This is a genomic window from Brevibacterium metallidurans, assembly GCF_037101285.1.
Classification (GTDB): domain Bacteria; phylum Actinomycetota; class Actinomycetes; order Actinomycetales; family Brevibacteriaceae; genus Brevibacterium; species Brevibacterium metallidurans.
In genome coordinates, this window is the sequence record NZ_BAAAAF010000013.1 from 26,361 (window position 1) to 83,201 (window position 56,841).

Here is a 56,841-nt window from a genome sequence, read left to right on the forward strand (position 1 = left end):
CCCCCCCCCCCCCCCCCCCCCCCCCTCGGCGGGGGCCGGCAGTGGACGTCGGCAGACGTCGACGGTGGGGCGCGGCGGGGACGACGGGCCGCCTCGGCGGGGGCGGGAAGGAGTCGGATAATCGTTCGCGTTCCCCGGAATAGCCCGGCGCTGGACTGTGTTGTTCGAGATGAGACCCTGATATAGGGTCGAAAATGAAGCCGCCGGTCAAGGCGGGCATCAATTCTCTTCAGGAGGAATCTCATGGCTGAGCAGTACACACTTCCGGAACTGCCCTACGACTACTCCGCTCTCGAGCCGCACATCTCGGCGCGCATCATGGAGCTGCATCACGACAAGCACCACGCGACCTACGTCAAGGGCGCGAACACCGCGGTCGAGCAGATCGCCGAAGCCCGCGAAAGCGGCAACCTCGCGAACCTGCCCAAGCTCATCCGTGACCTCTCGTTCAACCTCGGCGGTCACGTCAACCACTCGATCTTCTGGCAGAACATGTCCCCGGACGGCGGCGACAAGCCCGTCGGCGAGCTCGCAGCGGCGATCGACGACCAGTTCGGCTCCTTCGACAAGTTCCGCGAGGTCTTCACGACCGCCGCGACGACGATCCAGGGTTCGGGTTGGGCCGTCCTCGTCTACGATCAGCTCGGCGGCAACCTCTTCGTCGAACAGCTCCACGACCAGCAGTCGGACATCCAGCAGGGCGGCACCCCCATCCTCCAGCTCGACATGTGGGAGCACGCGTTCTACCTCGACTACCAGAACGTCAAGCCCGACTACGTCAAGGCCTGGTGGAACATCGTCAACTGGGAGGACGCCGGCGCTCGCTTCGACCGCGCGGTCAACCAGACCAAGGGTCTCCTCCTCGGCTGAGACGCCTTCCTGATCTGAGCGTGCATGCTCGACGCGGGTCTCAACGTTGACGCTCGCTCACCCGGCGGCCCGGACTCCATCGCGGAGTCCGGGCCGCCGTCGTTGTCGGGGGCGTGGGTTGCATGCCGCGTGCCGCCGCCGTCGGGAGCGGCGCGCCGCATCTCAGAAACCCTCCGGGCGCTCAGCAACCCGGCGCCAGGTTGCTCAACGCCCGGAAGGTGGCTCGAACGCTGGCAATTCGCTCAGGCCCGAGTCGCTAGACTGTTCTGCGGGCGAAACCGTCCGACACCGGACGTCTCCGGACACAGCCTGACTGTCTCGGGACACAGACCGATTGTCTCTGCACACAGGCGGGTTGTCTCCGGACACAGCTGGCGGTCTCTGCACACGGACGGACCGTCCACACACTGAAGTTCGCAAAAGGGAGTGAGCACATGAAGGTCGCCGTCATCGGAGCGCATGGGCGCATGGGTGCGCAGGCCGTCGAGGCCATCGAAGGAGCCGAAGGGCTCGAGCTCGTCGCCGCACTCGGCAGCTCCGACTCACTCGAGTCGCTGCTGAACCTCGATGTCGACGTCGCCGTCGAACTCACGGTGCCCAAGGCCACTGAGGACAATGTCCGCTTCCTCGTCGAACACGACATCGACACCGTCGTCGGCACCACCGGCTGGGATGCCGAGCGCCTCGACCGCCTCAAGACCCTCCTCGGCGAACACCCCGAGACCGCGGTGCTCATCGCCCCGAACTTCTCGATCGGCGCGGTGCTCGCGATGCGCTTCGCCGAGGTGGCCGCCCCCTACTTCGACTCCGCCGAAGTCGTCGAGATCCACCACCCCCGCAAACTCGACGCCCCATCCGGCACCGCAGTGCACACGGCCCAGCGCATCGCCGCCGCCCGCAAGGCAGCCGACCTGCCGGCCGTGCCCGACGCCACCGACTCCGATCCCGACGGCGCCCGCGGTGCGGTCATCGACGGCATCCACGTCCACGCGATCCGCCAGCTCGGGATGACCGCCTCGGAGGAGATCCACTTCGGTGCCGCCGGGGAAGCGCTGACGATCCGGACGGACTCGTTCTCCACCTCGGCGTTCATGCCGGGAATCATCACCGCGGTCCGCGCGATCGGGGATCGCACCGGCCTCGTGCACGGCCTCGAGAACATCCTCGACCTCTGATGTCGAAAGCCAAGATCGGGGCGATCGTCGTCTCCGTCCTGCTCGCCTTCTACTTCGTCATCATGGGGCAGCGGGCGTGGATCCTCATCCGCGAACCCGACCTCGTGCCCAAGCTCATGGGAGTTGCGCTCTTCGTCCTGCCCGTCGTCGGTGCATGGGCGCTCATCATGGAGCTCCTCTTCGGTTCCCGGATGGAGAAGCTCGCCCGGATCCTCGAGACCGAGGGCGGACTGCCCGTCGATGACCTGCCCCGCACCCCCGGCGGCCGGATCGTCCAGGAGGCCGCCGACGAGGCGTTCGCCCAGTATCAGGCGGAAGCCGAGGCCGCTCCCGACGACTGGCGTTCGTGGTTCCGGCTCTCGTGCGCCTACGATGCCAGCGGCGACCGGCGTCGGGCGCGGTCGACGATGCGCAAGGCGATCACGATGGAGCGCACCGGCCGGGTCTGAAGCCTCAGCGGCAGCGAGACCGAGTCACCCGTCGCGCGGTTCTGCCGGCAGTGGCCGCTTCGGGCTGACGGCCTTGACGAGTTTGGCGATCACCCCTTCGAGCGGTCCCCGCGGACTGACGAACAGCTTCCACACGATCGCGAAGACGATGAAGCTCACGGCGTGGATGGCGTACTCGGTGGTCAGCTTCACCGGGTCGCCGGCCTCGACCATCGGCGCCGGTTGGAAGATCGGGTGCGTGATCTCGACGAGGGCGACATGGGCGGCATAGACGGTCAGCGGCATCGATCCCGGAGCGCTGAGGGGAGCGAGCAGCCATGCGCGTCTGCCCAACAGGACCGCGGCGGCCTGACACACGGCGATCGCTGCGAGTGAGGTGCCGGCGGTGGAGATGAGATCGAAGGGTGTGGCCGAATGCGGTCCCGCGATCGTCAGCCACCACCACGAATCCGGTGGAGTGACGCCGTAGCTGTTGATGTAGAGCGCGGCGTTGAGATCTGCCCCGCTGGCGTTGGCCACCGCTTCGAGTTCCTGACGACCGCCGGCGACATTGAGCAGCAGCCACGAGGTTCCGCGGCCGAGTGCGACGAGTGCGACCCCGGCGAGGAAGAGCGTCGTGAGGTGCTTGTTGATGTCGGTCTTCGCCACTGCCATGCCGAGGAGGATGTAGGCCATCCACTGGATGATCGGGTAGTACCCGGTGAGGACGAGCTCGAGCACCGCGTTCTCAAGCGATGCGAGATCGGTCCACGACAACGCCAGATATGACGGCTCCAGGCCGAAGCTGCTGCGCACCCACATCGACACGATCGGGCTGAGCACCATCCACACGCCCGCTAGCGTGAACAGCGCCCAGGGCCGCAGCCGCAGGAAGAGCAGAGCGATGCCGAACATGACGCCGTAGTTGACGAGGATGACGGCGAGGTTCGTGGTGATCGCGCCGAGGATGAGGCCGATGACGATGATCGAGGCCGCCCGGACGAGCACGCCGGGTGCGACGTCGCGCAGGCGTCCCGTGGCCGCCAGCGTTGAGCGCGTCGAGAGCACAAGCGAACATCCGGCGAGGACGGCGAAGAGCGCTGAGGCCCGTCCGGAGAAGATCGCGGCGAACGTCGGCATGCCGGCATCGTCGGTGAGCGGGTAGATGTGCGTGACCATCATCGTCAGCAGCGCCAGTCCGCGTGCGGCATCGAGGCCGACGAGGCGACCCTGCGGGCTCAGTCTGGCGAGGATGCCCGCCGAGGCGGTCGCCGGGTGAGTGCTCATGGAACGATTCTCACACGCTTGGTCACAATTCGGTAAGGCTTCGGTATCTTATTGCCATGACCTTCAACCCGAACGCCGACATCAGCACCAATCGGACAAGCCGCCGTGGCCGAAACACGGCGATCGCCGGTGGCGGCGTCGGCGTCGTCGGACTCCTCGTCTTCCTCATCGGCCCACTCCTCGGCGTCGATCTCACCGGTCTCATCGGTGACACGGCGATCGAGAGCGGGGAACGACCGGGATCGTCGAACGAGGCCGCGATGCTCCAATGCGATACGGGCGCGGACGCGAACCGCTCGACCGACTGCCGGATGGCCGGTGCCCAGGTCGTCCTCGACGACTACTGGGCCCAGCAGGTCAACGGCTACACCCCGCCGAGGCTGACGATCGTCGACGGGCAGACTCCCACCCAGTGCGGCACCGCATCGAACGCGGTCGGACCGTTCTACTGCCCGCCCGAACGCGGCGTCTACATCGACCCGACGTTCTTCGACGTCATGCGGCAGCAGTTCGGGGCCTCCGCCGACGACCTCGCCCAGCTCTACATCGTCGGCCACGAGTGGGGCCATCACATCCAGAACATCACCGGCACGATGGACCGCTACCCGAACAACGGCACCGGTCCGGAGAGCAACGGAGTGCGCACCGAACTCCAAGCCGACTGCTACGCGGGGGCGTGGCTCGGGGACGTCACGACGCTCACCGACGACAACGGCACCCCGTACCTCGAACCGCCCACGCAGAAGCAGCTCGACGATGCGCTCAACGCAGCCTTCGTCGTCGGCGACGACTACATCCAGCAGCAGTCCGGCTTCGTCAACCCGGAGAGCTTCACCCACGGCACGAGCGAGCAACGCCAGCGCTGGTTCACCAACGGCTACGACAGGGGGCTGGGCAGCTGCGACGCCTTCGCCGTGCCGGGCAGCCAGCTCTGAGCCACGACCCGGCTCACTTCGACTCTTCCCCGGTTTTCAATACCGTGATATGAATTATGGGTCAGCTCCCGCATGCATCAAGGACGATCCATGTCTCACCTCTTTCCCCATCTCTTCGAACCGATCACCCTGGGCCCTCGGACCATCCGAAACCGCATCGTCTCATCCGGTCATGACACGGTCCTCGACGAGCACGGGCAGATCGGCCCCGACCTCGTCGCCTATCACGAGGCCCGAGCCGCCGGCGGCTGCGGGCTCATCGTCCTCCAGGTCTCCGGGGTCCACGAGACTGCGCGCTACACCAAGCACGTCCTCATGGCCACTGACGACTCCGCGGTCCCCGGCTACCGCGCGGTCGCCGAGGCCGTCCACCGCCACGGTGCGACGATCTTCGCCCAGCTCTTCCACCCCGGCCGTGAGGTCATGGACGGCGAGCGGGGGATGGCACCGCGCGCCGTCGCCCCGAGCGACGCCCCGCAGGAGCGCTTCAAGGTCGTCCCCGAAGCGCTGAGCACCGCCGAGGTCGAGGACATCATCGCCGGCTATGCCACCTCGGCGGCCCGCATCGCCTCAAGCGGCATCGACGGCGTCGAGATCGTTTCCAGCCACGGCTACCTGCCCATCCAGTTCTTCAACCCCCGCATCAACACGCGCACCGACCAGTACGGCGGATCCCCGGAGAACCGTCGCCGCTTCCTCGCCGAGGTGATCACTGCTGTCCGTGCCGCCGTCGGCCCCGACATCGTCGTGGGGCTGCGGATCTCGGGGGAGGAGAAGACCGAGGACGGCCTCGTCGCCACCGAGATCCTCGACCTCATCGGCCACCTCGACGAGCTCGAAGCCCTCGACTACTACTCGGTGACCGCCGGGGACTCCTCGACCCTCCAGGGCGCTGTCCACATCGTGCCCTCGATGCAGATCGACCCCGGCTACGCGACGAACCTCTCCGCCCAGGTCAAGAAGGTCACCGACCGGCCCGTCATGGTCGCCGGTCGGATCAACCAGCCCCACGAAGCCGAATCCGCGATCGCCGAGGGCCGCACGGACATGGCCGTCATGACCCGCGCGATGATCTGCGACCCGGAGATCGCCGCGAAGGCCGAACGCGACGCCGTCGACGAGATCCGCGCCTGCATCGGCTGCAACCAGGCATGCATCGGCCACTTCCAGCAGGGCGTGCCCATCTCGTGCATCCAGCACCCCGAGACCGGCCGCGAACTCACCTTCCTGCCGCGCCCACGCGTGCGTCGGGCCCACCGCGTCCTCGTCATCGGCGGGGGACCGGGCGGTCTCAAGGCCGCCGCCGTCGCCGCCGAACAGGGCAATGACGTCGTCCTCTGCGAACGGGGACCCCACCTCGGCGGGGCCGTGCTGCTCGCCCAGACCCTGCCCTACCGGTCCGAATTCGGGGGTGCGGCGACGAACCTGTCCGCCGAGGCGGCCCGTGCCGGGGCCGAGATCCGCACCTCGACGCCGGTGACCCAGGACGTCGTCGACGCCATCGCCCCCGACCATGTCATCGTCGCCACCGGGGCCGCCGAGCGGATGCCCGAGCTCGAGATCGCCGACGATGCGCTCGTCCTCGGGGCCCGCACCTACCTCACCGACGAACCGAGGCTGCCCGCGGGTCGGATCCTCGTCACGGATTGGAAGGGCGACTGGATCGGCCTCGGCATCGCGATCCGCCTCGCCGAGGCGGGCCACCCGGTCACCCTGGCCACCGCCGCGAACTTCGCCGGAGCCGCGATCCAGCAGTACACCCGGACCCTCCTCGTCTCCCAGGCGATGCGGGCCGGCGTCGAATTCCTCGGCGATGCCCGGCTCGTCGGCGTCGACGAGGACACCGGCTACCTCCAGTCGACGCTGTGCGAGATCGTCCACGAAGTCGAGAACGTGGCCGCGACGATCGTCTCCGGCGCCCCACGAGCGGTGCGTCCCGACCTCGACTTCGGTGCCGCCGGCGTCACCGTCATCGGTGACGCTCTCGCCCCGCGGACCGTCGAGGAGGCCGTCTACGAGGGGCTCCTCGCCGCAACCGAGCTGGCGGACCGTGACCGCGCCGAGGCGGTGCGCGCATGAGTCCGCGACCGCAGCTGCCCGCCGAGGAGGTGGAGGCCAGGCGCGCGGCGATCCTCGCATCGGCGCTCACCGAGATCGTCCGGCGGGGCCCCGAGGCGGTGCGGATGAAGGACGTCGCCGCCGGCGCCGGAGTCTCCGTGGGCACCGTGCAGTATTACTTCACCAGCCGTGACGACCTCCTCGTCGAAGCGTTCTCGGCCCACAGCCGCGCTGTCATCGCAGAGATCGCCGCGCTGTCCGCACGGTCGGGAACCGCGTGGGAGCGACTGCAGGCGACCTTCGCCGCCGTCCCCACCGTCGGATCCTACGAGCAGCGGTCGATCGTATGGGTCGAGCTCGTCGCTGCGGCCCGGCGCAGTCCTGTCCTCAACGACTGTGTCGCCGAGGTGTTCGCCGGGTGGCGCGGACACCTGCGGACCGTCATCGAGGCAGGCATCGCCGACGGCAGTCTCACGCCCCGCCTCGATCCCGATCTCGTCGTCGACACCCTCATCGCCCAGATCGACGGCTTCGACCTCGCCGTCGCCGCAGGCCGCGAGGGCCTGAGTCCCGGGCAGATCGCAACGAGCCTCGAATCGACGGCCGCCGCACTGCTCGGAGTGCCCTGCGCGGTGCCGGCGGACTCGGTGTGAGACTCGACCCCGGCGCCTCCGCGCCCGGACGCCGGATGACCGCGCACCGACACGGGCTGAGTCCGCGTCGCCCGCCGGACCGGAGACGTCCTGGTCCTCACAGCCTCGCGATCGTCTGCACGTCGTCGCGGAACTCCCGCACCGTCTCCTCGGAGACCGTCGCGCGGGTCGCCCGCAGGGCGTCGAGGTAGTTCTCCGTGCTCAGCACGTCCGAGCGGGCGTCGATGGGCACCTGATCCTTGCCCAGCGAGGCCGCGAGCGCTTCCTGCGAGGCCCGCCTGGCCGCATATTCGATGTCGGCCGGGGTGAGGCCGCTGCTGGCATCGACGAGCGCATCGACGTCGATGTCGGCGATGACGTGATCGGGGATGTAGCGGGTCCAGATCGCGTGCCGGGCCGTCTCGTCGGGCAGGCCGATGGGGATGACATAGTCGAAACGGCCGTGCCTGAGGAACGCGGCGTCGAGCGCCCGAACGAAGTTCGTCGCACAGATGAGCAGCCGCCCCTCCCGGTCCCGGAACTCCGCGACCTGCTTGAGCAGCTCGTTCGTCACCCCCTGCGTCGGCGAGGGCGGCTCACCGCCGCGCTTCGAGGCGATCTCCTCGACCTCGTCGATGAAGACCACGGCGTGCTCGAGTTCGCCGATCTGCTCGAACGACGTCCGCAGCCCCGCCGCCACCCCGCCGGGCTCCCCGGAGAGCCGGGAGGGGAAGAGTTCGACGAACGGCCAGTCGAGCCGTGAGGCCACCGCCTTCGCGAACGTCGTCTTGCCCGTGCCGGGCGGACCGAAGAGCATGACCGCCCGGGGCGGGACGACCCCGAAATGATCGGCGAGGTCCGGTTCGGCCAAGGGCACGACGAGGCGGTCCTCGAGCATGTCCTTCTCCTCCTGCATCCCGCTCACCGCATCCCACAGGTGGCGGGGGAGGATGCGACCGCCGACGCTGCGGAGCAGATCGAGCTCCCGCCGCTGCACCGGCATCTGCCGCTCCAGATAGCGCAGTTGGGAGCGCACCTGAAAGCCGTTCGACTCGAGTCCCGCGAACGCCGGAGACTCCTCGGGCACGAGGATCGAGAGCTTCCCTAGACCCAGCGGCATGAAATGGCGCTCGAGCGCATCGAGGAGCCCCGCCTCGGCGCCGTCGGCACCCGATGCCGAGGTCAGCACCTCGCCCAGGACATGGAAGAAGACGATCCACCCCTGCGCATGGGCGGCCCGCCCGACGGCGGCGCCGACGATCTCCTCACCCTGGACGGCGACGACGGCATGGTCGTTCTGGCACGAGGCGATGACCTCGGGCAGGGAGTACACGGGAGCGGCGACCGAGGACTGGGCGGCCTCCCAGAGGCGGACGATCCCGTCGAGGTCGTCGTCGTGGAAATCGCGGATGCGTGTGCGGCTCATCGAACTCTCCTGTCGGTGCAGTCGGCACGGGGCGGTGCGGTCGTCACGGGGCGTGAGCACAGCCTATGTGATCTGCGTCTCGGGCGACCACCTCGGCGCGCCTGGACCGGTTCCCTCCAGGTGAGGCGCACGGCGGTATCCTTGTCCCATGGCGATTCTCGGGGACAGCGCGGCGACCGCCGCCATCGATGCGTTCGGCACCGTCGGCACGGCAATGGTGACACCGTTCAACGACGACGGCACCATCGACTGGGCGGGTGTGGAGAAGGTCGCCGACCACCTCGTCAACCTCGGCAACGACATGCTCGTCGTCTCCGGCACCACCGGTGAGTCCCCGACGACGACCGATGAGGAGAAGATCGAACTCCTCCGCGTCGTCCGCTCTGCCGTGGGCACCAGGGCGAAGCTCATCGCCGGGACCGGGAACAATGTCACCGCGCACACTGTTGACCTCAGTGAGCGCTCGGCAGCCGCCGGCGCCGACGGCCTCCTCGTCGTCACCCCCTACTACTCGAAGCCGACGCAGGCGGCGATCGCCGCGCACATGCGGGCCGCCGCCGACTCGACCGACCTGCCGGTCATGCTCTACGACATCCCCGGACGCTCCGGAGTGCCGATCGAGACAGACACGCTCATCGGGCTCGCCGACCACCCGAACATCCTCGCGGTCAAGGACGCGAAGGGGGACCTGTTCGCCTCGCAGACCGTGATGGCGCAGTCCTCGCTCGCCTACTACTCGGGTGAGGATGCGCTCAACCTGCCGCTGCTGGCCATCGGCGCCCTCGGCGTCGTCTCGGTGGCCGGGCACGTGTGCTCCGACCGCTTCGCGCGCATGGTCACGGCCGTGTACGAGAACGATCTCAACACAGCGCGCCGTCTCAGCTATGAGACCGCCGGCGTCGTCGACGCCCTCATGAACCACATGCCGGGAGTCATCTCGGCGAAGGCCGCACTGGAGGCCCAAGGAATACTGACCAACCGCGGAACCCGGATGCCGCTGCTCCCAGCAGATGAGGAGCAGTACGCGTTCATCACCGCCCAACTGACCAGGAGTGGTTACCCAACGTGAATAACGCATTGACCCAAGAACTCGGCCCACCGCCGAAGATGGACCCCGAAGCGGTCCGCATCGTCGCCCTCGGCGGCCTCGGCGAGGTCGGGCGCAACATGACCGTGTTCGAATACCACGGCAAGATCCTCATCGTCGACGCCGGCGTCCTCTTCCCCGAAGAGGAGCAGCCCGGTGTCGACCTCATCCTCCCCGACTTCTCCTACCTCGACGACCGCCTCGACGACATCGTCGGCCTCGTGCTCACCCACGGCCACGAAGACCACATCGGCGCCGTCCCCTACCTGCTCAAGCGCAAGCCCGACATCCCGATCCTCGGCTCGAAGCTGACGATCGCGCTCATCGAGGCCAAGCTCAAGGAGCACCGGATCAAGCCGATCACCCGCGTCGTCGCGGCTGGTGACCTCGACCAGCTCGGTCCCTTCGACCTCGAGTTCGTCGCCGTCAACCATTCGATCCCCGACGCGCTTGCCGTCTTCATCCGCACCGGTGCCGGCAACATCCTCCACACCGGCGACTTCAAGATGGACCAGCTCCCGCTCGACGGTCGGATCACGGACCTCCGTGCCTTCGCCCGCCTCGGCGAGGAGGGTGTGGACCTGTTCATGACGGACTCGACGAACGCCGAGGTCCCCGGCTTCACGGCACTGGAGAAGGACATCGGGCCCGTGCTCGAGAACCTCTTCGGCCACGCTGAGCGGCGCATCATCGTCGCCTCCTTCTCCTCGCACGTCCACCGCGTGCAGCAGGTGCTCAACGCCGCGAGCGCGCACGGCCGCAAGGTCGCCCTCGTCGGCCGGTCGATGGTGCGCAACATGAAGATCGCCGCCGACCTCGGCTACCTCGACGTGCCCCAGGGCGTGCTCATCGACATCAAGGACGTCGACGACCTGCCCGATGATCAGGTCGTCCTCATGTGCACCGGCTCCCAGGGCGAGCCGATGGCCGCCCTGTCCCGGATGGCCAACCGCAACCACCGCATCGAGGTCGGCGACGGCGACACCGTCATCCTCGCCTCCTCGCTCATCCCCGGCAACGAGAACTCCGTGTTCAAGGTCATCAACGGCCTGATGAAGCTCGGTGCGAAGGTGATCTCGAAGGCCGACGCGAAGGTCCACGTCTCCGGTCACGCCTCCGGCGGCGAGCTCCTCTACTGCTACAACATCGTCAAGCCCCGCGGCGTCATGCCCGTGCACGGCGAATGGCGGCACCTGCTCGCCAATGCCCGTCACGCCGAGGCGACCGGGGTCGATCCTGACAACATCGTCCTCGCCGACGACGGCTGGGTCGTCGACCTCAAGGACGGTCACGCCGAGGTGGTCGGCGCCGTCGACTGCAACTACGTCTTCGTCGACGGCTCCTCGGTCGGTGAGATCACCGAGGCGGACCTCAAGGACCGTCTCGTCCTCGCCGGCGAGGGCTTCGTGACGATCTTCCTCGCGGTGAACTCGCAGACGAAGACGCTCATCGCCGGGCCCGAGATCCACGCCCGCGGCGTCGCCGAGAACGACTCCGTCTTCGACTCGATCATCCCTAAGGTCACCAAGGCCGTCGAGGAGGCGCTCGAGTCCGGGACGACGGACCAGTACCAGCTCCAGCAGGTCGTCCGCCGCACCGTCGGTCGGTGGGTGTCCTCGAAGCTGCGTCGCAAGCCGATGATCGTGCCGATGGTCGTCATCGTCTGATCCGGCGTCATCGGCACACCCGATGAGCAAGCGAGCGGGCGCCTGCCCGGACGGTCGACGTCCGCGCGGGCGCCCGTTCGCGTTCGTGGAGGCGGGTGGGGATCCCATGGAGACAGTGGTGAGTACGGAGACGGAGGAGCATATGAGCACAGGTTTCGGGAAGAACTTCGGGTCGGCCCGCGGGGAGTACGACCGCGGTCGCCCCAGCTATCCCGCCGAGGCGGTGGCCGCCCTCATCGGGACCGCCGTCGACATCGCCGACATCGGTGCCGGCACGGGCAAGCTCACGGCGGGCCTCCTCGGCGAGGGAAGGGACGTCGTCGCGGTCGATCCGGATGTGCGGATGCTCGAGACCCTGGCCGCCCACCTGCCCGAGGTCGAGACGAGGGTCGGCACCGCCGAGGACCTGCCGCTGGAGAACGACAGTCGGGACCTGCTCACCTTCGGTCAGTCCTGGCATTGGGTCGACGCCGACATCGCCTCCGCCGAGGCGGCCCGCGTGCTCCGTCCGGGAGGGGTGCTCGGCCTCATCTGGAACATCCGCGATGAGAGCGTCGACTGGGTGGCGGCGCTCACCGAGATCATCACCCCGAGTGCGGCCGAGCAGTACGTGGCCCGCATCGCGGGTGGGTCAGACGGTACAGTCGTCTCGCCCTTCGCGCCGCCCTTCACGGACGTCGAGCACGCCCGCGTCGACTGGGTGCGCGAGATCAGCGTCGACGACCTCGTCGCGCTCGTCGCCTCACGCTCGGTCGCGATCCACGCGGAGCCCAAGGTGCGTGAGCGGATGCTCGAGCAGACGCGCAGCCTCGGCGACCAGGTCCGGGGTGAGGACGGATTCGTCCGCCTGCCGTACGCGACGCACGTCTTCCGGTCGCGCGCCGACGGGCAGTAGCCGGGGCTGCGAGGGCTCCTTGGGACTGCGGGGGAGCCAGCTCGGGGTTGAGGGGGCCGGCGCAGAGGATTCTGGACTCTGAGTGTCGATTCCCGGCGCTGAAATCGACACTCAGCGTCCGGGATCCGCGTGCTGACCGCGGCCGCCCCGCACTGAGCGTCCAGTATCCGGGTGCTGACCGGGACCGCCGCGCACTGAGCGTCCTGCATTCGGCTGCTGACCGCGGCCACCGCGCACCGAGCGACCCGACATCCGGCGCCGCACCCCGGCGGCCGCGCCTCGGCCGGCGCAGAGGATTTTGGACTCCCAGTGTCGATTCCCGGCGCTGAAATCGACACTGAGCGTCCTGCATTCGGGTGCTGACCGGGACCGCCGCGCACTGAGCGTCCTGCATTCGGCGCCACGCCTCGACGGCCGCGCTTCGGTTGGCGCGGGGGAATTCTGGACTCCCAGTGCTGATTCTCGCGATGGAAATCGACACTCAGCGTCCGGGATCCGCGTGCTGACCGCGGCTATCCCGCACTCAGCGTCCGGTATTCGGCGCCTCGGCCCGGCACGTGCCGTACGCCGACCCCCTACGCGCTCGCCGGGACGAGCGGCTTGCCTGACGACCGGCGGGCTAGGACGACGAGGACGATGAGCCCGACTATCACGGCGCTGAGCACGACCGTGCCGGCGTTCGCGCCCAGACCGTTGATGCCGATGAACGCGAGCGCACCGGCGGTGAGCGCGTAGACGAGCATCGGGATCGAGGTGCGGCGGATGAGCTCGCCCTCACGCCCGATGAGCCCGACCGTCGCCGAGGCGGCCACGACGTTGTGCACGGCGACCATGTTGCCCGCCGCCCCGCCGACGGCTTGGGCTGCCACCACCGTCTCGGGCGAGGCCGCGCCGATCGCGACTCCGGTGGAGAACTGGAATTGAGAGAACATGATGTTCGAGACCGTATTCGACCCGGCCACGAACGCGCCCAGCGCCCCGATGAAGGGGGCGAGCAGGGGCCAGGCGTCGCCCACGGTGGAGGCGGCCGCCTCGGCGAGGGTGACCGGCATCGAATCGAGGCCGGCGTTGTTGTAGTCGGACCCGGAGTTGATGAACACGCGCACGAGCGGCAGGGAGCACAGCAGCGCCACGGCGGCCCCGGCGATCTGTCCTCCCGCGATCTTCCACGACGAGCCGATCTGCTCCTTCGTCATCCGGTGGATGAGGTACGTCAGGCCGCACGCGAGGACGAATATCGCGCCCGGGGACCACAGCAGGTCCATGTTCTGGTTGATCGGGGTGCCGAAGATCCCCTCGATCTTGATCACCGCCGGCCCGTTGAGGAACTCCTTGATCGGGGGTACGTTGCGGGTGATGAGGAGGAGGGCGACGACGATGAGGTAGGGCGCCCAGGCTCGGGCCAGGGACATCTTCTTGTGGAGGTGGGCGGCCTCGTCGGCGGGGTCGACGGTGCCCATCCAGAACGCCGGCCACATCGACCTCGGCGCGAAGTCCCACGTCTTCTTCGGCATGAGGAAGCCCATGCGGGAGGTCGTGACGACGATGGCCAGCCCGATGAGCCCGCCGAGGAGGGACGGGAACTCGGGACCGAGGAACTTCGCGACGATGAGGTAGGGCACGATCATCGCCAGCGCCGAGTAGATTGCGAACGGGGCGACGGCGAGCCCATCGGCGAAGCGTTTGCGCTCCCCGAAGAACCCGGTCATCAGGCACGCGAGCAGCAGCGGGATGAGGATGCCGCACACGGCGTGGATGAGGGCGACCTGGACGGCGGTGTGGGCGACGAACTGGGACTGATCGAGGCCGAGCTGGGCGGCGCGGGCGGCGACGTCGGGTGACATGCTCCCGTCCTCCTGGGACAGGCCCGTGCCGATGCCGACGATCATCGGGGTGCCGACCGCACCGAAGCTCACCGGCGTCGACTGGATGATCAGTCCCGCGAGGACCGCGGCGATCGCGGGGAAGCCGAGGGCGAGCATGAGCGGGGCGACGACCGCGGCCGGGGTGCCGAAGCCGGCCGCACCTTCGATGAAGGACCCGAAGAGCCACGCGACGATGATGACCTGGACCCGCCGGTCGGGGGAGATCGAGACGAAGCCCGCACGGATCGTCTCGATCGCCCCGGAGCGGGTGATCGTCGCGAGCAGGAGGAGGGCGCCGAAGACGATCCACAGCAGTCCGATCGCCACGAGCAGGCCCTGGACGACGGAGGCGGCGATCGTCACCCATTCGATCTGCCATGCGAGGTTCGCGATGAGGGCGGCGGCGACGAGCCCGATGGGCATTGCGTACTTCGCCGGCCAGCGGAAGCCGATGAGGAGGATCCCGGCGAGCAGGATCGGGGTGAGCGCGAGGAGCGCGGCTACGGCAAGATTGTCCATCGTCGTGTCCGATCCGTGGCGGCGGTGCCACTGGCTGTGTGGCGTCGTTGCCACCGGTCGGCTGCCGCGACGATCGCGGCGCTTGATGTCATCTTCCCTGGCCACAGGCTCAGCGGTCAAGGGTCGGCGGCAATCGGCGGGGTCGTCGCCTGCTGCCGACCGGCCGCCGACGACGCCCGGCCGGTGAGGGCAACGGTGGCGGCAGCGGTGAGGCAACGGCGGCGGCAGCGGCGGTGGCAACGGCTCTTGAGTCGGTGCGCGTGTGCCGATATCGTCGAAGGTGTCGAGGGCGACGCGCGCACCGCGCGTCCCGGTCTCGGCCCGTGACGAAGGAGTCGGAGCTCATGACGTACATCAACAGGGAGTCCAGCGAATCCGTGCCGGGCCTGCCGGAGGTCGTCGATGCCGACTCGTGGCGCGACGCCCGTGCCCGACTGCTCGACCGGGAGAAGGCCCACACCGCCGAGGCGGACGCCATCGCCGCAGCCCGCCGCACCCTGCCCATGGTCGAGATCGACGCCGACGCCGAGGTCCACGGCGAGGACGGTCCCGTCGCCTTCCGTGAGCTCTTCGACGGCCGTGACGAACTCATCGTCTACAAGCACATGTGGTACGACGGGGCACCCCACCAGGGGCAGTGCGAAGGGTGCACGGCCATCGCGTGGAGTCTTCGCGACTCCGTCTACCTCAACGCCCGCGGCGTCTCCTTCGCCGTCCTCACCTCAGGCGCATGGTCCGAGGTGAGGCCCTATGTCCACTTCATGGGCTACGAGCAGCCGTGGTATTCGGTGCGGGGACTCGATGAGCCGCTCGGCGGAGAGATGGGATCCCTGCTCAGCTTCGTCCGCCGAGGCGACCGGGTGTTCCTCACGTATGCGACGACCGGACGGGGCGTCGAACCGGTCACCGGGTTCCTCGGTCTCCTCGACATGACCGCTCTCGGTCGGCGCGAAGGGTGGGAGGACGTTCCCGAGGGCTGGCCCGAGGTCCCCGACGCGGGTTCGCCCGTCGGCGGACGCGGATCACCCGTGGGCTGGTACTGGCGCACCGACGACCAGGGACGGGCGACGTGGGGGCCGACGAGCCGCCCCGTGCCCCAGTGGACGCGTCACGGCGCGGCGCCTGTGACCTCGCTCGGACGCGACGGACACAGCCACTGAGCAGTACGCGCTTGCAGCGGCCGACCGCGACGGGCGCGGCAGCTGAACGCGAAGGACACAGCCACTGAACAGCGCGGTGCGGGCGACGGCACCGGCGGCGAACCGGGCATTCGCATCCGCCTGGGAACCGCCTCGGCGAAGGGTTTGACGAGATGTGGATCACGTCATAGTCTTTCGGTGTGTGAACAATAAATTTCACGATGTGAAAGTTTCGCCGGCCAAACCCCGTTGCCCGCGATACTCGACGCACCGATAGGGTGCTGGAGAAGGAGAACCACCGATGACCGCTCATATCGAGAACCTCGACATTCCCGCAGGGATGGAGATCACGGGCGAACTGCCCGACGGGGCAGAGAAAGTCCTCACTCCGCAGGCCCTCGAGCTCATCGTCGAGCTGCACCGGAAGTTCAACGGGGACCGCCTCGAGCGGCTCGAGGCGCGCCGCGTGCGCCAGCAGGAGATCGCGAACGGTGCCGACCTCGACTTCCTTCCCGAGACCAAGGAGATCCGCGAGGACGAGACCTGGCAGGTCGCCCCGCCCGCACCCGGACTCGAGGACCGGCGCGTCGAGGTGACCGGACCGACGTACAAGAAGATGACGATCAACGCGCTCAACTCGGGGGCGAAGGTGTGGCTGGCCGACCAGGAGGACGCGAACACGCCGCAGTGGGATTCGGTCATCGGCGGCCAGATCAACCTCCTCGACGCCCTCACCAGGGAGATCGACTTCACCTCACCCGAAGGCAAGGAGTACCGGCTCGCCCCTGACGAGGAGCTGCCGACGATCGTCGTGCGCCCCCGCGGCTGGCACATGCCGGAGAAGCACATCCTCGTCGACGGTGAGGAGACCTCGGGTTCGCTCGTCGACTTCGCCCTCTACTTCGCCACCGCCGGTCAGCTCCAGATCGAGAAGGGCAAGGGCCCGTACTTCTACCTCGCGAAGATGGAGTCCCACCTCGAGGCGCGCCTGTGGAACCAGGTCTTCGAGCACGCCGAGGACGCCTTCGGCCTGGCCCGCGGCACCATCCGGGCGACCGTGCTCATCGAGACCTACCCGGCGGCGTTCGAGATGGAGGAGATCCTCTACGAACTCCGCGAGCACTCGGCCGGGCTCAACGCCGGACGCTGGGACTACATCTTCTCCGTGATCAAGAACTTCCGCTCCCGCGGCGCCGACTACCTCCTGCCCGACCGTTCGGATGTGACGATGACGGTGCCGTTCATGCGCGCCTACACCGAGCTGCTCGTGCGCACCTGCCACAAGCGCGGGGCGCATGCGATCGGCGGTATGAGCGCCTTCGTCCCGGCGAAGGACCCCGAGGCCAACGAGTCGGCGTTCGCGAAGGTCCGGGAGGACAAGTCCCGTGAGGCCGGCAACGGCTTCGACGGTTCCTGGGTCGCCCACCCGGGCATGGTCGCCCTGTGCAAGGAGGTCTTCACCGAGACCCTGGGAGAGGCGCCCAACCAGATCGACAACAAGCGCGAGGACGTCTCCGTCACCGCCGCCGAGCTCCTCGATGTGAAGTCGACTCCGGGCGCGATCACCGAGGCGGGCCTGCGGACGAACATCAACGTCGGCATCCAGTACCTGCGGGCATGGCTCGAGGGCAACGGCGCGGTGGCCATCCACGGGCTCATGGAGGATGCGGCGACCGCCGAGATCTCCCGCTCCCAGGTGTGGCAGTGGCTCGACGCAGGCGTCGAACTCGACACGGGGAAGACCGTGACGAGGGAGCTCGTCGAGCAGATCGTCGCCGAGGAGGTCGCCGGCCTCCCGGGTGAGGCGAGCGATTGGGAGGACGCCACCGACCTCTTCCTCTCCGTGGCCGTCGCCCCCGACTACGTCGACTTCCTCACCCTGCCGGCCTACGCGAAGATGGCCTGAGGCGCCCGCGGGGGCGCGCGCGGCTCGCGCGCCCGGCGCGGGGCCGCAGGGCCGGCTCGCCGCTCCGTTCGCCGGACCGCAGCCATCAGCACGGTCTTCCGACTCAAGCAGTGTCCACGCACCCTGCTCACGTCGGAAGACCGTGCTTCTATGTGGTCGCTTCTATGTGGTCACGGTGTCGTAGAGTCCGCGAGGGCGTCGAGTTCGCAGGGGAGGGTGCGCATCCCGGTCAGGGGTGAGAGCAGCACAGGCAGGGCCGCGAGGATCGAGACGGCGGCGAAGATCCACAGTGCCGGCACGATCCCGATGGTGTGGGCGAGTGTGCCGCCGAGGAATGCGCCGATCGGCATCGGCCCCCACACGAGGAACCGGATCGAGGCGTTCATCCGTCCGAGCAGCGGCTTCGGGCACAGTCGCTGACGGAAGCTCACCTGGGCGACGTTGTAGACGACGACGCACCATGAGAGGACGAGCCACCCGATGAGCAGCGTCGGCAGCGCGGGCAGCACCGAGGCGAGGGGAACGGCGAGCGTGGCGATGCCGGACAGTGTCGCAGACACCGTGATCGAGCGACCTTCGCCGACGACCTTCTGCACCCACGAGGAGCTCAGCGCCCCGACGATGCCGCCGACGGCGCCGAGGGACATGACCAGCCCGAGCTGGAACTGGTTGAGGTTGAGCGTGCGCAGGGCGTAGAGGACGAGGAGTGCGAAGACCGCGGACGAGGCGAAGTTCGACAGACCCGTGCACGCGACGATCCGGCGCAGCAGCGGGTGGCCGAGGACGAAGGCGAGGCCTTCGCGGATGTCGCCGACGAGGCTGGGTCGGCTGTCGGGCTGCGGCGGGTCCTCGCGGTGGCGGATACGACTGACGAAGAGGCTCGAGAGCGCCATGCAGATGCTCGTGATCCCGATCGTCAGCGGCCCGCCGATGAGTCCGACGAGTCCGGACGCGGCCGACGGCCCCACCACCGACGCGGTCTGCTGACTGGCCTGGAGCTTGCCGTTGCCGTCGCCGATCTGATCGCCGGCGACGATCTCGGGCAGATAGGACTGGTTGGCGACGTCGAAGAAGACGGTGACGACGCCGACGCCTGCGGCGATGACGAAGAGCTGGATCATCGTGAGCAGGTCGAGCGCCCAGGCCAGAGGGATCGTCAGGAGCAGGGCTGCGCGGACCAGGTCGCCTGCGACGATGACCCGCTTCTTGCGCATCCGATCGACCCAGGCCCCGGCAGGCAGGCTGATGAGGAGGAACGCGGCGTTCTCGAGTGCCGCGAGGAGGCCCATCTCGAAGGCGTCGGCGGCGAGGAGCTGGACGGCGATGAGGGGGAGGGCGAAGAGGACGAACTGGTTGCCGAAGACCGAGACGGTGTCGCCCATCCACAGCTGCCGGAAGTCGTGATGCCGCCACAGGGAGCGCTGCGCGGGCGGCGGGGGATCAACAGGATCATCTGTGCTCATGGGCTCTTCTTCGAGTCGGCGAGGTCGGCAGTGATTGAGTTCTCTCAATCACTAGTGTCGCATCGAGGCGTCGGCCCGGCAATGGTTCGACCCGAAGTGATTGACTTCTCCCAATCGTTGACTAGCGTGGACGGCATGAACGCGGAGCAGTCCGAACCGGGAGCGACAGCGGACCCACCGCAGCACCCCGCCCGCAACCCAGATGACCCGACGGCGCGGGTCGCCCACGCGATCGAGCGCCGTGACGCCACCGACGCCGAGGCGAAGGCGCTCGCCTCGAGCGTGCGCATCCGCATCCTCCGGCTCTGCCTCGACGAGGAGCTGAGCAACCGGGAGATCGCCGCGGCTCTCGACCTCAATCCCGCGACCGCGCTTCATCATGTGCGGATGCTCGTCGACACCGGATTCCTCGAAGCGCAGGAACCCCGTCGAGGTCGACGCGGCGCTCGGGAGATCCCCTACCGGGCGACCGGCAGGAGCTGGTTCATCGACGCCGGTGACATCACCGACCCGATGATCGAGGCCTTCGCCGCCGAGTTCTCCGCGGCCCCCTACCCGGAACGGTCGATGAGCCGGATGGCGGCGATGCTCACCCCCGCCGAGGTCGTCGAGTTCCAACAGCGACTCGAGGACCTGCTCGAGGACTTCCGGTCCCGGCGATCACAGGACGGTGCCCGGCAGTGGGCGCTCTTCGTCGCCATGCATCCCAGCGCCGGCACCGATGAAGGAGCCTCATGACCGCCAAGCAGCTCGACCTGGATTCCCTGCCCGCCGAGGTGGTCGACCTCCTCGAGGCGGTCATGCGCGGTGAGACAGTCGCCGTCGTCCGCGGCGGAGAGGAGCTCGGAACGCTGGGCTTCACCTCGGCGGTGATCGAGGGCGATATCGTCGCGAGCTCCCGCTTCGGTCAGCCGACGGTCGACGTGCCCGAGGGGGTCACGGTCGTCGTCACGGCGATGGCGCTGTCCACGGCAGCCCGGCGCCGCCTCGGCGAGGCATTCGGGGAGGACTACATGGTCCTCGACTTGGGCGACGCCCCCGAGGACGCCGACATCCTCCTCACCCATCCGATCAGCCTGCAGCTCCTCGGTGCGCTGCGGGAGCGGTTTCCCCGCGCCGAGGTGGTCGTCACGGAGATCGACGACGAGGAGGCCGGCGTCTCCTACCTCGGGCCGGTCAGCCGCCTTCTCGACGCCGGCGCGAGTGCCTACCTGCCGCCGCGTCCTCTGCCCGCCATCGCCTCGGCGGTCGACGCCCATGTCCGCACAGTCCGCGGTCGAGACCTCGACGGTAGGGCACACACACGGTTGACTTCGCGCTCGAAGCGATGACCGACCAGGCGGAGAACCGGGCTCGAGCACGGTGAACCGACGCCAGCACGGTCCGCGCACCCTGCTCAAGTCGGACAACCGTGCCGAACAGCTGAGCGTGCCTCGGGCACCTTGCTGAGGTCGGAAGACCGTGCGGATGCGAGACCCGGCTCAAGCCACGCCGAGACCTCCGGATTTGCGGGGATCGGGCCGGGAATCACCTTAGGATGAGGAGCATGGCGACCAGAACGACTTCCCCCGCTTCTGGTACCGGAAAGCGCTCTGCCTCCAAGGCGAAGGGCGGTTCCGGACAAGCGGGGACCGAAGACCCCGGGACAAACGTTGTCACCGGTGCGTGGAGGGGAGTGGCCCACATGGCCGGAAACCGTGCGCGAAAGATCCTCAGTGACGAACCCACCGACTCTCCGACGAAGCGCGACGGCACCGCCTTCTTCCTCGTCGGACTCTCGATCGTCGTCGCCGCCTTCGAATGGTGGAACATCCCCGGCGCGATCAGCGACATGGTCCGCAACGTCGTCGAAGGCACCTTCGGCCGCGTCGCGCTCGCCCTGCCGGTGATCTTCCTCGGCTACGCGATCCGCCTCTTCCTCCGCGGCGATGACAACCGCGGCAACAACCGCATCCTCATCGGCATCGTCCTCCTCCTGCTCTCCTCCGCCGGACTCGCCCACATCGCGGCCGGCAACCCGAGCTTCGTCAACTCGCGTGAGGCGATGGCCAACGGCGGCGGTGCCCTCGGCTTCGTCATCTCCTCCCCGCTCGTGACCGCGACGACCGTCTACGTCGCCGTCCCGCTGCTCGTCCTCCTCGGTCTCTTCTCCGTCCTCGTCATCACCGCGACCCCGGTGCGGTCGATCCCGACCCGCCTGACCGCGCTCTACCAGCGGCTGACCGGCGGTGCCCGCCCGACCCCGAACGACGCCGAGGCGGACGAGAATCCGACCGACCTCGTCGCCGAGAACTCCCACACCTCGAGCCTCAAACCCGTCATGGGCGCCAAGCGCCGCAGCCGGAAGAAGAAGACCGAGATCCCCGAGCTCGACCCGCCGGCCGACGACGACCTCGCCGACAAGGCCTACGACAAGGCCTACATCCACGAGAACGAGGTCTCCGACGAGGAGGCCCCCACCACCGTCTTCGAACCCGAACCGCAGTTCAAGCCCGGTGAGCGCCGCCCGACGAAGGCCGAACGCGAAGCCTCAGCGCTGAAGAAGGCCATCGGCATGTCCGATGACGCCCCGACCACCGCGCACTCAGCGGCCGCCTCGGCGCCGGTGCCGACGACGAATACCCCGGCACCCCCGCCGACCGAGCAGCTGCCCGAACGCGTCGAACAGCTCACCCTCGCAGGCGATGTCACCTACACCCTGCCGAACTCCGACTACCTCGTCCCCGGACCGCCCGCGAAGGAGCGCTCGGAGGCCAACGACCGCGTCGTCGAGGCCCTGCGCGACGTCCTCGAGCAGTTCAAGATCGACGCCCAGGTCACCGGGTTCTCCCGCGGCCCCACGGTCACCCGCTACGAGGTCGAACTCGGGGCCGGCACGAAGGTCGAGAAGGTCACCGCGCTGTCGAAGAACATCGCCTACGCCGTGGCCAGCGCCGACGTCCGCATCCTCTCGCCGATCCCCGGCAAGAAGGCCATCGGCATCGAGATCCCCAACTCCGACCGTGAGAACGTCGCCCTCGGCGACGTGCTGCGTTCGAAGGCCGCCCGCAAGACCGACCATCCGATGGTCATGGGCGTGGGCAAGGACGTCGAAGGCGGATTCGTCGTCGCCGACCTCTCGAAGATGCCCCACCTGCTCGTCGCCGGTGCCACCGGTGCCGGTAAGTCGAGCTTCGTCAACTCGATGATCACCTCGATCATGATGCGCGCCACCCCCGACGAGGTCCGCATGATCCTCGTCGACCCCAAGCGCGTGGAGCTGACGATCTACGAGGGCATCCCGCACCTCATCACCCCGATCATCACGAACCCGAAGAAGGCCGCCGAGGCGCTCGAATGGGTCGTGCGCGAGATGGACGCCCGCTACGATGACCTCGCGAACTTCGGGTTCAAGCACATCAAGGAGTTCAACAAGGCCGTCCGCGAGGGCCGGGTCCAGGTGCCCGCCGGGTCCGAGCGCGTCCTCCAGCCGTACCCGTACCTCCTCGTCGTCGTCGACGAGCTCGCCGACCTCATGATGGTCGCCCCCCGCGACGTCGAGGCCTCGATTCAGCGCATCACGCAGCTCGCGCGCGCCGCCGGCATCCACCTCGTGCTCGCCACCCAGCGTCCCAGCGTCGACGTCGTCACCGGCCTCATCAAGGCCAACGTGCCCTCGCGGCTGGCGTTCGCGACGTCGTCGCTCGCCGACTCCCGCGTCGTCCTCGACCAGCCGGGTGCCGAAAAGCTCATCGGCCAGGGTGACGCCCTGTTCCTGCCGATGGGTGCCGCGAAGCCGATGCGCGTCCAGGGTGCGTGGGTGAATGAGTCCGAGATCGAGAAGGTCGTCGAACACGTCAAGGGCCAGCTCACCCCGAACTACCGCGAAGACGTCGCCGTCGAGGCGCCGAAGAAGCAGATCGACGAGGAGATCGGCGACGATCTCGAGCTCCTCCTCCAGGCCGCGGAACAGGTCGTCACCACGCAGTTCGGGTCGACGTCGATGCTCCAGCGCAAGCTGCGCGTGGGCTTCGCGAAGGCCGGCCGCCTCATGGATCTCATGGAGTCCCGCGGCATCGTCGGACCCTCCGAGGGTTCGAAGGCCCGCGACGTCCTCGTCCGCCCCGAGGATCTTCCGGCGACCCTGGCCGTCATCAAGGGGGAAACCCCGCCCGCCGAGGCGGCCAACCCGTCCGCGGGTGCCTCGGCTGCCGATGACTTCGCCGAGGACTTCGACGACGACTACGGCACGTCCGGTGCCGATTACGGCACCTCCGATGGATCCGGGGCGACCGCCTCGGCGAGGGAGGACCGCTACGGAAACGGCGTCGGCCATGCCGAGGACCTGCAGGTCGGCGACATCGACCCGGAGACGGGACTCGAGGTCGTCGAAGCCTCCGGCGAGGACGCCTGGCAGCTCACCGGCCGCTGAGGACCCGGGCCGCCTCAGGCGGTCGGCATAACGATTGCGGAGTCGATCGCCCACGACGGGCGGTCGGCTCCGTCTCGTTGTCAGTCGTCTCCGATAGGGTTGAGGTGTGAACGAACGAGCTGAGACCCCACCCCAGGCCGCACCGAGCAACTGGAACGTCCCCAACGCCCTGACGGTCGTGCGGATCCTGCTCGTTCCCGTCTTCCTCGTCCTGCTGCTGGGCGACGGGGGGCAGAACATGACGACACGGTGGTGGGCGCTCGCGGTATTCCTGCTCGCGATGCTCACCGACAAGATCGACGGCGACCTCGCCCGCAAGTACAACCTGGTGACGAACTTCGGCAAGATCGCCGACCCCATCGCCGACAAGTCGCTCATGGCCGCAGCGCTCATCGGGCTTGCGATCGTCGGGGAGCTGCCGTGGTGGGTGCCCGTCATCATCCTCGTGCGCGAACTCGGCATCACGGTGCTGCGGTTCTTCATGATCCGCATCGCCGTCATGCCCGCCTCCCGCGGCGGCAAGATCAAGACGGTGCTCCAGACCGTGGCGATCGGCCTGTTGCTTTTGTGGAAGCCGCTCGCGTACCTCGTCCCGGGTCCGGTCGCCGTCGTCCTCCTCGTCATCGCGTGGCTCGTGCTCGTCGCGGCGATCATCGTCACGATCGTCACCGGCATCGACTACTGCATTCAGGCCGCGAAGCTCGCGGGTGCGGCGCATGCCGGGGAAGGGACTGCCGGGGTACCTGGCGAGGGCGCCTTGGGGAACACACCCGACTCGCCGACCGATGACTCCGGGGAGGCTCGGCCCGACCATGACAGGTGACCTGCTCGGCACCTGCCGGGCGATCATCGCCACGTGCGCTGAGCTGGGACTCTCGGTCGCCTCGGCGGAATCACTGACCGCCGGACGTTTCATCGCAACCCTCGTCGACGTCCCCGGCGCCTCCGCCGTCGTCCGCGGCGGACTCGTCACCTACGCCACCGACCTCAAAGCGACACTGGCCGGCGTCGACGCCGACCGCCTCGAGGAGACCGGGCCCGTCGACCCCGTCGTCGCGGCCGAGATGGCCGTCGGTGCGGCCCGGGCCTGCGTGGCCGACATCGGGGTCTCGTGCACCGGCGTCGCCGGACCCGACCCGCAGGACGGCAAGGAGGTCGGTCTCGTCTACACCGCCGTCGCCTTCGGCTCGCGCGCCCAGGTCCTCGAACACCGCTTCACAGGGGATCGGGAGGCGATCCGGGCCCGCACGGTCGAGACCATGGTTGAGCGCCTCGGCGAGTTCACGACGAAACTCGCCTTCGGGCCGCCCGCGGAATAAGATCACCGTCTCAGGGGTTGTCTCATCAAGATGACATATGCACTGAAATGCCACCGTGCCGGTTTCTCCGAAAGGACTGGCAAAACTCCGATCTCACCCGCCCAGGTTGGCGCGTCCGCGCGGCCGGGCTGTAAAGTTGAATCCACGTTCGCGCGAACAAAGGGAGGGACGCACAATGCTACTGAGAGTTGAAATCGGCGATGCCCTGCGTTCCGCTCGCCGCCGTCAGGGGCGGACGCTGCGCGATGTCTCCACCGGTGCCAGCGTCTCGCTCGGCTACCTCAGCGAGATCGAACGCGGACAGAAGGAAGCCTCCTCGGAGCTGCTGTCCTCGATCTGCGAAGCCCTCGACCTGCCGGTCTCGGCCCTGCTCTCCGAAGTGTCCGACCGATTCGCCCTCGCCGAGGGCGTGGAGATTCCGGACACCATCCCGCAGGAGCTCTCGGACAAGATCCTCGGGCACCCCGGCGCGTACCCGTCGCCACGGCTGGCCGCCAAGCCGTAATGCGCCACACCCTCTACTGGACCCTCATGAACGAGGAGTTCGGTGAGGCGCGTGCGGCCTCACTCCACACCGACCTCACCCTGAGCACACTCGGCTCCATCACCGCCGACGAGGCGTTCCGCCGCGGCATCGAACCCCGCGACATCTGGACCGCCGTGTGCGATTCGATGGGCGTGCCCGAGTCGCGCCGACTCGGCAAGGAGAAGGCCCGGTCGACGCCGTTCTGACGGGCGGGGACGCTCCGGCGGGCTTGTTCCCGCGGAGCGGTTCCAGCGGCGTCGCCGGACGATTCGCACAGATCTTCGTCCGACACGCCGCCGCATATCGAACACATGTTCCCATATGGGCTATGCTGGTGAGCGAATCACGGGACCTGTGACCACGAGTGGCGCACTGTCCACAGGCGAGAAGCGTTCTCTGTCCTCATGTCAGTGCCGTCTTCTAGCCTTGGTCTCACAGGAAACGACACCTTAGGAGAGGTCATGGCGCGAACACCCAAGAACCTGCAGATCCCCACCGGCGGCGACAAGTCGAAGGCCCTCGACGCGGCCCTCGGACAGATCGACCGCAACTACGGCAAGGGCGCGATCATGCGCCTCGGCGAAGGCGTGCGGGAGCCGATCGAATCGATCCCGACCGGCTCGGTCGCCCTCGACATCGCGCTCGGCATCGGCGGTCTTCCCCGCGGCCGCGTCGTCGAGATCTACGGCCCGGAGTCCTCGGGTAAGACGACCGTGGCCCTCCACGCCGTCGCGAACGCCCAGAAGGCCGGCGGCATCGCCGCGTTCATCGACGCGGAGCACGCCCTCGACCCCGAATACGCGAAGAAGCTCGGCGTCGACACCGACCAGCTCCTCGTCTCCCAGCCGGACACCGGTGAGCAGGCGCTCGAGATCGCCGATATGCTCATCCGCTCCGGTGCGCTCGACATCATCGTCATCGACTCCGTCGCAGCCCTCGTGCCCAAGGCCGAGATCGAAGGCGAGATGGGCGACAGCCACGTCGGCCTCCAGGCCCGCCTCATGTCGCAGGCGCTGCGCAAGATCACCGGCGCGCTGGCCCAGTCGAAGACCACCGCGATCTTCATCAACCAGCTGCGTGAGAAGGTCGGCGTCTTCTTCGGCTCCCCGGAGACCACCTCGGGCGGCAAGGCCCTGAAGTTCTACGCCTCCGTGCGCATCGACGTCCGCCGCATCGAGACCCTCAAGGAGGGCCAGGACGCGATCGGCAACCGGACGCGGGCGAAGATCGTCAAGAACAAGGTCGCCCCGCCGTTCAAACAGGCCGAGTTCGACATCCTCTACGGCCACGGCATCTCCCGCGAAGGCAGCCTCATCGACATGGGCGTCGACAACGGGATCATCCGCAAGTCCGGTTCGTGGTTCACCTACGACGGCGACCAGCTGGGCCAGGGCAAGGAGAACGTCCGCAACTTCCTCCGCGACAACCCCGGCCTCGCCGAGGAGATCGAGCTGAAGATCAAGCACAAGATGGGTCTCATCAAGGTCGACGCGGACACGACCGAGGCCCCCGCGGAGGAGACCGACGACGTCGAGGTCTCGTGAGACCATGAGCGAGACCCCGAAGACGGCTGAGCAGCTCTCCGCGCTGCGCCAGGCCATGTCGGACCTCGAGGCCCGACAGGCCGCAGGCGGGACGGGGTACTTCGCGCGCCTCGACGAGGGTGGATCGGCTGCCGTCGCCGAGGCGGTGCCGGGGGATCCGGCGCGCGGCCTTCAACCGCCCGGCTCGGGCGCAGGAGAACCGACAGGCACGGTGCCGGACGAACCATTCTCGGACTCTCCGGAGCTCGCCGATGCGTACGCGAAGGCGAAGAAGACAGCGCTGAACATGCTCGCGATGCGCGATCACTCCTCGACCGAGCTGCGGGAGAAGCTGCTGCGCCGTGACTTCGAGCCCGCGGCCGTCGACCGGCTCATCGCCAAACTCCAACGGTCGAACCTTCTCGACGACGGCCAGTTCGCGCAGCGGTTCGCGAAGGCCCAACGGGAGAGCAGGAAGCTCTCCCGGTCGGCCCTGCGCCGCCAGCTCGTGAAGAAGGGCATCGACGAGGAGACCATCGCCGGAGTCGTCGCCGAGGTCGACGGGGAAGAGGACCTCGCCCGTGAGGTCGCCGAGAAGAAGGCCCGCTCGACCCGCGGTCTCGACCATGAGGTCCGCGAACGGCGGATCCTCGGCATGCTCGCCCGGCGCGGGTTCTCCTCGACGATCTGCCTCAAGGTCACCCGCGAGGTCCTCGCCGAGGGGTGATGGTCCGCCGACAGGTGGGCCCCGCCCGCGAAACATCACCCGGCGGGTGGAGCCGCGGCTCCGGCAGCGCGGGCATCGGGATCGGGGGAGCCGCTAGAATGGTGGGGCCATGACTGAACTCATCGACTCTCCGCACTCCGCGGATCAGCACCCCCGCAGCTACGAGGTCAAGACCTACGGCTGCCAGATGAACGTGCACGACTCCGAACGCCTCTCCGGTCTCCTCGACGACGCCGGCTACGTTCCCGCGGACACGCAGTCCCAAGCCGACGTCGTCGTCTTCAACACCTGCGCGGTGCGGGAGAACGCCGACAACCGGCTCTACGGCAACCTCGGACGACTCGCCAAGGTCAAGGAGCAGCACCCCGGACTCCAGATCGCCGTGGGCGGATGCATGGCGCAGAAGGACCGCGACACGATCGTCAGAAAAGCCCCCTGGGTCGACGTCGTCTTCGGCACCCACAACATGGGATCCCTGCCCGCGCTCCTCGAACGCGCCCGGCACAACGACGAAGCCCAGGTCGAGATCCTCGAGAGCCTCGACGTCTTCCCCTCCACCCTGCCCAGCCGCCGCGAATCCCAGCACTCCGGGTGGGTGTCGATCTCCGTGGGATGCAACAACACGTGCACGTTCTGCATCGTGCCGAGTCTGCGCGGCAAGGAGAAGGACCGCCGACCCGGTGACATCCTCGCCGAGGTCGAAGCCCTCGTCGCCGACGGCGTCGTCGAAGTCACCCTACTCGGCCAGAACGTCAACTCCTACGGCGCCGAATTCCGCGACAAAGGTGCCTTCGCCAAGCTCCTGCGTGCCGTCGGCAACGTCGAGGGCATCGAACGCGTCCGCTTCACCAGCCCCCACCCTGCCGCGTTCTCCGACGACGTCATCGATGCGATGGCCGAGACGCCCACCGTCATGCCGCAGCTGCACATGCCGCTGCAGTCCGGCTCCGACCGGATCCTCAAGGCGATGCGCCGGTCGTACCGGACGAGCCGCTTCATGCGCATCCTCGACACCGTGCGCGAGCGCATCCCCCACGCCGCGATCACCACGGACATCATCGTCGGTTTCCCCGGTGAGACCGAAGAGGACTTCCAAGGCACCATGGATATCGTCCGCCGCGCCCGCTTCTCCCAGGCCTTCACCTTCCAGTACTCCATCCGCCCCGGCACCCCGGCTGCGACGATGCCCGACCAGCTGCCCAAGGACGTCGTCCAGGAGCGCTTCGAACGCCTCATCGCCCTCCAGGACGAGATCGCGTGGGAGGAGAACCAGGCTCTCATCGGCAGCGAAGTCGAAGTTCTCGTCACCGGCCTGCCCAACGCCGACTCTCCGCGGCTGAGCGGCCGGGGCGCCGACAATCGCCTCGTCCACGTCGGACTGCCCGAAGGCGCGAGTCTGCCTCGGCCAGGCGACTTCGTCACCGCCACCGTCACCGACGCCAAACCGTACTTCCTCCTCGCCGACACCGGGTTCGGTCTCCGACCTTCCCGCGCCGGCGACGCCTACGACCGCGCGCAGGCCGAATCCTGCGGCACCCCGAGCCCCAGCGGTGGCAGCGGCGGTACCACGGTCCTCGGCATGCCGACTATCCGCCCCCGCAGCTGAGATGGGTCGACTCGCACTCATTCCTGCCGCCCCTGTTCTCCTTCCCGACGTCGACGCCTCGGAAGCGGCGTCCGCCGTGCGGGTGAGGACCGCGGTCACCGATCTGCTCTCCACCGCAGACCGGTGGGCTCTGCCCGTCTCTGCGCTGCCTGCCGTCCTCGGACTCGGAGGTTTCGGCATCGACCGCGGGCTAGACACCCGCACAGGGAAACGCCTCGACGGTGACGACTGGGTCGAGACCGTCAGCGGACTCACCAAGGATGACCGCGACATCTGCACCACCGCGCATCCCGGCCTCGGAGTCGCAGCTCTCCACACCCAGGCGGCCGAAGCAGCCATCGGACCGCTTGGGTCGAGCGATTCGGTTCTCGTCCCCATCGACCTCTCCGCAGCCGCCTCGGCGAATGCGCCCCTCGCACCGGTGCCAGGGGCAGGCGACTTCGATTCGGCGTTCATGGCCGCTGTGCGGACCGGCGACCTCAACGGCCTCCGTGACGCGGTCAGCCGGGCAGGTGCGGTCCACGCGGACCTCGAGCTGCTCGGCGCCGCCCTCGACCACCTCGGCGAGGAGCCCCACACCGGAGGAACCACGGTCCTCATCGATGAGACCATCCACGAGGTGCGCACGGTGTGCGCCGTGATCGGGACCTGAGATGAGCACTCCCGCATCGGCGCGCGGCACAACAGGCTCGGTGAGCGACACCGAGGCGTCGCAGCCCACCACCCAGGCTGCGGACACGATCCCACCGATCATCACCGTCGTCGGCGCGACCGCCACGGGCAAGTCCGATCTCGCGCTCGACCTGGCCGACCACCTCGGCGGGGAGATCGTCAACACGGATGCGATGCAGTTCTACCGGGGCATGGACATCGGCACGGCGAAGCTGCCTCCTGCTCAGCGCCGCGGGATCGACCACCACCTCATCGACATCCTCGACGTCACCGACGAAGCGAACGTCCAGACCTTCCAAGAGCAGGCGCGCACTGCGATCGCCGAGATCCGCGCCCGCGGGCACCGTCCCATCCTCGTCGGCGGCTCCGGCCTCTACGCGCGCGCCGCGACCGACCGCCTCGACTTCCCCGGCACCGACGCGACGGTGCGCTCACGCCTCGAAGGCGAGGTCGACGCCGACCGGTGGGCAGCCCACGCGAGACTGGCAGACCTCGACCCGGTCGCTGCGGAGAAGATCACCGTCAACGACGTCCGCCGGATCGTCCGCGCCCTCGAGGTCATCGAGCTCACCGGCCGACCCTTCACCGCGTCCCTGCCCGAATACACGGAGATCGAACCGACGATCCACATCGGCCTCGCCCTCGACCGGCACGCCCTGCACGACCGCATCGCCCGCCGGGTCGACCTCATGTGGGAGGCCGGGTGGGTCGACGAGGTCCGCACCCTCCTCGACCGCGGACTCGCGAGCGGGAAGACCGCCTCCCGGGCCATCGGCTACGCCCAGATCCAGGACTACCTCGCAGGCACCATCGACGCCGATGCCGCCCGCGAATCGACGACCGTGCGCACCCGCCAGTTCGCCCGCCGCCAGGACACGTGGTTCCGCCGCGACCCGCGCATCACCTGGATCGACTCCGGCGTCACCGATGCCGGGGCCCGGCTCAAGGCAGCACAGTCGATCGTTAGACTGGAATCATGAATACCCCGTTCGCCGCCCTCGCAGGCACCCGCTTCCACAAGGGCCACGGCACCGAGAACGACTTCGTGCTCCTCGAGGACGACGGCGGCGACCTCACCCTCCACCCCGAGACGGTGGCTCTCCTCGCCGACCGGCGCACCGGCCTCGGCGGCGACGGCGTCATCCGCATCGTCCGCTCCGCCGACTCCGGGATCCCCGGCGCCGACGCGCAGGCCGCCGACGGCGCGGAATGGTTCATGGACTACTACAACCACGACGGCAGCCTCTCGGAGATGTGCGGCAACGGGGTGCGCGTCTTCGCCCACACCCTCGTCGCCACCGGCCGCGTCCCTGCCGATGCCGCTGAGATCAAGGTCGGCACCCGCGACGGGATCAAGACCGTCCGCACGACCCTCAACCCCGCCCTCGGCGAAGTCGATACCGCCACCGAGGCGGCCGCGACGACCCCGGGCGGACCCGAGGACGCGTGGTACACCGTCGACATGGGCTCCTGGTCGCTCGACGAGCGCGCCGAGGTCCTCGTCACCACCGCCGGCATCGACGTCGCCCGCCCGGGCCTGTCGGTGGAGACGGGCAATCCGCACACCGTCGTCGCCCTCGCCGAGGCGGCCGAACTCGCCGCCGCCGACCTCCGTGACGCTCCCGTCCTCGAGCCCGTGCCCCCGCACGGATCCAACGTCGAGTTCATCGTCATGGAACCCGCCCGCAGCGACATCGCCGGGGGAGAGGGCGCGCTGCGGATGCGCGTGTCCGAACGCGGGGTGGGGGAGACCCGATCGTGCGGTACGGGTGCGTGCGCGGCGGCGATCGCCGCCCACCACTGGGCGGGACCGACCTCACCGTTGCAGTGGCGCGTCGACGTCCCCGGCGGACGCCTGCGCATCGGCATCACCCCGGATCAGACCGGTGATCGGGGAACGGTCACCCTCGCCGGCCCCGCCGTGCTCGTCGCCGAGGGCACGCTCGACTGAACGACCGCCTCGGCGGGAGACCACGAGGGTCGTGAGCTCAGGCGTCCCTGTGGATGGTGAGGATGCGGAAGCCCTTCGATGAGGCGGTGCGCTCGGCGGTGAAGCCGTCTCCGAGCATTCCCCGCATCCAGGTCAGCAGCGAATCCGCACCGAGGTTCTTCGACACGACGAGATCGGCGCGACCGCCCGGCGCCAGGCGCGGCAGCCACGTCTCCAGCAGTTCGTGGAGGGCGTCCTTGCCGATGCGGATCGGCGGGTTCGAGCGGATCGTCGTGAAGCTGAGATCCTCGGGCACCTCTTCGGCGGTAACGGGACGGATCGAGGTGAGGCCGAGTCGGGCGGCATTGGCCGCGGTCGACTCCAAGGACCGGGAGTTGACGTCGAGGGCCCAGATGCGGACGTCCACCTCGGCGTCGGCGGCCTGGAATGCCGACTCGAGCGCGATGGGACCCCACCCGCACCCGAGGTCGAGGAGGTCGCCGGGGGCGGGATCGGGCAGATGCCTGAGCAGGACCGCGGTGCCGGGGTCGAGGCGGGTGGGGGAGAAGGTCCCGCTCATCGTCTCCACCGTCACGGTGCGACCGGCCAGGTCGAGCGTGAGCTCACGCCGCTTCGCCTCGCTCGATGGGCTCTCAGTGAAATAGTGCTCGGACACGTCTCCAGTCTAGGCGGCTGTGGGAGAATATATGGACGCACCGCAGCGTTGTACTTCTCAGGCGTCGTCCAACGGCCGGCGCCCGCACACGAAGAGTCTGCACACGAACAAAGGAATGAATGACCTCCACTGACAAAGAGCGTCGAGACGCCATGCTCGACCGTGTCCTCGCCCGAGGTGCCCAGGCGCTGAGCCCCAAGCAGGCCTCCGCCGACGAAGAATCGCAGTTCGACCTCGCCGAGCGCGCCGCCCTGCGCCGTGTCGCCGGCCTCTCGACCGAACTCGAAGACGTCACCGAGGTCGAATACCGTCAGATCCGGCTCGAGCGAGTCGTCCTCGCCGGACTGTGGAACACCACCCTCGACGAGGCGGAGAACTCCATCCGCGAACTCGCCGCCCTCGCCGAGACCGCCGGCTCCGAAGTCCTCGACGCGATCGTCCAGCGCCGGGACAAGCCGGACCCCGGCACCTACCTGGGCCGCGGCAAGGCCGCCGAACTCAAAGAGATCGTCGAAGCCGTCGGCGCCGACACCGTGATCATCGACTCCGAACTCGCCCCCAGCCAGCGGCGCGGGCTCGAGGACGTCATCAAGGTCAAGGTCGTCGACCGGGTCGCGCTCATCCTCGACATCTTCGCCCAGCACGCGAAGTCCCGCGAAGGCAAGGCGCAGGTCGAACTCGCCCAGCTCGAATACCTCCTGCCGCGTCTGCGCGGTTGGGGCGAGTCGCTGTCCCGCCAGGCCGGCGGCCGTGTCGCCGGCGGTGCAGGCATCGGCTCCCGCGGTCCCGGTGAGACGAAGATCGAACTCGACCGTCGCCGCATCCGCACCCGGATGGCGAAGCTGCGCCGCCAGATCGCCGGCATGGCTCCCGCCCGTGACACGAAGCGGAAGAACCGCTCCCGCAACCACATCCCCTCGGTCGCGATCGTCGGGTACACGAACGCGGGCAAGTCGTCCCTGCTCAACCGGCTCACCGACGCCGAGGTGATGGTCCAGAACGCGCTGTTCGCGACCCTCGACCCCACGGTGCGCCAGTCGCGGACCGCTGACGGGATCACGTTCACCTACACCGACACCGTCGGCTTCGTCCGGAACCTGCCCCACCAGCTCGTCGAAGCGTTCCGGTCGACCCTTGAGGAGGCAGCGGACTCCGATCTGCTCCTCCACGTCGTCGACGCCTCACACCCGGATCCGCAGGGGCAGATCCATGCGGTGCGGCAGGTGCTCGGCGACGTCGACACCGGTGACATCCCCGAACTCCTCGTCTTCAACAAGGTCGACCTCGCCGATGAGAACGTCGTCACGGCCCTGCGCGCGGAGTACCCGGGCGCCCGCTTCGTCTCCGCGGCGACGGGGGAGGGCATCGCCGAGCTCGTCGAGACGATCGAGGAGAAGCTGCCCTCGCCGAACATCGAGGTCTCCGTGCTCATCCCCTATGAGCGGGGCGACCTGGTGTCGAAGATCTATGCCCTCGGCACAGTCGACCATGAGGAGCACGGCGTCGGCGGCACCGGCATGCACGCGAAGGTGCCGGCTGAGCTCGCCGCCGAACTCGAGGAGTTCCGCCGGCCCGACATGGTCATCGGCGAGTGAGCACGGTCGGCGACCTGCTCTCTGCGGCCGTCGGCGCCATCGGCGGGTCGACCCGTGAGGGGCAGACCGAGATGGCGCAGGCGGTCGCCTCGTCGCTCGACAACGGCATCCACCTCCTCGTCCAGGCGGGCACCGGCACCGGCAAGTCGCTGGCCTACCTCGTGCCCGCCGCGGAGTATGCGAGCCGCACGGGCGGGAAGGTCATCGTGTCCACGGCGACGCTCGCCCTGCAGACGCAGATCATCCACCGGGACCTCCCGCGTCTGTTCAAATCCGTCAAACGGTCTCTCGATCCGCTGCCGAGGGCCGCGCTGCTCAAGGGACGCCGGAACTATGTGTGCAAGCACAAGCTCGCCGGCGGCTATCCGGACGAGGACGAGGGGATGCTCTTCGACCTCGGCGCGGATGCCGCGGCCGGGCGCAAACCTGCGGACCGGTCGGGACTCGGCGAGGAGATCCAGCGGATCCGCACGTGGGAGAAGACGACGGAGACCGGTGACCGCGACGACCTGATCCCCGGGGTCAGCGACAAGGCGTGGGCGCAGGTCTCGGTCAACGCCTTCGACTGTCTGGGCTCGAACTGTCCGCTGTTCACCGAATGCTTCGCCGAGCAGGCCCGCAACGCCGCCGCCGAGGCGGACATCGTCGTGACCAACCATGCCCTGCTCGCGATCGACGCGTTCGGGGAGAACTCCGTGCTGCCCGAACACGACGTCATCATCATCGACGAGGCGCACGAACTCAAGGACCGGGTGACGAGCGCCCTGTCGGGCCAGATCAACACGGGCATGCTCTCGGCCGCGACCTCCGCGGTGCGCAAGCACACGACCGTCGAGGACGGGGTCGTCGCACTGCTCGACACCGCTTCGGCGGCCTTCGACCGCGCTGTCTCAGGCACCACCGAAGGGCTCATGCTCTCGCTGAGCGAACCCCTGGGGCTGGCGCTCACGCAGATCCGCGACTCCGCCCGCCAGATCATCAACGACATCGGCGGCCGCAGCGAGGACGCCGACGCCGGACGACAGATGGCGAAGGCCCGGTGCCAGGAGATCTTCGACCTCGCCGAACGCTTCTGCGACCCCGGCAAGAACGACGTCATCTGGCTCAGCCGGTCGTCGTTCCGGGAGAGGGAGACGGTCAACCTCGTCGTCGCCCCGCTCAGCGTGGCCGGCACCATGCGCCACGGCATCTTCGAGGAGTCGACGGTCGTCGCCACCTCGGCGACCCTGTCCTTGGGCGGGAACTTCGATGCCGTGGCCGCCTCGCTCGGGCTCGTCGGTCCAGATGCGCCGAGGTGGGACGGCCTCGACGTCGGCTCGCCGTTCGACTACGGCAAGCAGGGCATCGTCTACGTCGCCGCGCACCTGCCGAAACCCGGGCGCAGCGGACTGAGCGAGGAGGCGCTGGCCGAACTCGAAGCGCTCGTCACCGCCTCCAAGGGCGGTGCGCTGGGACTCTTCTCCTCGCGGGCGGCGGCGAATGCCGCGGCCGAGCACCTGCGCGGCATCGTCGACCTGCCGATCCTGCTGCAGGGCGATGACGGTCTGCCGTCGCTGGTCTCCCGGTTCGCCGCCGACGACGGGGCGTGCTTGTTCGGGACGATGTCGCTGTGGCAGGGCGTCGACGTGCCCGGGCGGACGAACCGACTCGTCATCATCGACCGGATACCCTTCCCCCGGCCCGACGACCCGCTCATGCAGGCTCGTGCCCGGGACGCCGACCGGCGTGGGGTCAACGGCTTCATGGCGGTGAGCGCGACCCATGCCGCGCTCCGGCTCGCCCAGGGCGCCGGGCGCCTCATTCGTTCGACCGGGGACAGAGGCGTCGTCGCGGTCCTCGACTCGCGTCTGCGTTCGGCCCGGTACGCCGGGTACCTCGTCAACTCGATGCCGCGGATGTGGCCGACGACGGATTCGGCGCTCGTGCGCACGGCCCTGGGGCGCCTGGCCGCGACGAAGGAGGACGACCCCGCGAAGGGATGACGGCGCGTCCTACGTCGAGCCCTACTTCGCACCCGCAGCCCCATTTCGCACGCGCAGCGTCATTTCCTCCGTCCGGCTCCGCACAACGTCGGCGCAGCGCGATAAACCACCCGTGCACAGGTGGTGTGTGGAGTTGAAGGTGGTGGATGGGCTGGGCGGCCTCCGCAGAGGGCAAACCGCGCTCGTCGCAAGCCCCGCTAGTCGCATGCCGCGCTCGTCACAAGCCGGCGCACACGCCTCGGAAATGCCGAATGCCCCCGACCACCATCGGTCGGGGGCATTCGTGTGTACAGTCGACCACCTCGGCGAGGACCTGCGCTCAAACGGCAATGCCCTCAAACGCCGCTGGACCTCAGAGGCGGCGGATGACGGCGACGACGAGACCCATGATCTGGGCATAGGTGCCGTCGATCGGGTCGTAGTCCTTGTTCTGCGGCAGCAGCCACTGCCGCCCGGCCTTGCGCTTGAGCGTCTTCACCGTCGCCTCGCCGTCGAGGAGGGCGGCGACGATCTGACCGTTGTCGGCGGTGTGCTGCTTGCGAACGACGACCCAGTCGTCGTGGCAGATCGCGGCTTCGATCATCGAGTCCCCGACGACCTTGAGCAGGAACATCTCACCTGAGCCGACGACCTGCGTGGGCAGGGAGAAGACGTCGTCGATCTCTTGCTCGGCGAGGATCGGCCCGCCGGCGGCGATGCGCCCGACGACGGGGACCTGGACGGTGTTGTTCGCCAGCTCCTCGTACTTCGCGCGCTCGGCCTCCTCCTCTTCGAACGGGTTGACGACCTCGATCGCCCGCGGACGCTTCGGGTCGCGGCGGACGTAGCCGAGCCGTTCGAGCTGGGAGAGCTGATGCGCCACGCTTGAGAGCGACGCGAGCCCGGCTGCCTCACCGATCTCACGCATGCTCGGCGGATAGCCGTTGGTCACCACGGCGCGCTCGATCGTCTCGAGCACGAGCCGCTGCCTGGGGGAGAGCCGGAAGTCCCCGGCCCCGGTCGGACCGTCGGGGATCTCGACCTCGTCCTCATCGCTGCGGGCCGCGGCGATCTCGCTGGCAACATCCTCGTTGCGCGGCCGTCCTCTGCCTCGTTTGCTCTGCACCATTGCTCTCTCCCCTTCGTTCTAATCCCGCCGTTTCCCACCGGTCGAACCGCCTCGAGAGATCTCGTGTCAGTGCCGCCTGGGATGGTTGTTCGAGACCGATCAACAACGCTGGTTCTCGTTCATTGTCTCATAAATGTTCGAGATGGACTGGACATATGTTCGAATGGCATGTTGAATAGAACAGACGTTCTACCCATTGCGGGTGGAATCGTACGAAGAAAGAGGTAAATGCAATGTCTGCGAAGACTTCCCCCATGCATCTGACCACCCGTGGCCGACGCGCCGTCCGCCTGCTCCGCACCGCACTGTGCGCGCTGGCCATCATCGGAGGCACGCTCTTCTTCTCCGCTCAGACGTTCACCGCCGAGGCGGTCGCCGGGGACGAGGTCGTCGGCGTCGCCGCGGACGCCGTCGTCGTCGGTGAGGGAGAGTCGCTTTGGACCGTGGCCTCGAACCTCGGACTCGACCGGGACACCCGCGATGTCGTCGCCGACATCGTCGAGCTCAACCACCTGTCCTCGCCCGTCGTCCACCCCGGCCAGAGCCTCGACGTTCCCCAGCGCTAAAATCGGTGTGTGGGAAACATCGAGTCTCTGCCAGTGCGTGCCGATCTCGTCGGACGGGAGCCCTACGGCGCTCCTCACCTCGACGTTCCGGTGCAGCTCAACGTCAACGAGAACGCCTATCCGATCCCGGATGTCGTCGTCGCGGCGATGCGGGCAGCCGTCGACACGCATCTGTCCGGACTCAACCGCTACCCGGACCGGGAGTTCACCGCCCTGCGCGAGCACCTCGTCGGCTACCTCGACGGCGTCAACGAACGCGCCGGCACCCCTGTCGACCTGCCCCCGGAGATGATCTGGGCGGCCAACGGCTCGAACGAGGTCCTCTCCCACATCGTCCAAGCCTTCGGCGGTCCCGGGCGCACCGCGCTCGGCTTCACGCCCAGCTATTCGATGCATCCGCTCATCACCACCGGCACCGGTGCCGAATGGGTCCATGCCGACCGTGACGACGATTTCGGTCTCACCGCCGAGGCGGTCGCTGCCGAAGTCGCCCGCGTCGACCCGGACATCGTCTTCCTCTGCACTCCGAACAACCCCACCGGCACTTCGCTCGGCCTCGACGTCATCGAAGCCGCCTACGACAACTGCTCGGGCATCGTCATCGTCGACGAGGCGTACGCCGAATTCTCCCGCCCCGCACTGCCCTCGGCGATGACCCTCCTCGAGGGCCGCCCCCGCCTCGTTGTCTCCCGGACGATGAGCAAGGCGTTCGCGTGCGCGGGTCTGCGCCTCGGCTATGCCATCGCCGCCCCTGAACTCATCGACACCCTCCGCCTCGTGCGCCTGCCCTACCATCTCTCCGACGTCACGCAGGTCCTCGCGTGCACCGCACTCGACCACGCGGATCTCCTGCTCGGCAACGTCGACCGGCTCATCGACTCCCGCAACGCCATCGCCGCACACCTGGCCGAACTCGGCTTCACCGTGCACCCGAGCGATTCGAACTTCGTCCTCTTCGGCAACATCGCGAACCCGGCCGAACTGTGGCAGAAGCTGCTCGACCGAGGCATCCTCATCCGCGACATCGGCATCGCCCATCATGCCCGTGTCAACGCCGGCACCGAGGCTGAGACGACTGCGTTCCTCACAGCGATCAGCGATATCGTCGACACCGATCCCAGCATTCTGCTCACGTCGAACTGAGACGGCGCTCATTCAATTGAGACGGCGCTCGGCGAACTGAGTCGTCAGAGGTCGCCCCGGTCAACGCCGGGTCCGCGACCCTGGGACAATGGAGAGCGCACCACCCGCGCTGCACACGAAGAAAGGCACACTATGAGGCAGGCCCAGCTTGAGCGGTCGACATCCGAATCGAGCGTGTCCGTCGCGCTCGATCTCGACGGCACCGGGAAGTCCGACATCTCGACGACCGTGCCGTTCTTCGACCACATGCTCACGGCGCTCGCGAAGCACTCCCTCATCGACTTGGACGTCTCCTCCTCAGGCGACACCCACATCGACGTCCACCACACCGTCGAGGACACCTCGATCGTCATCGGTCAGGCCATCGCCGAGGCGCTCGGCGACAAAGCCGGCATCCGCCGGTACGGTGCCGCCTTCGTCCCCCTCGACGAGTCCCTGGCCCGGTGCGTCATCGACATCTCCGGTCGGCCCTACTTCGTCCACGCAGGCGAACCCGAAGGCCAGCAGTACCACCTCATCGGCGGACACTTCACCGGATCGATGACCTCACACGCCCTGGAATCGATCGCCTTCCATGCCGGCCTGACGGTCCACCTCGACCTCATCCGCGGCCGCGACCCGCACCACATCGTCGAAGCGCAGTTCAAAGCCTTCGCCCGCGCCCTGCGCGAAGCCGTCGAACCCGACGGCCGCACCACCGCCGTGCCGAGCACCAAGGGAGTCCTGTGAGCACCACCGTCGTCGTCACCCCGTTCGGGATCCCCGACCAGCTCGCCGCCGCGTGCGTGCTCTCGAACATCACCGGCACGATCGTCCCGATCGGTGAATTCACCGGCATCGTCCTCGAGGACACGGGAGTGCAAGCCGGCAACGAGGCGGCCGCGGCCATCTCGAAGCTCGCCGGCAAGCACGAAGTCCTCCTGCTCGTGCGCAGCGACGAGCAGATCGACGCCGGCCATTACCGCAACGGCGCCCGTGAATCCGATGTGCCCGCGGGACTCGCCCTGCGGAACCTGCCCGACGTCGTCGAACAGCTGCTGCTCGAGCTCACGACCGCCGACCGGGTCGAGGGCAGCATCCCCACCTCGTCGATGTCGAAGCTCCAGGCGAGTGCGGCGACGATGACCCCGGGCCGGGCGGCCCTGGCCAGGACCGCGCTGCTGTGGATCATCGTCGCCGTCCTCGCCGGTCTCGTCCTCGCCTTCGGGGTCACCGTCGGCCTCGGCGGCAACGCCATGGCCTGGGCGGTCGCGGTCTTCGGCGGTGTCGTCCTCGGGTTCTCCCTGTGGCGCATCTCCCGGGTGCTCTCAGGAGGGCGGTCGCAGTGACGACGATCGCCGTACTCGACTACGGAGCCGGCAACGTCCGTTCCGCCGTGCGTGCCGCGGAGGCTGCCGGCGCCGAGGTGACGCTGACGGCCGATCATGCCGTCATCGACTCAGCCGACGGACTCCTCGTCCCCGGCGTCGGCGCGTACTCCGCCGTCATGGCCGGTCTCGAGGCCGTCGACGCCGTCGACCTCATCCGTGCCCGCCACGACGCCGGCCGTCCGCTGCTCGGCATCTGCGTCGGACTGCAGGTCTTCTTCGCCGAAGGCCGTGAGCACGGTGTCGAGACGACCGGAATCGGGCTGTGGCCCGGTGAGGTCACCGCCCTCGATGCCCCTGTCGTGCCCCATATGGGCTGGTCGGACATCACCGCCGCCGAAGGGTCGTCGATGTTCAGAGGCATCGAGGAGGAGAAGTTCTACTTCGTCCACTCCTACGCCGCGACCGAACATCCCGCCGGCACCCTAGTCACGACCGCCCACCACGGTTCCGACTTCGTCGCCGCCGTCGAGGACGGCACGACGTGGGCGGCGCAGTTCCATCCGGAGAAGTCCGCGCAGGCCGGTGCCTCACTGCTGCGCAACTGGATCGCCTCGTTCCCCGAGAGACCGTAGGCTCCGCCAGACCCCGAGCACTCACCCCTCAGGCCCTCACACTCCCGTCGACCACCCGACCGACTGCGTTGCGGGCAGACCGTAACCGAAGAAAGGCCACCATGACCGAAACGCCCGCGACCGACAAGCTCGTCCTCCTTCCCGCCGTCGACGTCGCCGACGGCAAGGCCGTCCGCCTCGTCCAGGGCGAAGCCGGCACCGAAACCGACTACGGTTCGCCCATCGACGCCGCCCACGACTTCGAGGCCCGCGGCGCCGAATGGATCCATCTCGTCGACCTCGACGCCGCATTCGGCCGCGGATCGAACTCGGACCTGCTCAACCAGGTCGTCAAGGCCGTCGACATCAAGGTCGAACTCTCCGGCGGCATCCGCGACACCGAAAGCCTCGAACGCGCCCTGGACACGGGTGCCGAACGCGTCAACATCGGCACCGCGGCCCTGGAGCACCCGGAGTGGACGGCGGAGATGATCGCCCGCTTCGGCGACCAGGTCGCCATCGGCCTCGACGTGCGCGGTCAGACGCTCTCGGCCCGCGGCTGGACCAAGGACGGGGGAGACCTCTACGAAGTCCTCGCCGCCCTCGAAGCCGCCGGCTGCGCGCGCTACGTCGTCACCGACGTCCGCAAGGACGGCACCCTGCAGGGCCCGAACGTCGACCTGCTCGAGTCCCTGACGACCCGCACGGACAAGCCGATCACCGCCTCCGGCGGCGTCTCGAGCCTCGATGACCTGCGTGCGCTGCGCGCCCTCGTGCCCGCAGGCGTCGACTCGGCGATCGTCGGCAAGGCGCTCTACGCCGGGAAGTTCACACTCGAAGAAGCACTCGACGTCGCAGGACGCTGAGCGCCATGTCCACCGACTCCGCCGGCCAGCCCTGGGAGGGCCGCAACCTCGCCCCCAACCCGTTCTCCGGTGACACCGGTGAGGCCGACGCGGCGCTGCTGACCGCCCTCGAAGCCGTCGCTGCGGCGCCGCTGGAACCGAGCGCCCACGAAGGCGTCGTGGTGGCCCTGGCCGGGGCTCGCCTCTACGCGCCGATCGTGCCGCTCGCCGTCGACCACGGGGTCGGCGAGAACGGCCTCATGGTCGACAACTCCTCCGATATGGCCATGGTCCGCCTCCGCGCCGAGGACGGCCGCGAATGCACCCCGGGATTCTCCGCGATCCCGCCGCTGACCCAGTGGCATCCGCAGGCCCGGCCCGTGCCGATCGAGGCCGAACGCCTCGCGCTCGGGGCCGTCGAAGCCGAGTCCCAGCTCGTCGTCATCGACCCCGGCACCGACCGGTCGTTCCTCCTGCGCCGGCCCGCGCTCTTCGCGTTCGCCCAAGGGCAGCCGTGGACTCCCGCGTGGGCCGATCCCACCGTCGCCGAGGCGGCCGTGGCCCTGGCCGGACGGTTCCCCTGGCTGGCCCGCATCGCGGTGAGCCCCGGCAGCGCCCGCGTCCACGTCGAGGGGCCGGAACTCGGCATCCGCCTCGGCGTCCGTGATGATGTTCCCGCCGAGGAGATCGACCGGTTCCAGCGGGCGCTTGCGGCCGATCCGATCATCGTCGACCGCGCGGACTCACTCGCCATCCAACTCACCCGGGTCTGAGTTTCTGGCCGAGTCCGCGACGGGGGATGTGCAGTCGTCGGATGTCTCCTATGCTTGGGACTCATGAGCGCCCGGAGAGACCTCAGTCACGTTGCTCGACCCGACGAGAGCTATCTCGATCAAATCGCCGCCGAGACCCGCGATCGGGCGGGGAAGGCCGCGGAATGGACCTCGGAGTTCACCGGTGCCCCCGCGTCGAGCACGACGCGCATCGAGGCCAACCTCGCCGCTGCCGAGCCTGAGATCACGGGCCTGCTCCACACGATCCACCGGCTTGCCGAAACGGCCTTCGAGGAGCACGAATCCGTCGCAGCGATCGCCTCGGTGCTGGAGGCCCGCGGAATCCCCGTCGAAACGGGACTCTTCGGCGCCGAGACGACGTTGCGGGCGACGACCGGCAACGGCCGGGGGCGGACGATCGCGATCCTCGCCGAATACGACGCCCTGCCCGGCATCGGTCATGCGTGCGGGCACAACCTCATCGCGGCCGCCGCGGTCGGAGCCTTCCTCGCCCTCCATGTCCTGCACGAACAGGATCCCAATGCGGTGGCCGGCACCGTCGTCCTCCTCGGCACCCCGGCCGAGGAAGGCCATTCGGGCAAAGAGGTCATGGCCCGGGCCGGCGCCTTCGAGGGGATCGATGCCGCCATCATGGTCCACGGGTACGGCTACGACTGTGCCGACCAGGTGTGGTTGGGCAGACGCCTGCTCGAGGTCACGTACACGGGGGTCGCCGCGCACGCCTCGGCGCAGCCCTTCATGGGACGCAACGCCCTCGACGCGGCGACGCTGTTCTACCAGGGGCTCGGACTCATGCGCCAGCAGATGCCGCCGATCTCCCGCCTCCATGCCGTCATCGCCGACGGCGGCACCCGGCCCTCGATCATCACGGAGACCGCGCGAGTCCAGTGCTACGTGCGCTCGAAGTACCCGGAGACGCTCAAGGAGCTCTCCGAGAGGGTCGAGGACGCTGCGAACGGGGCTGCGCTGATGACGGGCACCGGGGTCGAGGTGACCTGGGACGAGCATCCGCCGTCCCTGCCGGTGCGCGGCAATGCGGCGCTCACCGCCCGGTGGGCCCTCCACGAGACCGCGCAGGACCGCACCCCGCTGCCGGCCGGTGTCCTCGACGAATCGATCGCCGCGTCGACGGACTTCGGCAACGTCTCCTACCGGATCCCCGGCATCCACCCGCTCATCAAAACCGCGGACGCCGAGGTGGCCCTGCACACCCGCGAATTCGCCGAGGCCGCGGACACCCCCGCCGCCGAGGCCGCCGCTCACGACGCCGCCTACGGGCTCGCGTGCACGGCACTGGACTTCCTCGTCGACGACGACCTCGCAGCCGAGGTGGTCGCCGAGTTCGAACGCGCCGGCGGCGCGATCGACGTCGAGAACTACTTCGCGTAGCACCGCGAACCCGACCACGCAGCACCCGAGCACGCACCCGACGCGCACCACCCGAGCACACACCCGTCACACCACCCGAGAGAAAGCAGAGCCATGTCAGCGCAGACTCCAGCGAAGGTCGGGATCGGCCAGCGCCTCCTCGACGGGATCGAACGGATCGGCAACCGCCTGCCCGAACCGTTCACGCTCTTCCTCGGACTCTTCCTCATCACCGGGGCCATCTCGACGGCGATGGCGCTGGCGAACGTGTCCGTCTCCATTCCCGGCAGCGACGAGATCGTCACGATCAAAGGCCTGTTCACCGGCGAGGGCATGGCATGGCTGACGACGACGATGGGGGACAACTACATCGGGTTCCCGCCGTTGGCCACGGTGCTGCCGATCCTCCTGGCCGTCGGTGTCGCCGAGAAATCCGGCATGCTCGCCGCGGCCGTGCGCGTCGCCTTCGGGTCGAGTCCCCGCTGGCTGCTGCCCTACGCGGTCGGCTTCGTCGGTGTCGTCGGGTCGATCATGGCCGACTCGGCGTTCATCATCATCCCGCCGCTCGCCGCCCTCGTGTTCAAGGCCGCCGGCCGGCACCCGATGGCCGGACTCATCGGCGGATTCGCCGCCACCGGCGCTGGGTATTCGACGTCGATCGTGCCGACCAGCCTCGATGCGCTCTTCGCCGGCATCACCACCTCGGTGATGGAGACCCTGCCCGGTGTCGAATACCAAGCGGTCAACCCGGTGTCGAACTACTACTTCAACATCGTCGCCTCGATCGTGCTCGCGATCATCGCCGGCTTCATCATCGACAAGCTCATCGAACCGAACATGGTCCGCAAGGGTGTCCCGCGTGACTACGTCGACGCGACGAAGCAGGGTCTGGACAAGAAGTACCAGGCGAAGACCGTCGCCTACAGCGAGAACTCGGTGACCGCCGAGGAGGTCGAGGCCGCGCAGAAGGAGATGAGCCCGAAGCTCGAACCCGCCGAGAAGAAGGGCCTGCTCTGGGCGCTGCTGGCAGCACTCGCGCTCACCGCGGTCATCCTCGTCGCCGTGCTCATTCCGGATTCGCCGTGGCGGAACGAGGACGGCGGGTTCCTGCCGAAGTCGCCGCTGCTGTCCTCGATCGTCTTCATCGTCTTCGCATACTTCATGCTCATGGGCGTCGTCTACGGCCTGGTCGTGGGCACCGTGCGGTCGATGAACGACATCGTGCGGATGATGGCCGAGTCGATCATCGACATGATGTCCTTCCTCATCCTCGCGTTCATCCTCGGCCAGTTCATCGCCCTGTTCAACTGGACCGGCATCGGCTCGTGGATCGCCGTCGCCGGCGCCTCCGGGCTCGAGGCGATCGGGCTGACCGGGTTCGCCGCGATCATCGGCTTCATGCTGCTCGCGAGCGTGCTCAACCTCTTCATCGTCTCCGGTTCGTCGATGTGGACGCTCATGGCCGCGGTGTTCGTCCCGCTGTTCGCCCTGCTGGGCTACGAACCGGCGTTCATCCAGGCCGCGTTCCGCGTCGGCGACTCCGCGACCCAGGTCATCACCCCGCTCAACCCGTACATGATCGTCCTCCTCGGCCTCGTCCGCCGCTACGAGCCGACCGCGGGCCTGGGCACCGTGATCTCCCGGATGTTCCCGTTCGTCATCCCGTTCTGGCTCGCATGGGCGGCCCTGCTCGCCCTCTGGTACTTCCTCGATCTGCCGCTCGGACCCGGCAACGGGATCTTCCTCGGTCAGAGCTGAGGACGATCGGCAGGTTCGCCGGTTCCCTCGCCGAGGTGGTCGTCCGGTCCGTGCGTGTGCGCCCGGTTCCATCGGTGCTCCCGCCGAGGTGGGGCTCCGGTCCGTGCGGGCGCGCTTGGTCCCGTCGATACGCCCGCCGAGGTGGGGGCCTGGGTTCGTGCGGGTGTTCGGGTCGGGTGCTCACGGCACCATCGCGTCGATGCCGGCGCGCCAGTCGGCCTCGGCGTCACCTGTATCGATGCGGCACGGGCGGCGCCAGATCGGGGCGAGTTCGGCGAGCTCGTACATCGAGCGATCGAACCATCCTGCTGCGCGAACGACTGCGTGGGGGAGCGCGATCGGCGTGCGGACCCGCGAGCCGAGGACAGAGTGGGTATAGGCGGCGAGCTCGGCGAGCGTCGGATTCGCGCTCGGGGCGATGATGAGGCGGTGCTCTCCTGAAGCGGTGCTCGCCGAGCCTGTTCGCGCCGAGCCTGCTCGCGCCGAACCAGCTCGCGCTCCTGCTCTGAGGTCCGCGGCACTGAGTTCATCAGCATCGCGAGGCCTTCCACTCCCGTCGAAGTCGGCCACTGCTTGGATCATCGTCGTCGCCATGTCGTCGATGACAGTGATGCCGTGCGGCACATCGGTGCGGGCCGGGACGAAGGCACGGTGGCCGGCCGCGATCCTCTCGGTGATGCACAGACGCACCACCGAACTCGTCGGAGAAGCCGTCGCGCCGATGAGATCGCCGGCGACGACACTGGCCACCCGAGCCGGATGCGCGGTGCGTGCCTCGAGGAGCTGCTGCCTGATGCGTCCCTTGTCCTCGACGGGTGCGAACGGGGCGTCGGCGGTGATCGCTGTGGTCAGTCCGGCGAAGGCGTAGACCGATTCGGGGAAGACGACGGGGATGTCGAGCTCGGCCGCCGCGTCGAGGATGGCGACCTCGAGTCCCGGCAGAGTCCTCGCCCAGACTCGGGAGTCGTAGGCGGTGTGGACGCAGGCGAAGATCGCCTCGGCACCGACCTCAACGGCTGCCTGGAGGACTGTGTCGCGTGACGACGCGTCACCCTGCGACCAGGAGAGTCGCCCTCCCGTGGTCACAGACGTGGACCCCGAGTCCGAGGTCGACTCAGACGCAGGTGCTGTCGTCGGCGTTGATGCCGTGCTGCTCACCGGCCGATGTTCGCGGGCGTTTTCCGTCGACGCCAACGCAGGCGATGTGCCGATCGCCGCGAGCGCGGTGTCCGAGGGCTGTGAGCGGGTCATGATGCGGACGTCGGTGCCGGCCCGGACGAGGTCGGCGGCGATCTGTGAGCCGATCTGTCCGAAACCGAGGACGAGTGCTGACTTCATGGCGGATGTCCCTTCAGGTGATGAGCGAATCAGAACCGAGAGCACTGCTCTCTGTCGTGCTGATTCGAGAGTAGCGCCGCCGGACCGACAAAACAAGAGCAGTGCTCACATTCATCTGTGGTGCTCTCTCAACCTACGATGGACACATGGCTGACGAGACTGCGAAGACACCCCGACAGCGGGCCCGCGAGGAGACCGAGGCGCGGATCGTCGAGATCGGGAACCGCATGCTCGATGAGGACGGCGCTGACTCTCTGTCCCTCCGGGCGATCGCGCGGGAGCTCGGCATCGTCTCGAGCGCGGTCTACCGGTATGTGAGGACCCGTGACGAGCTGCTGACGATCCTCATCGCCGATGCCTTCACCTCGCTCGCGGACGCCGTCGACACGGCGCTCGAACAGGAGAGGTCGGTCGAAGCGCTCGGTCTGGCGATGCTCGCGTGGTCCCGAAGGTATCCGCAGCGCTGGGCGCTCATCTACGGCACGCCGATCGCCGCGTATCAGGCGCCCCGCGAGGTCACCGTCGAACCGGGCACCCGCGTCATGGCAACACTCGTGCGGCTTGTCGCCGGGTCGGATGCCGACAGTGGCGAAGCGCCGGGCGGCGACGAAGCCGAAACCAATGGCGCCGAGGCCGACGCAGGCTTGCGCCGGCCCACAGTGCCCGACTCCGGAACTGTTCCTGGCGCCGACGCCGGTTCGCGACAGCCCGCTGCAGAAGCCTCACCGGAACTCTCGCCCGGCATCACCCGCCTCGCGGCCGAACTCGAGACCCTCGGCCTCGACGTCGGGCCCGAGGCAACGATCGCTGCGATCACCGCGTGGGTCTCCATCGTCGGGCTCATCAGCTCGCTGCGGTTTGGACAGTTCGGCCCCGGCTTCGACGACGTCGAGGACGACCTCATGACCTCCGTCGTCCGCCAGCGCGGGTTCTGAAAAATTGCCGAACCCGGCTGTATATTCATGACTGCCCAGCGTCACGAAACAGCGGTCACTTTTCGTCAACTATCTTGCAAGTTGCATATCATGAGCTGAGTTGAGCCGAGTTGATGCGAAGGATCTGCATCGATCACACCGAAGGACGCGACTCGCCCTCGACAAGATTCAACCCGTCGTTGGCGCGCCTCTTTCAAAATCCCGTACATGTATCCGACAATGGCGTTATGTCGACACAGTCCAGAATTGAGTGGACGGAAGTCACATGGAACCCGGTTACTGGTTGCGACAAAGTGGCGCTAGGCTGCGACAACTGTTACGCGCTCGCATTGGCAAAGCGTTTGAAAGCAATGGGTGCTGACAAGTACCAGAAGGACGGGAACTCCGTCACATCTGGGCCGGGGTTCGCCGTGACTACCCACCCCAAGGCCCTCAGCCAGCCGCTGAAGTGGCGGTCACCGAAGATGGTATTCGTTAACTCGATGAGCGACCTGTTCCACGCGAAGGTGCCACTAGAGTTTGTGCAAGAAATTTTCAATGTCATGGAGAAGACTCCGCAACACACCTATCAGGTGCTAACGAAGAGAGCGCACAGGATGCGCAAGGTTTCCCACAAGTTGCGATGGCCAACCAACCTATGGATGGGCGTAACTGTCGAGGACTCGTCAGCTTTAGACCGAATAGAACAGCTTCGGGCCATTCCGGCAAAAACCAAGTTCCTTTCGTGCGAGCCGCTCCTTGGGTCTCTGGAGCACCTAGACCTTTCCGGAATCGATTGGGTTATTGCCGGCGGGGAGTCCGGGCCAAATCACAGACCCATTGAAGCAACCTGGGTGGTGGAGATCCGTGATGCCTGTCTTCGGCAACAGGTGCCATTCTTCTTCAAACAATGGGGCGGGCGCACTCCTAAGCAGAGGGGTCGAACTCTTGATGGCCGCACTTGGGATCAGTATCCAACGCAAGAAGTTACGGTCGCTTAAGGGTCCAGTCGTCCAATTTCTTAGCTCTCACAACAGAAATGCGACCGTCCTTCTCCAGTTTGTTAATTGCCTTTCTTAGCTCCGATTTACCCGCGGTCCCGATGGACTTTCCGAAAAGCTGGGAAGGGTGATCGCTGACTCGGATAGCAAGAGCGCGTTCAAGTACCGAGACGATGTTCTTTTGAATTTTCGCAACGCTTTCCCTGGAAAGTGCCTCCAGCTCATGGTCGCACTCGGCGTCAGGCGAAATTTCGAACAAGGTATCGCTCGTGTTGAGACGTATCGCTTGGTCGCCCCAGTAGGCTCGTCTCCACTCTCTATGTGCTCTGGCTGCGGAATCGATAAATAGAAGCCTCGCTTCCCGATGTTTGTGGAAGAGCGTGAGGGAGAAGATTGGTTCTGCTTCAGTGGTTTTTCGTAGATGCACCGACAATGCTTGGTGAGGCGTTCCGTGGACTAAGCGATTTGCAAAAGCATCCGATACTTCTCTAGCTGCCTGGGCTACGTAGCGGGCAGTGCCGTCCAATTGGAAGCGTTCACGTGCTTCAATGAATTGTGCTCTCCACCATGTACCGTCGAGTGAGTTGTCGAGGCGTTCCAGGGACTTATGAAAATGGGGCTCGTATGTGTTGCTCGTAAGCAATCCACCGATTCTCCATACAGCTTGGATGCTCACATTGAGCAACACTTCAACTTTCATTTTCGGATCGGTCAGAAAATGCGTTTTGATGAGATCGGAATCGAACGAAGTTCCGAAGGGATCCAAGAATACGAGAAGAGGAGCGCTTCCTACCTGCGTTACTACGGAATCGAGGTGGTCCACGACGTCCCCAGGGTAAAGCCGAGCGGTTTGGCCAAGGGGGTGGCTGAGCACGTTCTTCTTCAGCTCTTTGAAGTACTTTGGGTCGGATTCCACGAAGAAGTTTCTGAGCACCTTCGGGCTCTGCTGGTCTCGCAGAGCCTGTGCGGCATTCATGGCCACAAGGGGGGATCCAGGGGTGCCGTCTTCATATCGGCCCGTGCCGGCGTAGCCATCCAGAAACGCGACGGCACCGTTCGAGTAGACCGATAGCTTGGTCGCCCACGCGGTTAGGTAGTCCACCAGAAGCTTGTGTTTGAAGACTGCAACCGGCTTTCGCTGTTTGAAGAATGCGTCGTTGGCTGTCATCGGACTTCCATCGGCCGTTCGGTGTGGTGCAAGACGTCGGTTGTGCCGCTCACTGGGTTGACCGAGACGATTTCTCTCCGGTGTACAGACGTAGGCTCAACACCGGTTGCTACGACTCGACTCCGAGACGCCATCGGGTTGCTCCGTTCGCCAACTACTGCTGTAAATGGATGCTACCCGAGGTGGGTGTGATTCTATGCGGAGCCATGCGGGAAATATTCGACACTCAGTTGGCTGCTCACAGACGGCAGTGCTTTCGTGAGTCAATGGTGAATGACGAACGGCCCCTGCCGAGAAGGCAGGGGCCGTGAAGCAGACGGGTCAGCGGACGGGGCCGGTGAACTTCTCTCCGGGGCCCTGGCCGGGCTGGTCGGGAATCGACGAGGCCTCGCGGAAGGCGAGCTGCAGGCTGCGCAGGCCGTCGCGCAGCGGGCGCGCGTGGTGGTCGCCGATGACGGTGGCGGCACCGGTGACGAGGCCGGCGAGGGCCGTGATGAGCTTGCGCGCCTCGTCGAGGTCGATGAGGTCGGCGGCGGACTGCTCGGGAGTGTCCTCGGCGAGGCCGACCTTGACGGCGGCAGCGGACATGAGATGGACGGCCGTGGACGTGATGATCTCGACGGCGGGCACCTCGGCGATGTCGCGGGTGACGTCGGCGACCGCCTCGGCGGCGTTGGGGTCTTGAGAGGTCATGGGACTACTCTGGCACATCCCGGCGGACGGAGTGGCGGGAAGGGGTGCCGATGTGCGAAGAGTCATGAAGCGTAGTACACTTAATACGGTGCGAAGCGGAGTCTGACTCCCACCTGGATCGCGACGAGCGATCGGGTCCGAAGATCTACTGCAGGTCTCACCTCGGCGAACGTCGGGTTGAGTGCGGCGGATCGAGGTGTATTCACGGAAGATCCCATGGTCTCATGGCCACGGTGATCGTGTGTGCAGGCTCCCTTGGCATTCGTGTCGATGGGAGCCTTTTTCATTGCCGCGAAACCATTTGAGCTAAAAAGGAGTGAACACATCAGCGAGACGCGCATCAATGACCGGATTCGGGTTCCCGAGGTCCGGTTGGTCGGACCCAATGGTGAACAGGTCGGTATCGTTGCCATTCGCAAGGCACTCGATCTCGCCCGAGAGGCAGATCTCGATCTCGTCGAGGTCGCCCCGCAGGCGAAACCCCCCGTGGCCAAGCTCATGGACTACGGGAAGTACAAGTACGAATCTGCCCAGAAGGCCAGGGAAGCCCGGAAGAACCAGGCGAACACCGCGCTGAAGGAGATCCGCTTCCGTCTCAAGATCGACGAACACGATTACGAGACGAAGAAGGGTCACGTGACGCGGTTCCTGTCCGGCGGCGACAAGGTCAAGGTCATGATCATGTTCCGCGGGCGCGAGCAGTCCCGTCCCGAGATGGGCATCAAGCTGCTCAACCGTTTGGCCGAAGATGTGTCGGACCTCGGCACCGTCGAATCCGCCCCCCGGGTCGACGGCCGCAACATGGTGATGGTCATCGCTCCTCACAAGTCCAAATCCGACGCCAAGGCCGAAGCCCGCAAGGCATCCACCGATGCCAAGGGCCGCAGTCCTGAAGTGAAGTCCCGACGTGATCGAGTCGCTGCGGAGAAGAACGCAGCGCCCGAGGCGTGAGAAGTAGGTAACGAATCGCCGGATCCCCGTGATCCGGCGGGTGAAGTAGTTGTGGGTGCTTGAGCGCCTGCAGCGAAATGCAAAGGAGAACGGCACCATGCCGAAGCAGAAGACGAACAGCAGCGCCAAGAAGCGCATGCGTGTGACCGGCACTGGCAAGATCATGCGTGAAGGCGTGAACAACCAGCACAAGTTCGAGGGCAAGTCCTCGAGCCGCAAGCGTCGCGTCGGTACGGACCAGGTCCTCACCGGCGGAGACCGCGCCATGGCCCGCAAGCTTCTGGGCAAGCTCAAGGGACGCTGACCCCTCCGGGTCCGTGCGACCCTCAGTGTCTCAGTGACACCAGGGTCCACCTCAGCTTGAACCAGACTCCGGCACCGCCGGAAGAAACGAATCGAAGGAGTAACACGTGGCACGTGTGAAGAGGGCAGTCAACGCCCACAAGAAGCGCCGGGTCATCCTCGACCGGGCAAGCGGCTACCGCGGACAGCGCTCGCGCCTGTACCGCAAGGCCAAGGAACAGGTCATCCACTCGCTGGTCTACAGCTACCGTGACCGCCGCGCTCGCAAGGGTGACTTCCGTCGCCTCTGGATCCAGCGCATCAACGCCGGCGCCCGCGCCAACGGCATGACGTACAACCGCTTCATCCAGGGCCTCAAGGCCGCTGGCATCGAGGTCGACCGTCGCATGCTCGCCGAGCTCGCCGTCAACGACGCAGCGACATTTGCCCACCTCGTCAAGTTGGCCAAGGACGCCCTCCCGACCGACGTCAACGCCGCGAAGACCCCGGCCGCCTGACGTCCGCTCGGACAGACTCTTCCACAGCGGCCCCGACCCGATCGTTCATTCGATCCGGCGGGGCCGCTGTCCTGTCCGGGGCGTCTTCACCACCCGCTCGACCCATCGATCAGAAGGCCAGCCATGAAGCTTCCCGACGTCATCTCCTCGCCGAACTCCAAGCGCATCAGGAACGCGGCGAAGCTGCTCAACCGCCGAGGTCGTCGCGCCGCGGGCATGTTCCTCGCCGAAGGTCCCCAGGCCGTCCGTGAGGCGCTGGCCACCGAGGGAGCCGTCGATGAGCTCTTCCTCACCGAGGCGGCCGCCGAGTCCCACCCCGAGTTCGTCGAAGCCGCTACCGGCGGGCGGGTCTTCCTGTCGATCGTCACCGAGGAGGTGCTCACCGAGCTCGCCTCGACCGTGAACTCCCAGGGGGTCGTCGCCGTGTGCCGTACCCTCGACGTCGACCTCACTTCGGTCGTGACGAAGGATGCGCAGCTCATCGTCGTCCTCTCCCAGGTCCGCGACCCGGGCAATGCGGGAACGATCATCCGCCTCGCCGATGCCGCCGGTGCCGATGCCGTCGTGCTCACCTCCTCGAGCGTCGACGTCTACAACGACAAGACCGTCCGCTCGACCGCCGGCTCTCTGTTCCACATTCCCGTCGTCATCGGCGTCGGCCTGCCCGAGGTGACCGAGCTCGCTCGTGCCCGCGGCCTCCAGGTGCTCGCCGCCGACGGCAACGACGCCGCCCACGACCTCCACCATCCGTGGGAGTCCGGGCTCGACCTCTCCGCCCGCACCGCGTGGGTCTTCGGCAACGAGGCCTGGGGGATGCGGCCGGAGGACCTCGAGGTCACCGACGCCTCGGTGGCGGTGCCGATCTACGGCCAGGCCGAGAGCCTCAACCTCGCCACCGCCGCCGGCATCTGCATCTACGAAACTGCGCGCAACCAGCGGATGTAGCGGGGAGGGGCGCCGCGGTGGTCTGGTCGCGCCGCTCGTTCCACGCGGCGAAGGGTCGCCCGCGCTCGATCCACGCGCAGCACGAAATCCGCGTCGCGGGCGACGCGGATTTCCGGCGCGGCGTGGATCGGCATGATGCGGCGTTCGGCGGAGCGTCGATTTTCCGACCAACCGTTGATCGAGAGGCGCTCGAACTGCGCCAAGCCTCACCGATGGCGGACCCAGCGTCCTCTCTGCCAATCGTCCTCACTGTCGCCACCCGGCGGTCACTGAGCCGCGAGCCTGTGTACACGCTGCGTCAGCGCGCACCGATAGTCTGCACCCATGACGACCGCCGCACCGAAGCCGCCGACCATCGACCATGTGAACCTGGCCGAAGGCCTCCTCGGCGACATCGGGCCCGAGGAATTCCTCGAAGGACTCGACTTCACCGACCTCGACCTCGCCGCGGTGGATGCGAGTGATACGACGTTCCTCGACTCCGCGTTCACCCGGGTGACGTTCGGCGACGCCGAGGCGCACGCCGACTTCACGGGCGTGCGCCTCTCCGGCGTCCGCCTCGTCGACTCCCGTGCCGACACCCTGACGATGCCGCGAGCGAATGTCCTCCACACGGAGATCAGCGGCTGCCGGATCGGGGCCGGGGTGTGCTTCGACAGTGTGTGGGAGAAGGTCGTCATCGAGAACTGTCGGATCTCCTACCTCAACCTCCGCTCGGCGAAGCTCACCGATGTCGAGTTCCGCGGATGCACGATCGACGAACTCGACCTCGGCATGGGCACGGCGAAACGCGTGGCGTTCCCGGAGACGACGATCGCCGACCTCCAGCTCGAAGGGGCAAACCTCGGCAGCGTCGACCTGCGCGGACTCGCACCTCGGCGGATCTCCGGCATCCACTCGCTCAAGGGCGCGACGATCGACGAACAACAGCTCATGGTCTTCGCCGACCTCTTCGCCCGCGAACTCGGGATCACCATCGAATAGGAGGGTGGGACGATAACGGTCGGCCACCTCGGCGAGGGACCGACCGACACCGTGCGACCTACCGGTCGCGGAGCTCCTCGATGAGGACGCGGACGTTCTCCGTGTAGTCGATGGGGGAGACGATGACCTGGACGCCGCCCTCGGTGAACGCGTCCTCGAACGCGTCGTGGAGGTCGTCGATGTCCTCGACGCGGCGACCCTTCGCCCCGTACGACTCGGCGTAGGCGACGAAATCGGGATTGCCGAACGTCATTCCGTAGTCCGGCAGTCCGTCGACGGCCTGCTTCCACCGGATCATCCCGTACGCGTTGTCCTCGAGGATGAGCACGACGAGGTCGAGGCCGAGGCGCACCGCGGTCTCCATCTCCTGACTGTTCATCATGAACCCGCCGTCGCCGCAGATCGCCATGACCCGGCACTCGGGATGCGTGAGCTTCGCCCCGATCGCGGAGGGCAGACCCGCCCCCATCGTCGCCAGCGCATTGTCGAGCAGCACGGTGTTCGCCCTGGTGGTGCGGTAGTTGCGGGCGAACCAGATCTTGTACATCCCGTTGTCGAGCGCGAGGATCCCGTCGACTGGCATGACCCGGCGGACCTCGTGGACGATCCGCTGCGGTGTGAACCGCTCCTCGAGCGAACCCTCCTCGATCTTCTCAAGGATCTCCTCCCGCATAGGCAGCAGCGCCCCGGCGTTGGGGACCTGCCACTCGAGCATGTCGCCGAGGCGCATGAGCGTGGGCCCGAGATCGCCGACCGCCTCGTACTGGGGGAAGTAGACCTGCTCGACGACCGCGGGCCGGAACCCGAGGTGGACGACGGTGGGTCCATGCTCGCTCATCGTGAACGGCGGCTTCTCCGTCGTGTCATGGCCGATCGTAACGATGACATCGGCCTGCTCGATCGCGTCATGGACGTAGTCGCGCTCCGTCAGCGCGGCCGTTCCCATGTAGAGACCGGTCGAGCCCGACACCGTGCCCTTGCCCATCTGCGTCGTGACATAGGGGATGCCGACGCGGGGGACGAACTCGGCCAGCGGCCAACTGCAGTCAGCCCGGGAAGCGTCGGCGCCGAGCACGAGCAGCGGTCGCTTCGCGTTGCGGATGACCTCGGCCGCGGCGATGAGCGCGTCGTTCGACGGTGTGGGCCGCTGGATCGGGTGAGGAGGAATGAGGTCGTAATGGGCGACGAGGGAGCCGGCGACATCCTCGGGGAGTTCGAGATGGACAGGACCAGGACGCTCGTCGACGGCGACGCGGAAGGCCTCACGGACCATGGTCGGAATCATCCGCGGCGACATGATCTGATGCGTCGACTTCGTCAGGGGACCCATCGCGGCGACGGTGTTGACGATCTGGAAGCGGGCCTGCTCGGCGGAGAGGATGCCCTTCTGCCCGGTGATCATCACCATCGGCATCCCACCCAGCTGCGCGTACGCCGCGCCGGTCGCGAGGTTGAGGGCACCGGGACCGAGCGTCGTCAGACACACACCCGGGCGTCCCGTGAGGCGACCGTAGGTCGCGGCCATGAACGCGGCGGCCTGCTCGTGCCGGGTGATGACGAGTTCGATGCTCGACCGTCTCAGGGAGTCGAGGAAGTCGAGGTTCTCCTCGCCCGGGATCCCGAAGATCCGTTCGACACCCTCGTTCTCGAGGGCACGGACCATGACATCGGACGCTTTGACTGGGGCAACGCTCTCATTCGTCATCATTCTCCGACAGTAACCCCTGTGGCCGTTCCAGGCACTGACTTCTCGGTCACAGGACTAGGCGGTCGGACGGGACAGACGACCGCCTCGGCGCGGGACGGATGGACGGACACCCGATCACGGCCCGCCACCTGGACGACCGCCCGACCCGGTTAAGCAGAGGCGATAGACTGATCTGCGGCAGAGAGGCGTTCGCCTGACCAGACGAATGCCGTGATCACAGCAGCCGACGAAGGACATCGATGACAGACCAGCTCGACCCCTTGGACGAGACAGCCGTGCAGGCTGCCGTGGACACGGCACTGACCGCCTTCGCGGACGCCGCGACCCTTGAGGACCTCAAGACGGCGAAGATCGATTTCATGGGCGACAAGGCCCCACTGGCGCTGGCGAACCGGGCGATCGGCGGCCTCGACAAGGCCGACAAGGCCGCCGCCGGCAAGATCGTCGGCAAGTCCCGCGGACTGGTGAAGAAGGCCCACGACGACCGCCTGGCCGAACTCGAAGCCGAACGCGATGC

General features: G+C 67.6%; 54 protein-coding genes (1 of these 54 cut by a window edge). 43 read left to right on the top strand and 11 right to left on the bottom strand.

The window, feature by feature from the left end; genetic code table 11:
* Positions 1 to 243 precede the first annotated feature (243 nt).
* From AACX88_RS14040 to AACX88_RS14050, 3 genes are all read left to right on the top strand, one after another.
* A complete protein-coding gene (locus tag AACX88_RS14040; protein WP_009378466.1) occupies positions 244 to 870 on the top strand; it encodes a superoxide dismutase in 627 nt (208 codons plus the stop codon).
* 434 nt (positions 871 to 1,304) lie between these two features.
* A complete protein-coding gene (gene dapB / locus AACX88_RS14045; RefSeq protein ID WP_339393545.1) occupies positions 1,305 to 2,045 on the top strand; it encodes a 4-hydroxy-tetrahydrodipicolinate reductase in 741 nt (246 codons plus the stop codon).
* The gene (locus AACX88_RS14050; protein ID WP_339393546.1) at positions 2,045 to 2,494 is read left to right on the top strand and encodes a tetratricopeptide repeat protein; all 450 of its coding nucleotides are present in this window, start codon (positions 2,045 to 2,047) and stop codon (positions 2,492 to 2,494) included. The genes dapB and AACX88_RS14050 overlap by 1 nt, the downstream gene beginning before the upstream one ends.
* A gap of 24 nt (positions 2,495 to 2,518) precedes the next feature.
* Here AACX88_RS14050 and AACX88_RS14055 read toward each other — a convergent pair whose 3' ends face one another.
* The gene (locus AACX88_RS14055; RefSeq protein ID WP_339393547.1) at positions 2,519 to 3,760 is read right to left on the bottom strand and encodes a heparan-alpha-glucosaminide N-acetyltransferase domain-containing protein; all 1,242 of its coding nucleotides are present in this window, start codon (positions 3,758 to 3,760) and stop codon (positions 2,519 to 2,521) included.
* A 56-nt stretch (positions 3,761 to 3,816) separates the two neighbouring features.
* Here AACX88_RS14055 and ypfJ point away from each other — a divergent pair, with 56 nt between their 5' ends.
* The 3 genes from ypfJ (at position 3,817) to AACX88_RS14070 (ending at position 7,406) form a co-directional block, all read left to right on the top strand.
* Positions 3,817 to 4,695, top strand: a complete 879-nt coding sequence (gene ypfJ, locus AACX88_RS14060; RefSeq protein ID WP_339393548.1) for a KPN_02809 family neutral zinc metallopeptidase — start codon at positions 3,817 to 3,819, stop codon at positions 4,693 to 4,695.
* A 90-nt stretch (positions 4,696 to 4,785) separates the two neighbouring features.
* The gene (locus AACX88_RS14065) at positions 4,786 to 6,774 is read left to right on the top strand and encodes an oxidoreductase (RefSeq protein WP_339393549.1); all 1,989 of its coding nucleotides are present in this window, start codon (positions 4,786 to 4,788) and stop codon (positions 6,772 to 6,774) included.
* Positions 6,771 to 7,406 (top strand): TetR/AcrR family transcriptional regulator, encoded by a 636-nt coding sequence (locus AACX88_RS14070; RefSeq protein WP_339393550.1) that lies wholly within the window; start codon positions 6,771 to 6,773, stop codon positions 7,404 to 7,406. Before AACX88_RS14065 ends, AACX88_RS14070 begins: the two co-directional genes overlap by 4 nt.
* Before the next feature lie 97 nt (positions 7,407 to 7,503).
* Here AACX88_RS14070 and AACX88_RS14075 read toward each other — a convergent pair whose 3' ends face one another.
* Positions 7,504 to 8,811, bottom strand: coding sequence for an ATP-binding protein (locus tag AACX88_RS14075; protein ID WP_339393551.1), 1,308 nt, complete (start codon positions 8,809 to 8,811; stop codon positions 7,504 to 7,506).
* A gap of 148 nt (positions 8,812 to 8,959) precedes the next feature.
* Between AACX88_RS14075 and dapA the strand changes: the two genes are divergently transcribed.
* From dapA to AACX88_RS14090, 3 genes are all read left to right on the top strand, one after another.
* Positions 8,960 to 9,880: a 4-hydroxy-tetrahydrodipicolinate synthase gene (gene dapA, locus AACX88_RS14080; RefSeq protein WP_339393552.1), complete on the top strand. Its 921-nt coding sequence runs from the start codon at positions 8,960 to 8,962 to the stop codon at positions 9,878 to 9,880.
* Positions 9,881 to 9,918: 38 nt separating this feature from the next.
* On the top strand, positions 9,919 to 11,565 hold the full coding sequence (locus AACX88_RS14085; protein ID WP_339393581.1) for a ribonuclease J: 1,647 nt from the start codon (positions 9,919 to 9,921) through the stop codon (positions 11,563 to 11,565).
* Between the two features lie 142 nt (positions 11,566 to 11,707).
* On the top strand, positions 11,708 to 12,460 hold the full coding sequence (locus AACX88_RS14090) for a class I SAM-dependent methyltransferase (RefSeq protein WP_339393553.1): 753 nt from the start codon (positions 11,708 to 11,710) through the stop codon (positions 12,458 to 12,460).
* Positions 12,461 to 13,035: 575 nt separating this feature from the next.
* On the opposite strand, the gene AACX88_RS14095 is transcribed toward AACX88_RS14090, so the two are convergent.
* Positions 13,036 to 14,844: an L-lactate permease gene (locus tag AACX88_RS14095; protein WP_339393554.1), complete on the bottom strand. Its 1,809-nt coding sequence runs from the start codon at positions 14,842 to 14,844 to the stop codon at positions 13,036 to 13,038.
* Between the two features lie 344 nt (positions 14,845 to 15,188).
* Between AACX88_RS14095 and AACX88_RS14100 the strand changes: the two genes are divergently transcribed.
* A complete protein-coding gene (locus AACX88_RS14100; RefSeq protein ID WP_339393555.1) occupies positions 15,189 to 16,004 on the top strand; it encodes a DUF899 family protein in 816 nt (271 codons plus the stop codon).
* 280 nt (positions 16,005 to 16,284) lie between these two features.
* Positions 16,285 to 17,889 (top strand): malate synthase A, encoded by a 1,605-nt coding sequence (aceB, locus tag AACX88_RS14105; RefSeq protein ID WP_339393556.1) that lies wholly within the window; start codon positions 16,285 to 16,287, stop codon positions 17,887 to 17,889.
* Between the two features lie 170 nt (positions 17,890 to 18,059).
* Here aceB and AACX88_RS14110 read toward each other — a convergent pair whose 3' ends face one another.
* Positions 18,060 to 19,352: an MFS transporter gene (locus AACX88_RS14110; RefSeq protein ID WP_339393557.1), complete on the bottom strand. Its 1,293-nt coding sequence runs from the start codon at positions 19,350 to 19,352 to the stop codon at positions 18,060 to 18,062.
* Between the two features lie 135 nt (positions 19,353 to 19,487).
* Between AACX88_RS14110 and AACX88_RS14115 the strand changes: the two genes are divergently transcribed.
* From AACX88_RS14115 to dapF, 13 genes are all read left to right on the top strand, one after another.
* Positions 19,488 to 20,090: an ArsR/SmtB family transcription factor gene (locus AACX88_RS14115; protein ID WP_339393558.1), complete on the top strand. Its 603-nt coding sequence runs from the start codon at positions 19,488 to 19,490 to the stop codon at positions 20,088 to 20,090.
* On the top strand, positions 20,087 to 20,683 hold the full coding sequence (locus AACX88_RS14120; protein ID WP_339393559.1) for a hypothetical protein: 597 nt from the start codon (positions 20,087 to 20,089) through the stop codon (positions 20,681 to 20,683). The genes AACX88_RS14115 and AACX88_RS14120 overlap by 4 nt, the downstream gene beginning before the upstream one ends.
* A gap of 353 nt (positions 20,684 to 21,036) precedes the next feature.
* Positions 21,037 to 23,763, top strand: coding sequence for a DNA translocase FtsK (locus AACX88_RS14125; RefSeq protein WP_259864076.1), 2,727 nt, complete (start codon positions 21,037 to 21,039; stop codon positions 23,761 to 23,763).
* Positions 23,764 to 23,869: 106 nt separating this feature from the next.
* A complete protein-coding gene (gene pgsA, locus AACX88_RS14130; RefSeq protein ID WP_339393561.1) occupies positions 23,870 to 24,586 on the top strand; it encodes a CDP-diacylglycerol--glycerol-3-phosphate 3-phosphatidyltransferase in 717 nt (238 codons plus the stop codon).
* The gene (locus AACX88_RS14135; RefSeq protein ID WP_339393562.1) at positions 24,576 to 25,082 is read left to right on the top strand and encodes a CinA family protein; all 507 of its coding nucleotides are present in this window, start codon (positions 24,576 to 24,578) and stop codon (positions 25,080 to 25,082) included. Before pgsA ends, AACX88_RS14135 begins: the two co-directional genes overlap by 11 nt.
* 136 nt (positions 25,083 to 25,218) lie before the next feature.
* Positions 25,219 to 25,587, top strand: a complete 369-nt coding sequence (locus tag AACX88_RS14140; protein ID WP_422614446.1) for a helix-turn-helix domain-containing protein — start codon at positions 25,219 to 25,221, stop codon at positions 25,585 to 25,587.
* Positions 25,587 to 25,814: a DUF3046 domain-containing protein gene (locus tag AACX88_RS14145; protein ID WP_339393564.1), complete on the top strand. Its 228-nt coding sequence runs from the start codon at positions 25,587 to 25,589 to the stop codon at positions 25,812 to 25,814. The genes AACX88_RS14140 and AACX88_RS14145 overlap by 1 nt, the downstream gene beginning before the upstream one ends.
* Before the next feature lie 255 nt (positions 25,815 to 26,069).
* Positions 26,070 to 27,152: a recombinase RecA gene (recA, locus tag AACX88_RS14150; protein WP_339393565.1), complete on the top strand. Its 1,083-nt coding sequence runs from the start codon at positions 26,070 to 26,072 to the stop codon at positions 27,150 to 27,152.
* A 4-nt stretch (positions 27,153 to 27,156) separates the two neighbouring features.
* The gene (locus AACX88_RS14155) at positions 27,157 to 27,858 is read left to right on the top strand and encodes a regulatory protein RecX (protein WP_339393566.1); all 702 of its coding nucleotides are present in this window, start codon (positions 27,157 to 27,159) and stop codon (positions 27,856 to 27,858) included.
* Between the two features lie 109 nt (positions 27,859 to 27,967).
* Entirely contained in the window at positions 27,968 to 29,464 is a 1,497-nt protein-coding gene (miaB, locus tag AACX88_RS14160) for a tRNA (N6-isopentenyl adenosine(37)-C2)-methylthiotransferase MiaB (protein ID WP_339393568.1), read from the top strand.
* A 1-nt stretch (position 29,465) separates the two neighbouring features.
* Positions 29,466 to 30,116: a hypothetical protein gene (locus tag AACX88_RS14165; RefSeq protein WP_339393569.1), complete on the top strand. Its 651-nt coding sequence runs from the start codon at positions 29,466 to 29,468 to the stop codon at positions 30,114 to 30,116.
* A gap of 1 nt (position 30,117) precedes the next feature.
* Entirely contained in the window at positions 30,118 to 31,116 is a 999-nt protein-coding gene (gene miaA, locus AACX88_RS14170) for a tRNA (adenosine(37)-N6)-dimethylallyltransferase MiaA (protein ID WP_193338672.1), read from the top strand.
* Positions 31,113 to 32,087, top strand: a complete 975-nt coding sequence (dapF, locus tag AACX88_RS14175) for a diaminopimelate epimerase (protein ID WP_193338673.1) — start codon at positions 31,113 to 31,115, stop codon at positions 32,085 to 32,087. Before miaA ends, dapF begins: the two co-directional genes overlap by 4 nt.
* 37 nt (positions 32,088 to 32,124) lie before the next feature.
* Here dapF and AACX88_RS14180 read toward each other — a convergent pair whose 3' ends face one another.
* Entirely contained in the window at positions 32,125 to 32,742 is a 618-nt protein-coding gene (locus AACX88_RS14180; protein WP_193338674.1) for a class I SAM-dependent methyltransferase, read from the bottom strand.
* A gap of 119 nt (positions 32,743 to 32,861) precedes the next feature.
* Here AACX88_RS14180 and hflX point away from each other — a divergent pair, with 119 nt between their 5' ends.
* Positions 32,862 to 34,337, top strand: a complete 1,476-nt coding sequence (hflX, locus tag AACX88_RS14185) for a GTPase HflX (RefSeq protein ID WP_227007249.1) — start codon at positions 32,862 to 32,864, stop codon at positions 34,335 to 34,337.
* A complete protein-coding gene (locus AACX88_RS14190) occupies positions 34,334 to 36,319 on the top strand; it encodes an ATP-dependent DNA helicase (RefSeq protein ID WP_339393570.1) in 1,986 nt (661 codons plus the stop codon). The genes hflX and AACX88_RS14190 overlap by 4 nt, the downstream gene beginning before the upstream one ends.
* 352 nt (positions 36,320 to 36,671) lie before the next feature.
* Here the strand turns inward: AACX88_RS14190 and lexA are convergent, their stop codons facing one another.
* Positions 36,672 to 37,427: a transcriptional repressor LexA gene (gene lexA / locus AACX88_RS14195; RefSeq protein ID WP_193338677.1), complete on the bottom strand. Its 756-nt coding sequence runs from the start codon at positions 37,425 to 37,427 to the stop codon at positions 36,672 to 36,674.
* Between the two features lie 254 nt (positions 37,428 to 37,681).
* Here lexA and AACX88_RS14200 point away from each other — a divergent pair, with 254 nt between their 5' ends.
* The 9 genes from AACX88_RS14200 (at position 37,682) to AACX88_RS14240 (ending at position 45,822) form a co-directional block, all read left to right on the top strand.
* The gene (locus AACX88_RS14200) at positions 37,682 to 37,993 is read left to right on the top strand and encodes a LysM peptidoglycan-binding domain-containing protein (RefSeq protein WP_227007250.1); all 312 of its coding nucleotides are present in this window, start codon (positions 37,682 to 37,684) and stop codon (positions 37,991 to 37,993) included.
* 9 nt (positions 37,994 to 38,002) lie between these two features.
* Positions 38,003 to 39,136: a histidinol-phosphate transaminase gene (locus tag AACX88_RS14205; RefSeq protein WP_259864084.1), complete on the top strand. Its 1,134-nt coding sequence runs from the start codon at positions 38,003 to 38,005 to the stop codon at positions 39,134 to 39,136.
* Positions 39,137 to 39,268: 132 nt separating this feature from the next.
* Positions 39,269 to 39,865: an imidazoleglycerol-phosphate dehydratase HisB gene (hisB, locus tag AACX88_RS14210; RefSeq protein WP_259864085.1), complete on the top strand. Its 597-nt coding sequence runs from the start codon at positions 39,269 to 39,271 to the stop codon at positions 39,863 to 39,865.
* On the top strand, positions 39,862 to 40,464 hold the full coding sequence (locus tag AACX88_RS14215) for a hypothetical protein (RefSeq protein WP_193338681.1): 603 nt from the start codon (positions 39,862 to 39,864) through the stop codon (positions 40,462 to 40,464). Before hisB ends, AACX88_RS14215 begins: the two co-directional genes overlap by 4 nt.
* The gene (gene hisH, locus AACX88_RS14220) at positions 40,461 to 41,078 is read left to right on the top strand and encodes an imidazole glycerol phosphate synthase subunit HisH (RefSeq protein WP_259864086.1); all 618 of its coding nucleotides are present in this window, start codon (positions 40,461 to 40,463) and stop codon (positions 41,076 to 41,078) included. Before AACX88_RS14215 ends, hisH begins: the two co-directional genes overlap by 4 nt.
* 101 nt (positions 41,079 to 41,179) lie before the next feature.
* On the top strand, positions 41,180 to 41,923 hold the full coding sequence (gene priA, locus AACX88_RS14225; RefSeq protein ID WP_259864088.1) for a bifunctional 1-(5-phosphoribosyl)-5-((5-phosphoribosylamino)methylideneamino)imidazole-4-carboxamide isomerase/phosphoribosylanthranilate isomerase PriA: 744 nt from the start codon (positions 41,180 to 41,182) through the stop codon (positions 41,921 to 41,923).
* A gap of 5 nt (positions 41,924 to 41,928) precedes the next feature.
* Positions 41,929 to 42,675, top strand: coding sequence for an SseB family protein (locus AACX88_RS14230; protein WP_259864097.1), 747 nt, complete (start codon positions 41,929 to 41,931; stop codon positions 42,673 to 42,675).
* A 63-nt stretch (positions 42,676 to 42,738) separates the two neighbouring features.
* Positions 42,739 to 44,085, top strand: a complete 1,347-nt coding sequence (locus AACX88_RS14235; RefSeq protein WP_259864100.1) for an amidohydrolase — start codon at positions 42,739 to 42,741, stop codon at positions 44,083 to 44,085.
* A 93-nt stretch (positions 44,086 to 44,178) separates the two neighbouring features.
* Positions 44,179 to 45,822: an AbgT family transporter gene (locus tag AACX88_RS14240; protein WP_259864103.1), complete on the top strand. Its 1,644-nt coding sequence runs from the start codon at positions 44,179 to 44,181 to the stop codon at positions 45,820 to 45,822.
* Between the two features lie 180 nt (positions 45,823 to 46,002).
* On the opposite strand, the gene AACX88_RS14245 is transcribed toward AACX88_RS14240, so the two are convergent.
* Positions 46,003 to 47,160 carry a Rossmann-fold NAD(P)-binding domain-containing protein gene (locus AACX88_RS14245; RefSeq protein WP_259864105.1) on the bottom strand — a complete coding sequence of 386 codons (1,158 nt, stop codon included), beginning with the start codon at positions 47,158 to 47,160 and terminating at the stop codon, positions 46,003 to 46,005.
* Positions 47,161 to 47,306: 146 nt separating this feature from the next.
* Here AACX88_RS14245 and AACX88_RS14250 point away from each other — a divergent pair, with 146 nt between their 5' ends.
* Together AACX88_RS14250 and AACX88_RS14255 are read left to right on the top strand one after the other, a co-directional pair.
* A complete protein-coding gene (locus AACX88_RS14250; protein ID WP_259864106.1) occupies positions 47,307 to 48,095 on the top strand; it encodes a TetR/AcrR family transcriptional regulator in 789 nt (262 codons plus the stop codon).
* A 227-nt stretch (positions 48,096 to 48,322) separates the two neighbouring features.
* Positions 48,323 to 49,075 carry a DUF5131 family protein gene (locus tag AACX88_RS14255; RefSeq protein WP_259864108.1) on the top strand — a complete coding sequence of 251 codons (753 nt, stop codon included), beginning with the start codon at positions 48,323 to 48,325 and terminating at the stop codon, positions 49,073 to 49,075.
* Here AACX88_RS14255 and tcmP read toward each other — a convergent pair.
* Together tcmP and AACX88_RS14265 are read right to left on the bottom strand one after the other, a co-directional pair.
* Entirely contained in the window at positions 49,062 to 50,243 is a 1,182-nt protein-coding gene (tcmP, locus tag AACX88_RS14260) for a three-Cys-motif partner protein TcmP (protein ID WP_313450618.1), read from the bottom strand. The genes AACX88_RS14255 and tcmP overlap by 14 nt on opposite strands.
* Before the next feature lie 321 nt (positions 50,244 to 50,564).
* Positions 50,565 to 50,936, bottom strand: a complete 372-nt coding sequence (locus tag AACX88_RS14265) for a DUF1844 domain-containing protein (RefSeq protein WP_259864647.1) — start codon at positions 50,934 to 50,936, stop codon at positions 50,565 to 50,567.
* Between the two features lie 270 nt (positions 50,937 to 51,206).
* Between AACX88_RS14265 and infC the strand changes: the two genes are divergently transcribed.
* From infC to AACX88_RS14285, 4 genes are all read left to right on the top strand, one after another.
* On the top strand, positions 51,207 to 51,887 hold the full coding sequence (gene infC, locus AACX88_RS14270; protein ID WP_193338712.1) for a translation initiation factor IF-3: 681 nt from the start codon (positions 51,207 to 51,209) through the stop codon (positions 51,885 to 51,887).
* Between the two features lie 97 nt (positions 51,888 to 51,984).
* Positions 51,985 to 52,191, top strand: a complete 207-nt coding sequence (gene rpmI, locus AACX88_RS14275; RefSeq protein ID WP_193338689.1) for a 50S ribosomal protein L35 — start codon at positions 51,985 to 51,987, stop codon at positions 52,189 to 52,191.
* Between the two features lie 106 nt (positions 52,192 to 52,297).
* Positions 52,298 to 52,687: a 50S ribosomal protein L20 gene (gene rplT / locus AACX88_RS14280; protein ID WP_259864648.1), complete on the top strand. Its 390-nt coding sequence runs from the start codon at positions 52,298 to 52,300 to the stop codon at positions 52,685 to 52,687.
* Between the two features lie 123 nt (positions 52,688 to 52,810).
* Entirely contained in the window at positions 52,811 to 53,632 is an 822-nt protein-coding gene (locus AACX88_RS14285; protein WP_259864651.1) for a TrmH family RNA methyltransferase, read from the top strand.
* Here AACX88_RS14285 and AACX88_RS14290 read toward each other — a convergent pair.
* A complete protein-coding gene (locus AACX88_RS14290) occupies positions 53,602 to 53,835 on the bottom strand; it encodes a hypothetical protein (protein WP_259864652.1) in 234 nt (77 codons plus the stop codon). The genes AACX88_RS14285 and AACX88_RS14290 overlap by 31 nt on opposite strands.
* A gap of 121 nt (positions 53,836 to 53,956) precedes the next feature.
* Here AACX88_RS14290 and AACX88_RS14295 point away from each other — a divergent pair, with 121 nt between their 5' ends.
* Positions 53,957 to 54,616, top strand: coding sequence for a pentapeptide repeat-containing protein (locus AACX88_RS14295; protein ID WP_339393571.1), 660 nt, complete (start codon positions 53,957 to 53,959; stop codon positions 54,614 to 54,616).
* Positions 54,617 to 54,674: 58 nt separating this feature from the next.
* On the opposite strand, the gene AACX88_RS14300 is transcribed toward AACX88_RS14295, so the two are convergent.
* Complete coding sequence (locus AACX88_RS14300) at positions 54,675 to 56,324, bottom strand: acetolactate synthase large subunit (RefSeq protein ID WP_259864654.1); 1,650 nt, start codon at positions 56,322 to 56,324, stop codon at positions 54,675 to 54,677.
* 239 nt (positions 56,325 to 56,563) lie between these two features.
* On the opposite strand from AACX88_RS14300, the gene pheS reads away from it, so the two are divergent.
* A protein-coding gene (gene pheS, locus AACX88_RS14305) for a phenylalanine--tRNA ligase subunit alpha (protein ID WP_259864655.1) crosses the window boundary here: on the top strand, positions 56,564 to 56,841 show its 5' portion. It continues 766 nt past the right edge of the window; 278 of the gene's 1,044 nt are visible here — the first part of the coding sequence; the start codon lies at positions 56,564 to 56,566; its stop codon lies off the right edge, out of view.

Coding starts and splice junctions, on each gene's coding strand:
- AACX88_RS14090 (WP_339393553.1), top strand. CDS start 11,708: ATGAGCACAGGTTTCGGGAAGAACTTCGGGTCGGCCCGCGGGGAGTAC.
- tcmP (WP_313450618.1), bottom strand. CDS start 50,243: ATGACAGCCAACGACGCATTCTTCAAACAGCGAAAGCCGGTTGCAGTC.
- AACX88_RS14040 (WP_009378466.1), top strand. CDS start 244: ATGGCTGAGCAGTACACACTTCCGGAACTGCCCTACGACTACTCCGCT.
- AACX88_RS14155 (WP_339393566.1), top strand. CDS start 27,157: ATGAGCGAGACCCCGAAGACGGCTGAGCAGCTCTCCGCGCTGCGCCAG.
- AACX88_RS14235 (WP_259864100.1), top strand. CDS start 42,739: ATGAGCGCCCGGAGAGACCTCAGTCACGTTGCTCGACCCGACGAGAGC.
- ypfJ (WP_339393548.1), top strand. CDS start 3,817: ATGACCTTCAACCCGAACGCCGACATCAGCACCAATCGGACAAGCCGC.
- rpmI (WP_193338689.1), top strand. CDS start 51,985: ATGCCGAAGCAGAAGACGAACAGCAGCGCCAAGAAGCGCATGCGTGTG.
- miaB (WP_339393568.1), top strand. CDS start 27,968: ATGACTGAACTCATCGACTCTCCGCACTCCGCGGATCAGCACCCCCGC.
- AACX88_RS14165 (WP_339393569.1), top strand. CDS start 29,466: ATGGGTCGACTCGCACTCATTCCTGCCGCCCCTGTTCTCCTTCCCGAC.
- AACX88_RS14110 (WP_339393557.1), bottom strand. CDS start 19,352: ATGAGCACAGATGATCCTGTTGATCCCCCGCCGCCCGCGCAGCGCTCC.
- AACX88_RS14255 (WP_259864108.1), top strand. CDS start 48,323: ATGTCGACACAGTCCAGAATTGAGTGGACGGAAGTCACATGGAACCCG.
- aceB (WP_339393556.1), top strand. CDS start 16,285: ATGACCGCTCATATCGAGAACCTCGACATTCCCGCAGGGATGGAGATC.
- lexA (WP_193338677.1), bottom strand. CDS start 37,427: ATGGTGCAGAGCAAACGAGGCAGAGGACGGCCGCGCAACGAGGATGTT.
- AACX88_RS14135 (WP_339393562.1), top strand. CDS start 24,576: ATGACAGGTGACCTGCTCGGCACCTGCCGGGCGATCATCGCCACGTGC.
- AACX88_RS14295 (WP_339393571.1), top strand. CDS start 53,957: ATGACGACCGCCGCACCGAAGCCGCCGACCATCGACCATGTGAACCTG.
- AACX88_RS14230 (WP_259864097.1), top strand. CDS start 41,929: ATGTCCACCGACTCCGCCGGCCAGCCCTGGGAGGGCCGCAACCTCGCC.
- AACX88_RS14085 (WP_339393581.1), top strand. CDS start 9,919: ATGGACCCCGAAGCGGTCCGCATCGTCGCCCTCGGCGGCCTCGGCGAG.
- AACX88_RS14285 (WP_259864651.1), top strand. CDS start 52,811: ATGAAGCTTCCCGACGTCATCTCCTCGCCGAACTCCAAGCGCATCAGG.
- dapA (WP_339393552.1), top strand. CDS start 8,960: ATGGCGATTCTCGGGGACAGCGCGGCGACCGCCGCCATCGATGCGTTC.
- AACX88_RS14125 (WP_259864076.1), top strand. CDS start 21,037: ATGGCCGGAAACCGTGCGCGAAAGATCCTCAGTGACGAACCCACCGAC.
- recA (WP_339393565.1), top strand. CDS start 26,070: ATGGCGCGAACACCCAAGAACCTGCAGATCCCCACCGGCGGCGACAAG.
- dapB (WP_339393545.1), top strand. CDS start 1,305: ATGAAGGTCGCCGTCATCGGAGCGCATGGGCGCATGGGTGCGCAGGCC.
- priA (WP_259864088.1), top strand. CDS start 41,180: ATGACCGAAACGCCCGCGACCGACAAGCTCGTCCTCCTTCCCGCCGTC.
- AACX88_RS14145 (WP_339393564.1), top strand. CDS start 25,587: ATGCGCCACACCCTCTACTGGACCCTCATGAACGAGGAGTTCGGTGAG.
- AACX88_RS14070 (WP_339393550.1), top strand. CDS start 6,771: ATGAGTCCGCGACCGCAGCTGCCCGCCGAGGAGGTGGAGGCCAGGCGC.
- AACX88_RS14240 (WP_259864103.1), top strand. CDS start 44,179: ATGTCAGCGCAGACTCCAGCGAAGGTCGGGATCGGCCAGCGCCTCCTC.
- AACX88_RS14200 (WP_227007250.1), top strand. CDS start 37,682: ATGCATCTGACCACCCGTGGCCGACGCGCCGTCCGCCTGCTCCGCACC.
- dapF (WP_193338673.1), top strand. CDS start 31,113: ATGAATACCCCGTTCGCCGCCCTCGCAGGCACCCGCTTCCACAAGGGC.
- AACX88_RS14055 (WP_339393547.1), bottom strand. CDS start 3,760: ATGAGCACTCACCCGGCGACCGCCTCGGCGGGCATCCTCGCCAGACTG.
- AACX88_RS14120 (WP_339393559.1), top strand. CDS start 20,087: ATGACCGCCAAGCAGCTCGACCTGGATTCCCTGCCCGCCGAGGTGGTC.
- AACX88_RS14095 (WP_339393554.1), bottom strand. CDS start 14,844: ATGGACAATCTTGCCGTAGCCGCGCTCCTCGCGCTCACCCCGATCCTG.
- AACX88_RS14245 (WP_259864105.1), bottom strand. CDS start 47,160: ATGAAGTCAGCACTCGTCCTCGGTTTCGGACAGATCGGCTCACAGATC.
- AACX88_RS14065 (WP_339393549.1), top strand. CDS start 4,786: ATGTCTCACCTCTTTCCCCATCTCTTCGAACCGATCACCCTGGGCCCT.
- AACX88_RS14250 (WP_259864106.1), top strand. CDS start 47,307: ATGGCTGACGAGACTGCGAAGACACCCCGACAGCGGGCCCGCGAGGAG.
- miaA (WP_193338672.1), top strand. CDS start 30,118: ATGAGCACTCCCGCATCGGCGCGCGGCACAACAGGCTCGGTGAGCGAC.
- hisB (WP_259864085.1), top strand. CDS start 39,269: ATGAGGCAGGCCCAGCTTGAGCGGTCGACATCCGAATCGAGCGTGTCC.
- AACX88_RS14075 (WP_339393551.1), bottom strand. CDS start 8,811: ATGAGCCGCACACGCATCCGCGATTTCCACGACGACGACCTCGACGGG.
- AACX88_RS14115 (WP_339393558.1), top strand. CDS start 19,488: ATGAACGCGGAGCAGTCCGAACCGGGAGCGACAGCGGACCCACCGCAG.
- AACX88_RS14100 (WP_339393555.1), top strand. CDS start 15,189: ATGACGTACATCAACAGGGAGTCCAGCGAATCCGTGCCGGGCCTGCCG.
- AACX88_RS14050 (WP_339393546.1), top strand. CDS start 2,045: ATGTCGAAAGCCAAGATCGGGGCGATCGTCGTCTCCGTCCTGCTCGCC.
- AACX88_RS14265 (WP_259864647.1), bottom strand. CDS start 50,936: ATGACCTCTCAAGACCCCAACGCCGCCGAGGCGGTCGCCGACGTCACC.
- hflX (WP_227007249.1), top strand. CDS start 32,862: ATGACCTCCACTGACAAAGAGCGTCGAGACGCCATGCTCGACCGTGTC.
- AACX88_RS14300 (WP_259864654.1), bottom strand. CDS start 56,324: ATGATGACGAATGAGAGCGTTGCCCCAGTCAAAGCGTCCGATGTCATG.
- infC (WP_193338712.1), top strand. CDS start 51,207: ATGGGAGCCTTTTTCATTGCCGCGAAACCATTTGAGCTAAAAAGGAGT.